Consider the following 52,049-nt stretch of genomic DNA (forward strand, 5'->3'; position numbering starts at 1 on the left):
CGAGCAGTGCCGCTACTTCGACATCTGCCTGGTCGGATGGGCGCCGGACAACCAGACGGCGCGAATGACAGCCGAGGCGGTCGTGTTCGGATCGGGTCGACCGACCCTGCTGCTTCCTGACGCCACGGATGTCGGCGCCCTTGACCATGTCGTCATCGCTTGGGATGGCAGTCGCGTGGCTGCGCGGGCCGTTGCCGATGCACGGCCGTTTCTGGAGCTTGCCACGATGATCACGGTTGTGACCGTGACGGACGAAAAGCCGCTGCCGGGACAAGACATCGGTGAACGCCTTGCGCAAGGCCTGAGGACGCGCGGTCTGGCGGCCGAAGCCGCATCAAATTAGGCGGGGGCGCGCTCGATCGCCACCGCTATCCAGGAGCATGCCCTCGAAATCGGCGGCAAACTATTGGTTATGGGTGGATACGGTCATTCGCGCGTCAGGGACTTCGTGCTCGGTGGGGCGACCGAAGGCATTCTCTCGGATTTGCGCCTGCCCGTTCTCCTGTCGCACTAGGGCATGATTCCCATGAACGCCAGTCGAGGCACGGATCCTGTTTTGCGCTTCCACGGCGCAGCCCACGGTGTTACCGGCTCTTGCTACGAGATCGAAACACCACGCGCGAGGATCCTCGTCGATTGCGGCCTCTTCCAGGGATCGAAGTCGGAGCGGGCCTTGAACTACGGCGCGTTCCCGTTCCCGCCGGAAGCGATCGACGCCGTCGTCCTGACGCATGCTCATATCGATCACAGCGGCCTTCTGCCAAAGCTGGTCACGCAGGGCTTTGCCGGGCCAATCTACACGACCCGAGCTACAATCGATCTTTGTTCGGTCATGTTGCCGGATGCGGCGCATATCCAGGAGATGGAGGTGGAACAGCTTAACCGCCGCAATGCGCAGCGCGGGCGGCCGCCGGTCGAGCCGATCTACAGGCAGCAGGATGCAGCAGCGTGCATGACCCTTTTTCGGGCCTTGGAATACGCCGCATGGACCACCGTAGCCCAAGGCGTTCGGGCTCGCTTTTGGAACGCCGGCCATCTGCTCGGCTCCGCATCGGTTGAGCTAGAGATCGACGTGGAACGTCAGAACATGCCGATGCGCATACTGTTTTCAGGCGATATCGGACCCGGTCACAAGCCGCTGCATACCGATCCGGAGGGCCCGGCCGGTGTCGACTATCTCATCTGCGAATCGACCTATGGCGACCGCGACCGCCCGGACGTTGCGCCTGAACAGCGGCGATCCATGCTCGGCGACGTGGTGCGCAGCGCTGCCGAGGCGAGCGGCCCCCTTATCGTTCCTTCCTTCGCCGTCGAGCGGACACAGGAACTGCTGGTAGACCTCCACCTGCTCATGAAAGCGGGAGAGGTGCCGACTGCTCCGATCTTCGTCGACTCGCCGCTGGCGACACGTGCCAGCACGATCTTCGAAAGACATGCCGACGACATCGAACAAGTCGACGGTCTGCGTCAGGCTCTCAGTTCACCCCAACTGCGCTTCACGGAAACCATCGAGCAAAGCAAGGCGATCAACCGCCTGAGAGGCTTTTTCGTCGTGATCGCCGCCAGCGGCATGTGCGGGCGTATCCGCCATCATCTCAAGGCCAACCTCTGGCGGCGGAACGCGACCGTGATGATGGCGGGGTACCAGGCTCAAGGGTCACTCGGAAGGATACTGCTCGACGGCGCGCGGCGTGTGCGCATCCAGGGCGAAGAGGTAGAGGTCAAGGCCCGGATCAGCCTGTTCGATCTCTACTCTGGCCATGCCGACGCAAGCGAACTCGTCGCCTGGGCCTTGGCTCGAACTCCGGTCAAGCACACGGTGTTCCTGACGCATGGTGAAGAAGCAGGCTTGGTCGGCCTCAGCGGCCGGCTGGCTGGACCGATTCCTTCGGACAGGATCATCATGCCGGAGCTGGATAGCGCTTTCCAATTGACGTCCCAAGGCTGTTTGCCGGTCGACGCCAACGAGCCGCGCCGCCTGAAGCCGGAAAAGGTTGCCCGGCTGGATTGGCACAACGATCTTTCAAAGCTTCTCCTCGACGTCACGGAGGCCGTCAACACCGCGGCCGACGAACGGGGTCGCGCCGCAATCATCAGACGGATGCGCCGAGCGCTGGACGCGCCGGCGCTCGGCGCCTTCGCAAATGACGAAAGCTGATCGCGCATCTTTGAATTCAATTTTCGTCACACGGGAAAATGCAAGACGGCACGCTGGGACTCGAACAAGGCCAAATGTCTCGATCCGCTTCATCCACCATTGCAATGCCCGGCCTCAGCGAGGCCGAAGCACAGGCAAGGCTTGCCACCGAAGGCTTCAACGAAATGCCCAGGCCCAGTCGCCGCACGCCGTTGCGGATTGCCATCGAGGTCGTGCGCGAGCCAATGCTCGCCCTGCTGTTAGGTGGAGGTAGCGTCTATTTGCTTCTTGGCGATCTCCAGGAGGCGTTGATCCTGCTTGCATTTGCCACGTTGTCGGTTGGGATTACCATCGTCCAGGAGGCGCGGACGGAGCGTGTCCTCGAGGCGCTGCGCGACCTGACCAGTCCGCGCGCCCTGGTAATACGCGACGGCGAACGCAAGCGGATTGCGGGTCGCGAGGTGGTGCGCGGCGATACGGTCGTGCTGGGCGAGGGGGATCGCGTTCCGGCCGACATCGTGCTCATCCAGAGCCGGGATATCCAGACCGATGAGTCCTTGCTGACCGGCGAGTCTGTTCCGGTGCGCAAGATTGCTGCCAGGGATGCCGATCTGCCGGCGCAATGCAGGCCGGGGGGCGACGACCTGCCTTTCGCATTTTCCGGATCACTCATCGTTCGCGGTTCAGGCATTGGCGAAGTTCTGGCAACCGGGCCGCTCAGCCAAATCGGTGCGATCGGGCAATCGCTGAGCACCATGGAAACCGAGGCACCCCGCCTGCGGCGACAGACAAAACGCCTTGTCGGCATCTTCGCACTTGTCGGCGGCGCCGTCAGCGTTCTCGCGGTCGTGCTTTATGGCTTGTTGCGGGGCGGATGGCTTGATGCGGTGTTGGCGGGCATTGCGCTCGGCATGTCGATGCTGCCCGAGGAGTTTCCCATGGTGCTGACAATCTTCATGGCCATGGGTGCCTGGCGCATCTCGCAGGCGCGCGTGCTCACCCGTCGCGCAGCAGCGATCGAGACGCTTGGCTCGGCAACTGTCCTTTGCACCGACAAGACCGGAACGCTGACCGAAAATCGCATGACAATTGCAGAAATGAGAACGGCCGATGGAAAACTGCTTCGCCTGAACAGCTCAAGCAAGGAGATGCCAGCGGCCTTTGCAGAGTTGGTCGAGATCGGCGCGCTTGCCAGTGCCGAAATTCCCTTTGATCCGATGGAAAGGGCATTCCACAAGCTTGCCCAGGAGCGCCTGGCGAAGCGTGCTGAGGGTGCCGATTGGAAATTGGCCCGCGCCTACGGGTTGCGTCCTGAACTGCTGGCAATGTCGAACGCCTGGCGGCTATCGGCTGAGGGCAACGACTACCTGATTGCCGCCAAGGGTTCGCCGGAGGCCATCGCGGCACTCTGCCGTCTGCCTGCGGATCGTGTCGCTTCGCTCAAGGATGTTGTGGACGCCATGGCCACGGAAGGACTGCGCGTCTTGGGCGTCGCGCGTTCCAGCCATGCTGGCGATCAACTGCCGGACAAGCAGACTGAATTCGAATTTGAATTCTTGGGTCTCGTCGGGCTTGCCGATCCTCTGCGAGCGGAGGTTCCGGACGCGGTGAGCAATTGCCGCTCCGCCGGCATCAGAGTGATCATGATCACCGGGGACTATCCCGCGACAGCCAGAGCTATCGCCCGCGGGGCCGGGCTCGACTTCAACGATGTCGTCACCGGCGAAGAGCTCAAGGCGCAGGATGACGCAGCCCTGTCGGCGCGCGTGAAGACCGCAACGGTGTTCGCGCGGATCATGCCCGAGCAGAAACTGGCAATCGTCAGAGCATTGAAGGCCAATGGCGAGATCGTTGCCATGACCGGAGACGGCGTCAACGACGCGCCTTCGCTGAAAGCAGCCGACATTGGCATTGCCATGGGAGGGCGCGGCACGGACGTCGCGCGGGAGGCGTCTTCCATCGTCCTTCTCGATGATGACTTCGGGTCGATCGTCAAAGCCATCCGGCTGGGCCGCCGCATCTACGACAATTTGCGCAAGGCAATGGGCTTCATTCTTGCCGTGCACGTACCGATTGCGGGTCTGGCCCTCCTTCCATTGCTGTTTGGGCTGCCTATCCTGTTCGGACCTATTCACATTGCCTTTCTGGAGATGGTGATCGATCCGGTCTGCTCCCTGGTCTTTGAAGCGGAGACCGAGGAGGACGACACGATGAGGCGTGCGCCGCGACATCCGGAAGCTGCGCTCTTCTCGCGCTCGTTGATCGCGTGGAGCGTTGTGCAGGGCCTGCTGGCATTCGCGCTTGTTGCTGGCATCTTCCTCGTCGCCTTGCGCTGGGGAATGCCGGAGAATGAGATTCGCGCCCTGACATTCTTCTCGCTGGTGCTGACGATCGTTGGGCTGATTTTCGTCAACCGTACGTTCAGCGAGTCGCTGCTTGTTGCGTTGATCCGGCCAAACCGATCGCTTGCTTTCGTCGTCGTGGTGGTTGCCGCGGCGCTGGGCGGGACACTTGCATGGCCACTCGCAAGTGGCCTCTTCCAGTTCGGACCGCTGCACCTGGACGACCTCGCCGTGACGTTGGCGGCCGGGTTGGCAGTGCTGGTCTGCCTTGAGGTCCTGAAACACTTCTGGCGAGATGGGCTCAAAGCCTGATTGTTGGTGGCAGTATGACCGCGGTTCCAACCAGCGCGACGCCCAGCTTGCACAATGCTAGCGATGCAGCGAGCGGCCGCGCCGATCAGGTGATGAACTGAAAGTCGCGCGATGCGTTGGTGGCCCATGGCCAACGCGGAATCCCCGGGCTTTCGCAAAATGAGACAACGGAGCCAAGTAAGATGACCGGACAATCGGCAAAAACAGTCAACAGCAACAAACGGATGTCGGACCAGGAGTTGCACGACGTTGACGCCTATTGGCGCGCCGCCAACTATCTTACGATCGGGCAAATCTACCTGCTCGACAATCCGCTGCTTCGGGAGCCCTTGAAGCTGGAACATGTCAAGCCGCGGCTGCTAGGGCACTGGGGGACTTCGCCCGGCCTGAGCTTCATCTACGCCCATCTCAACCGCGCGATCCGGCTCAGGGATGCAAACATGGTCTACGTCTGCGGCCCAGGCCATGGCGGTCCGGCCATGGTCGCCAACACCTATCTCGAGGGCATCTACAGCGAGCTCAATCCCGACGTATCTCTGGACGAAGAAGGCATGCGCAAGCTGTTTCGGCAGTTCTCTTTTCCGGGCGGGATTCCGAGCCATGCTGCACCGGATGTCCCGGGCTCGATCCATGAGGGTGGCGAATTGGGCTACGCGCTTTCGCATGCTTTTGGCGCAGCCTTCGACAATCCGGATCTCATCGTCGCCTGCGTGGTCGGCGACGGCGAGGCGGAAACCGGGCCACTTGCCACCGCCTGGCATTCCAACAAGTTCCTCAACCCGGCGCGCGACGGCGCGGTGCTGCCGATCCTGCATCTCAACGGCTACAAGATTGCCAACCCGACCATCCTTGCCCGCATCCCGGAAGACGAATTGCGCGCCTTGTTCGTCGGCTACGGTTACGAGCCGCTGTTCGTCGAAGGCCATGAACCGGGGGCAATGCATGAGAGGATGGCGGTTGTGATCGATGATGCGCTCGACCGCATCGGGGCAATCCAGGGCGAGGCTCGCGGCGGTGGCGAAATTGCAAAACGCCGGCCGAAGTGGCCAGTGATCGTGCTGCGAAGCCCCAAAGGCTGGACCGGCCCGAAGGAAGTCGACGGGCTGAAAACCGAAGGCTTCTGGCGCGCCCATCAGGTTCCCTTGTCCGGCCTTGCGGAAAACCCCGAGCATTTGAAGATGCTCGAAGAGTGGATGAGGAGCTATCGGCCTGAAGAACTGTTCGATGCGATGGGTGCGCCTGTGGCCACGATACGTGCCACTGCTCCGCAAGGTACGAGGCGAATGGGCGCCAACCCGCATGCCAATGGCGGCTTGCTGCGCCGGTCCCTTGAACTGCCCAGACTGCGCGACCATGGCATTTCCGTTGAACGGCCCGGCGCGGTGAAGGCCGAGTCAACGCGAGTGATGGGCAAATTCCTGCGCGCCGTGATGGAACTGAACGATGGCGCGAAGAACTTCCGCATCGTCGGCCCGGACGAGACGGCTTCGAACCGGCTGCAAGACGTGTTCGAGGTTACCGAGCGCGCCTGGATGGAAACGATCCTGCCCGAGGATGTTCATCTCGGGCGCGACGGAAGGGTTCTGGAGATTCTCTCGGAACACACCTGCCAGGGCTGGCTTGAAGGCTACCTGCTGACCGGTCGGCACGGCTTCTTCTCCTGCTACGAGGCGTTCATCCACATCGTCGATTCGATGTTCAACCAGCATGCGAAATGGCTGGATGCATGTCGTGAAATTCCCTGGCGACGGTCGGTGGCGTCGCTAAACTACCTGTTGTCGAGTCATGTCTGGCACCAGGAACACAATGGCTTCAGCCATCAGGATCCCGGCTTCATTGATGTCGCCCTCAACAAGAAGGCCGATATCGTGCGCGTCTACCTGCCGCCGGACGCCAACAGTCTGCTCTGCGTGACCGAGCATGTGCTGCAGACATGGGACCGCATCAACGTCATCGTGGCCGGCAAGCCGCCGTCATGGCAGTGGCTTTCGATGGACAAGGCGATCGTTCACTGCAAAGCGGGCATCGGCATTTGGGATTGGGCTTCAACTGACGGCGGAGCAGAGCCGGACGTGGTCTTGGCCTGCGCCGGCGACGTTCCGACCCTGGAGACGCTGGCGGCCGTCCAGATACTCAGGCACCATGTTCCGCAGCTTCGGATCAGGGTGGTCAACGTGGTCGACCTGATGACGCTGCACCCCAGGGAGCATCACCCGCACGGGCTGTCGGATCGCGACTTCGACGCGTTGTTCACCAAAGAAAAACCGGTCATCTTTGCCTACCATGGCTACCCCTGGACGATCCATCGGCTGACCTATCGGCGCACCAACCACGACAATATCCACGTGCGCGGCTACAACGAGGAAGGCACGACGACGACGCCTTTCGACATGACGGTTCTGAACGGCCTGGACAGATATCATCTGGTGCTGAGTGTCCTTGACCGTATCCCTGAGCCGACCGGAGTCGGACTGAAACAGATCATGGAAGGCAAGCTGATCGAGCACCAAGCTTATATCCGCGCCCATGGGCAGGATATGCCGGAGATCCTCGGCTGGAAGTGGGAGTAGTAGCCGGTGGAAATCAGTGCGGCGAACGGATCGGCAGTCGGGGTCCGTTGGCGGGCGCGGCGGACAGATCATGAATGACGCGATTCTTGTCCTTAACGGTGGCTCGTCGAGTCTGAAATTCGCGGTGTTTCAGCAGCGTGACGACCTTCACCTGCTGGTGCGCGGCAGCATATCGTCAATCCGGCAACGTCCACGGCTTCACGTCGCTCCAACGGCGCTGTCGTCCGGGATCGATCGGAGCTTGGGCGCAGGGTCGATCGATATCGCCAGCGCATTCGAAGTCGTGGGCTCCTTGCTTGCGGACCGCGGACTCCTGCGCCAGATCGGCAAGGTCGGTCACAGGATCGTTCATGGCGGACAGAGTTTTTCCAAAGCAGCCATCCTTGATGAAGAGACGACGAAGGCCTTGCATCTGCTGGAGCCGCTCGCCCCGATCCACCAGGCCATCAATCTCGAAATCGTCAGCTTGGCAGCTCGGCTATTGCCTGACGCCCTCCAGGTCGGATGCTTCGATACGGCCTTCCACGCGCGGCGGCCGGAACTTGCCAAGCTCTATGGCTTGCCGCGCGAGTTCTCGGAACAAGGCGTGATTGCCTACGGCTTTCACGGACTTTCCTACAGCCACGTCGCAACGAAACTTCGCAGCCGCTACGGCGCAAGCGCCGGCGGCCGGGTGATCGTTGCCCACCTGGGCAGCGGAGCAAGCCTATGTGCGATGAAGACGGGGGCAAGCGTCGCCACCACTATGGGGTTCTCAACGCTTGATGGCCTCATCATGAGCACACGTTGCGGCACGGTCGACCCTGGCGTGATCCTGTACCTGTTGCAGGACCAAAAGCTGTCATTGGGTGAGCTGTCCAACCTTCTCTACGAGGAATCCGGTCTGCTGGGTGTCTCCGGCATCTCGGGCGATATGCAGACATTGCTGGGCTCGAGCGACCCTGCAGCCGCGCGAGCCGTCGATCTCTTCATCTATCGTGTCGGGCGCGAGATCGGGTCACTTGCCGCGGCCCTTGGAGGTCTCGATACCCTCGTCTTCACCGCCGGCATTGGCGAGCACGCACCTGTGATCCGGCAAAAGATCTGCGAAGCCGCCGAATGGCTTGGCGTTGCGGTCGACAATGATTTGAACCAGAACGACGAAGGATTGGTCAGCAGCCCGCAGTCCCGGGTCGACGTCCTTGTCATTCCCGCAGACGAGGAAGCCGCCGTCGCCAGGGAAATCCTCGACGTCTGAACAAGAGCTTCGCTGCCGGCCCGCATCTGCGCGAGACCGGTCGTTACCGGGGCAGGGGGGTGCCGAGCTTTCGCCGAACCAGGAGAAGTGTCGGGTCGTCGGGGTCTGTGGTGACAGTGAATCCCATGTCGCGCTCAAGCTCGATTGCAGCGCGATTCTCACGGCTTTCGATCGACTCGATTGTCTCGAGGCCGATCCCGTCGGCCCACCTTGCGATATAGGCAAGCAGTTCCCAGCCGACGCCGAGATTCTTGCGGTCCTGGCGAATGCAGATAGCGACTTCGCCGCGCCGGTCGGCAGCGTCGCTGGCGAGTGTCGCCACTGCGATCAACGCTCCGTCAGTCGAGAACGCGAGAAAGTTATTGATATGCGGATCGTCGGAGCGAGTCATCGCTACCAGCCGTTCATGCGAGACCTCTTTCACTCCACCGAGAAAGCGGAAGCGCAGATCTTGCGGCGTCACATGGGTGAAGAACTCCGCCAGGGCGGGCTCATCTTCGGGGCGTGCGCGGCGTACATCGAAGCGAAACCCGGTATGCGTGGAAAGCGTGCTAACCATCGTTATATATGGTCTCCGATCCGAGGTGCGGCGCCGTTGTCCTGTCTCTCCAAGGCGCGCGACCTCACTCGCTCATGTATTGAAGCGCGTCCTGCTTGACGATTTCTATGCTGCGCAGGTTCAGCAGGCGGATGACGCCCTTGTCCTTCAGCCGGGTGAAGACTCGCGACACGGTCTCGATCGTGAGTCCGAGATAGTCGCCGATATCCGCGCGAGACATCGGCAGATCGACCTGCCGCAATCCGCCTTGCCGCTCTGCCATGTCGACCAGGAACGCGGCCACCCGTTCGATGGCATTCTGGCGACCGAGGACCAGGAGGTGTTCCTGCGCCCTGGTCAAACCTTTGAGGGCCAGGGGCAGCAACTGGCGCGAGACATCCGCCCCGGCAGCGAACCGATAGACCCGGATGCCGGTCGCGTTGATTGCTTCGGCGAAGAAATGATGTGTCGCGTCGGCTTCGAAACCGAATGTCTCGCCAGCCAAATGGAAGGCACTTATCTGCCGGCGGCCGTCGGCAAGGAGGCGATAGATGCGGACGGCGCCGAACTCGACCTGGTAGAGAGCTCCGGCCTTTTCCCCCTGCGCATAGATTTCCGACCCGGCCGGGTAGAAGTTGATGGGCTGCAACGGCACGCTGTCCAGAACTGCCGGGAGGCTCGACTGTGGCACGTGTGGCGGCAGTGAAATTGTGGAGGTCGTGTGAGCGTACATGGCTGCTTCTCCGTGATCCGTGGCATCAGCAATCGCGCGAATCGGAGGAAAGCGAAATTCGGTTAAGTCCCTACGGGAAACTACTTAGTGGGGGGACCCAGACGACATTGCATCCGCCGAGGATGGCATGGGCGCCACTGTTTGCCTTAACGCCAAAAAGACGGACTTTGCGATGTTGGCATGAGGAGAGCTGGCTGCATCGCAATTGCATCATCAAGGTGGTCGGCGCAGGCCGCGGGGGCAGCATTGTTGGGTGTGCTCGAAGCCCGCACCGACCGAGGCGGCAGGGGCCGCCTTGGTTGCGCTACAACATGTGAGAAAACCAGGAACCTGCCCGAACGCCGAACTTGGCCTTATGCACATACTTAGGTTCTGCGCGCCTGAATGGATTGGAAATATCCACGGTAAGATTTGATTCAACTCAAAGCGCGGGTGCCCCCGGAGGTTGTTGAAAGCCCTGTCGCTAAATGATCGGGGCAGGCCGCCATGTATTTTCCGCAATTTCTGGTGGGCATGCTCGTGACGTCGTTTGTCGTGGCGATCTGGATCGGTGTGGAAACAGGTTCGGGTTGGGTCGCACTCGGTGGGGCTTTGCTCACATTGGTCGTCCTGCAAGTTGGATATGTCCTCCTGATCATTCGCTTGGTCCTCAACCAGATACCGAAAACGGGAGCGGCGGCCTCGGCTTCGGTGAACCCGGCGCCACCGCTCCGCGGAGACGGGGTCTCGCTTTAGGCGAGCGAAGCACGAGGGTTGTTGGACCGCATGCGGTCCCATTGACTTTGTTAGCGCCGTTGTTTGACTGGTAGGGCGAGCTTGCAAGGTCCAGATGGAAACGAATGCGCATCGCGATCCTGTCTGACATCCATTCCAACCGCGAGGCGCTCGATGCGGTTCTCGAGGTGGTTGGCGAGCGCGGATGGGACGAGTTGGTATTGCTTGGCGATCTGGTTGGCTACGGGCCCGACCCAGTCTATGCGCTCGAGACGGCTGCGGACCTGGTCGATCGAGGCGCGCTCTGCGTCATGGGAAACCATGACGAAGCGATAGCCTTCAACAGGGGCGGCATGACGGAGAATGCTCGGACAGCGGCCAGTTGGACGCGTGAGCGTTTGACCTCGGCGCATGTCGATTTCCTGTCCCGTTTGCCGGTGTCGTTGACGTCGGAAGACCGGCAATATGTTCACGCCAGCGCCGAACGGCCGGGAAAATGGCTATACATCCGCGACGTGGATTCAGCAGAGCGCTGCCTGTCTTCAAGCGTGGCCCGTTTCGTCTTCTGCGGCCACACCCATATTCCGGCCATCTACTACGCGCTGCCAGGTCGCCGGCCGATCTGTTTTCAACCGCTGGCCAATGTGGCTGCGCCGTTGTCCGCGGTCGGACGGCTCGTCGTGAACGTCGGAGCGGTCGGCCAGCCTCGCGACGGCAATCCGGCGGCCTGCTTCGCCCTCGTCGATACGCAGCGGCACGAGGTCTCCATGATCCGTGTGCCTTACGACTACGAAGAGACCGCCCGAAAGATTGCTGACTCTGGGTTGCCGGCATGGCTGGGCATGCGATTGAAGATCGGACGATAGGGTTGTTGGAGACGATCGGGTGCAGCGGTTTGAATCAGGGGCAATCATTGATGGTTTCGAACTGGTCGAACGACTGCCGTCCGGCGGCATGGCCTCGCTCTGGCGCGCAAACAGCCCGCAGTTCGATTTCCCGCTGGTGTTGAAAGTCCCTTTCCTGGATCCGGGAGGCGATGTCTCCGTCATACTGGGCTTCGAGGCGGAAGAGTTGATCCTCAGGCGCTTGTCAGGTCCGCATGTACCCCGCTTCGTGGCCTCAGGAAACCTTTCAGAAATTCCTTTCATAGCCATGGAGTTCGTGGCCGGCACAAGTCTCGCCCAGCTGATCAGCAATGCGCCACTGCCAGCTGACGAGGTCGCGAGGGTCGGCTCCGAAATTGCCAAGGCGCTCGCCGCCCTGCATCGCCAAAAAGTGGTGCATCTCGATCTCAAGCCCGAAAATGTCATTCTTGCCGAGCGCGGCGCGGTGCTTCTCGATTTCGGGCTCGCGCGGCATGCAGAGCTTCCCGATCTTCTCGGCGCGGAAAGCTCCGTGCCGATGGGCTCCGCCGCCTACATGGCACCCGAACAAGTGCTTGCCGAAAGAGGCGACCCTGCAAGCGATCTTTTTGCGCTTGGCTGCATTCTTTACCAGCTGGCAACTGGCGAAGAACCGTTCGGGCGACCGGCGACTTTCGCCGGAATGAAGCGACGGCTCTACCACGCCCCCAGGCCACCGCGGGACCTGAACGGAGCCATCCCGCGGTGGTTGGAGGCAATCACGCTTCGGTGCATGGAGGTGGACAGGTCCAAGCGATATGTCGATGCCGCTCACGTGCTGTCCGATCTAAGGAACCCCGATCAGGTGGTGGTGACGCGGCACCTGCCTCGGAGCAAGGGAATTTGGGCCACGATCCTCGGTCTGCTTCGCAAGACTGACGACAAGTTGCTTGTCGGGATGCCGGCAGATCCCAGGCTTCTGGCCGGACCATCCATTGTTTTGGTCGCCGTCGATCTGGCCAACGGAAACGATCCGCTGGCCAGGGAGGTTCTGAGCGAGACCGCGCGCGTCCTTGGCTCGCGAGAAGACTCGTGGTTGGCCTGTGTGACAGTCCTGAAGACCGAGATTATCGGCGACACGCCCACGGTGGACGAGTCGGGCCGTTCGGAATATTTGAAGCGGCTGGTTGCCCTGAAGGATTGGTCCCGCCCGCTACATCTGCCGGAGGATCGCATCAGCTATCATGTTCTGGAGGCGGTCAGCCCCGCCGATGTGATCCTCAACTACGCTGAGCACAACGACGTCGGGCATATCGTTGTCGGGGCACGGGCGTCTTCCGCCATTCGCCGGCACCTCGGCAGTGTTTCTACCAAGGTGGTAGCACAGGCGCTTTGCTCGGTTTCAGTCGTGCGGTTGAAGGCGGTCGAAGAACAAGGGCGTCGGTGAGCCGCTGCGCGCAAGGACCCGCCGGGACGCCGCCTCAGTTTGATAGCAGTCGATTGATTGCCCCCTGTTTCAGCAGGGAGCGTGTCATGCCGCCGAAGGCCCATTCCCGGATCCGGCTGTGACCATAGCCGCCCGCGACCACAAGTCCTGCATCCATCGCACGGGCGAGTTCGGCAACGGCTTCGCAGGGATCTGCATTGCCGACGCCTATAACTTCGGATCTTGCCTTAACGCCATGCCTCGCCAGGAACCGGACAACGTCCTCGGCACTTTCGCGTGCGTTTCTCTGGCCCTGTTCCTCGATTGTCGCCACGAGCACATGTTGTGCGCCTGTCAAGAAGGGCATTGCATCGCTGACTGCGCGCCTTGCCTCGCGCGTGTTCTTCCAGGCGACAAGAACATTCTTTGGGTTGAGCGGAGCCAGGTTATCGACCGCAATCAGCACCGGCCGGCCCGCGGACAGCACCAGACTACCGGCATCTACGACACGGTGGCGATCGCTGGCGACGCCCTTTGCCGGCGCTCCCGTGACAATAAGGTCGGCGGCGCGGGCATGCATCGCGAGCAGACCTGTCGGATCTCCGATCTCCTCGCGCCAGAAAGCTCTGTCCCCGCCAATGCGGAGGAATTCCTCCTGCATCACCTTCAGGCGATCTTCGATTTCCGCCCTGCGTTGGCGCATTATCTCCGCAGCTGCAGCGGCGCCATTGTCTCCCGACACAAAGACATAGGCATCCGCCGCGGCGAAACCGATCAGTGTGGCATCGAACCGTTGCGCCAATTCCTGGGCATAACGCGCGCGGGGGGACGCCGGAGAATCGATGTCCAGTTGTACAATAATGGTGTTGAAGATCATTTTGTGTCTCCACAGCATGCTTGTCGCACGGTCGTTTGAGGTTCGGTCACGACACTTGTGATCACCAGCCGCGCTGCCTGCCGCGGCGGCGCATCGTCATCGCCTTTTCGACCTATGGAGGGTGCCCGGCGCACGACCTACATCGTCATTTCCGGTTCGAGAGCACGCTCCTTGGCCGGTTCGGGGATTTCCGTCATGGTCGCTTCGGTCAAGAGCAGAACACTGGCGACCGAGACGGCGTTTTCAAGTGCGATGCGCACCACCTTGGTTGGATCGATGATGCCGGCTTCGACGAGGTCAACATACTCTTTGCGTCCGGCATCGAAGCCAAAGTTTCCCGACCCCTCGATCATCTTGGCGATAACCACGCCACCGTCGACAGCCGAATTCTCGGCAATCTGCCGGACAGGCGTTTCGAGAGCGCGCCGGAGTATCTGCACGCCGGTCCTCTCGTCGCCCTCGGACAGTTTTTCTTCATCAGCTACCGTGGCGATGCAGCGCAGCAGCGCAAGCCCGCCGCCAGGCACCACGCCCTCGGCAACCGCAGCCTTGGTGGCGCTGATAGCGTCGTCTAGTGCCTCCTTCTTCGACTTCATTTCGGCCTCGGTTGGAGCCCCGACTTTTATGACGGCAACACCGCCGGCAAGCTTAGCCAGCCGCTCTTGCAGCTTTTCGCGATCGTAGTCGCTGGTCGTGCTCTCGATCTCGCGCCGGATCTGCTCTACGCGACCCTTGATTGCCTTGGCGTCTCCGCCACCGCCGATGATCGTCGTGTTGTCCTTATCGACGACCACGCGTTTGGCACGCCCCAACTGCGCCATCGTGACATTTTCGAGCTTGAGGCCAATATCCTCGGAGATGACCTGAGCGTCTGTCAGCACAGCTATGTCCTGCAGCATAGCCTTGCGCCGATCGCCGAAACCGGGCGCCTTGACTGCACAGTTCTTGAAGGTGCCCCGGATTTGATTGACGATGAGCGTGGCAAGCGCCTCGCCTTCGACTTCTTCGGCGACAACCAGCAGAGGCGAGCCCGACTTGGCCACGGCTTCCAGCAACTTGATGAGATCGTTCAGCGAAGCGATTTTCTTCTCCACGATCAGCACCAGCGCGTCTTCCAGGACCGCTTCCATCTTCTCGGGATCGGTCACGAAATACGGTGAAAGGAACCCGCGATCGAACTGCATGCCTTCGACGACGTCCAGAACGGTTTCAGTGGTCTTCGACTCTTCGACCGTAATGACTCCTTCACCGCCGACCTTTTCAATCGCCTCGCCAACCAACTGGCCGATGAGCGGGTCGTTGTGCGCCGAGATCGTGGCCACCTGTTCCTTTTCGCGCCGGGTCGAGACCGGTCGAGATATTTGCTTGAGTGTCTCGATCGCGCGCTTGGTGGCGCGATCGAGGCCGCGCTTGATGTCGATCGCGCTGGCGCCGGCGACGACATTGCGAACGCCATCGGCAAACATCGCGTGAGCGAGGATGGTCGATGTGCTGGTGCCGTCGCCAACCATATCGCCGGTCTTCTCGGCTGCTTGTCTCAGCATCCTGGCGCCGAGATTTTCTTCCGGGTCCTTCAGGTCGAATTCCTTGGCGATCGTCACCCCGTCGTTGCAAACGATCGGGGCACCCCATCTTTTTTCGATCAGTACAGATTTCGAGCGCGGCCCGAGCGTCACGCGCACGGCATCGGCGAGCTGTGTCGCGCCGCGAAGGATCTTTTCGCGTGCGGCTGAGCGGAACAGTACTTGTTTATGGGCCATGACCGTCTCCGAAATCTGTTGGCCAGTCTGAGCTAACAGGCATCCCGTCGGTCGGCCTTGATACGTATCAATCGCGATCAAGGGCCATGTTGACGAAGATCAATGACGACGGGACGCGTTACCTGCGTGATGGGATCGATCCAATCTGGAGGAGGACCATGCGGACGAATGAAACGCCCCGATACGACGACAGCGTGAATACCACGGGTTGCTGCCCCAGGTTCAATCGCGAGGGCTGGGACGGTAGCACCTGCACTTCAAGGGCAAGCGGTTTGTGAAAGCGAAAACCCACAGTGTCATGCACATCCCGATGAACATGGGCGGCGTGTTCGCGCGCGTTAGGACGAACCCGGAGGTGAGACGATGCCAGCAATGTCCCGCTCCAACGAGACTATCGTCGGAATAGAATGCGCGGCTGAGACCGTGTTTGCCTATCTTGATGACCACAGGCATCTGGGTGCTCATATGAGCACCTCGTCATGGATGATGCTCGGTTCGAAAATGCACTACGAATTCGATGCAGGCGAAGCCCGCTTGATCGGCTCCAAGTTCGGATTCCATGGAAAAATACTTGGAATTGCGCTGTCCGCCGAACAGGTGGTTACAATCCGGACGCCGCCCAAACTGAAGGTCTGGGAGACCATCGGAGCGCCAAGTCTATGGGTGATCGGCCGCTATCGGATGGGTTTCGAAATAGTGCCCGAGGCGAGAGGGTCCCGGCTTCGAGTCTTCATCGAATACGACCTGCCGGAGGCGGAACCGTCCCGTTGGCTTGGCCTGATCTTTGCGAATGCATACGCGCGCTGGTGTACTGGCCGGATGGCGAAAGACGCAGCCCGTTATTTCGCGACGACGGGGGCTCGGGCAGTCCCTTTGAAAGGCTGAGCGGGACGAGCGGCGGCTTCGAACCGTGTGCCGCGCTCTCCTCTGACGATTTCGCTGGCATCATCGAGCTTGCCGATCGCTGCAGGTTTGCCCGTTGCATCAGCGAACTCGATTGCGGAGCTGACCTTCGGCCCCATGGAGCCGGCCGCAAAATCCCGCCCCGATATCTCGGTCGTTGCAACCCGACGGAGCGCGCGGGCGGTGGCGGTGCCGTGGCCACTATAGACCGCATCGACATCGGTCAGCATCAGCAGCATGTCGGCCTTCAGCTGGCGCGCGAGAAGTGAACTCGCCAGATCCTTGTCGATAACGGCTTCTACGCCGCACAGGCTGCCGTCGTCCCGCGCTATCACCGGGACTCCGCCGCCGCCCGTGCAAATGACGATGACGCCGCGTTCGACGAGAAACGAAATCACGGAGCCTTCAAGAATCTCCAGCGGCCTGGGCGAGGGCACGACCCGGCGCCACTTATCGCCATCGGGCGCGATCTGCCAGCTGCGTTCGTGGGCAAGCCTATGTGCTGTGTCCTCGTCATAGACCGGGCCGATCGGCTTCGTCGGGTGAGCGAAAGCCGGATCGTACGGGTCGACTTTCACCTGCGTCAGCAGCGTCGCGAACAGCCTTTCCTTTAAGAGGTTGCCGAGCTCCTGCTCAATCACATAGCCGATCATGCCAGCGCTTTCAGCGCCAAGGACGTCGAGTGGGAATGCGCCGCCATCCGGAGCGGCCGCCGCCTGGAGGGCCAGAAGCCCCACCTGCGGGCCGTTGCCATGCGTGACTACAATCGAGTGCCCTTCGCCGACGAGTGCCCCGAGTACGGATGCGGCGCGCTTGATGTTGGCACGCTGGTTTTCGGCGGTCATCGGTTCGCCGCGGCGCAGCAGCGCGTTACCTCCGAGTGCAACGACGATCAGCATCTCAGTTGCCGATCGTGGCGACGAGCAGGGCCTTGATCGTATGCATGCGGTTTTCGGCCTGGTCGAAGACGATCGATGCGCCCGATTCAAACACCTCGTCAGTGACCTCCATGCAGTCGATGCCATACTCCTTCGCGATGAACGCGCCTATCTCGGTGTCGGTGTCGTGGAATGCCGGCAGGCAATGCATGAACTTGACATGAGGGTTGCCCGCGGCAGCCATCACTTCGCTCGTGACCCGATAGGGCGTCAAAAGGCGGATACGCTCGGCCCAGCCCGATTTGTCCTCACCCATCGACATCCACACGTCGGTGTAGACAAAGTCGGCGCCCTGGACGCAGCCCATCACGTCTTCGTCCAGCCTGAAGCGGCCGCTGCTTTGTGCTGCAAGGTCTCTGACATGGGCGCAGAATTCCTCGTCCGGCCAAAGTTCCCTTGGCGAGGCAATGCGCATGTCGATGCCGACCTTGGCTGCGCCCAGTGCCAGCGACAGCGCGACATTGTCACGTCCTTCGCCGACGAAGGTGACGTTCATGTCCGAAAGGTGCTTGTGCGTGAACTCGCGCATGGTCATGAAATCGGCGAGGATCTGTGTCGGATGCGCTTCGTCGGTAAGGCCGTTGTAGACGGGCACGCCCGCGTGCGCGGCAAGCAGTTCGGCCTGGTGCTGGCCAAAACCGCGATACTCGATCGCATCGTACATGCGGCCGAGCACGCGCGCTGTATCCTTCATGGATTCCTTGTGGCCGATATGGCTGCCGGTGGGGCCGAAATAGGTGACGTGGGCGCCCTGATCATAGGCCGCCACCTCGAATCCGGTTCTGGTGCGCGTCGAGTCCTTCTCGAAGATCAGCGCGATATTCTTCCTGATGAGACGCGGTATCTCGTGGCCCGCGAGCTTGGCCGCCTTGAGGTCGGCGGCCAGTTTCAGAAGAAAGCGGATCTCGTCGGCCGTGAGATCGTCGAGCGTGAGCACCGAGCGGCCGTGAAGGTTGATCGACATCGGGAATTTCCTTTCCGGTCAAATCGGATCGCGGGCAATCGGGCAGGTCATACAGTGGCCGCCGCCCCGACCACGGCTGAGTTCAGCGCCTTCAACGGTGATCACTTCAATCCCGGCGCGACGCAGCAGCGTGTTGGTATAGACATTGCGGTCGTAGCCGATGACGACGCCGGGTTCGACGGCAACGACGTTGTTGCCGTCGTCCCATTGCTCGCGCTCGGCCTCGTAACGGTCGCCACCGGTGGCGATGATGCGCAGCGAATTCAGTCCAAGCGCTTCTGCAACCACTGCCGTGAAAGGCTCCGTCTCATCCGTGACCTTGACGGCCGCCTCGCCATCGCCCGGTCGCAGAGAGAAGGTTCGCAGGCGGTCGACCACCGGCGGGTACATGGTCACCAGGTCGCGGTCGCAGAAGGTGAAGACGGTGTCGAGATGCATGAAACTGCGGTCCCGCGGCATCAGGGCTGCGATGACGCGTGTCGCTTCACCGGCCGCGAACAGGCTGCGTGCGAGGTCGCCCACGGCTTGCGGCGTGGTACGTTCTCCCATTCCGACAAGCACTGTTCCGCCGCCGATCGGCATCACGTCTCCACCTTCCAGACTGGTGCCTGTTCCCAAACCTGGCGATACGAAGGGGAGGCCGCTGTCGCGAAAACGGGGATGGAAGCGGTACACTGCTTCCACGTTGGCCGCCTCCGGGCGCCTCGCCGGCCAGTACATGGCGTTGACCGAAACTGATCCGTAGATCCAGCAGGAACTGTCGCGCGTGAAAAGCTGGTTCGGCAGCGGCGGAAGCACGAAGTCCTGGGGAGCAAGTGTCCTTCCGGTCAGTCCCTTCGGCTGGAAAGGAAGCTCGGCACGGGCAATGCCGCCGACTAGAAAGGACGCCAGCTGCTCCGGTGGCATGTCGTTTAGCCATCCACGCAACTCGTCGACCATATCCAGTCCGACGACACCGGGATGGACCCGGCGATCGAGAAGCCAGTCGCGCGCCTTGCTGATGGTCATGGCCTCCGCAAGGAGCTCTCCAAAGGAGTGCACCACCACGCCGCGTTCGCGCAACGCATCGACGAAGACGTCATGTTCCTGGCGTGCGCGCTTGACCCACAATACGTCGTCGAACAGCAGCGCCTTGCAGTTCTCGGGCGTGAGCCTGCGCAGGCTGAGGTCCGGTCGATGGACCATCACCTCGCGCAGGCGGCCGACTTCGGAATGGACTCCCAGGCCTGTCATCGTGCGTCCTTCAGAGCGGGCTGATAGCGCCGGTCCACATCTCGTAGACGGCCAGGATGGCGACAGCGACGAGGGCTGCAGCGACAGCAGCTTCCACAGGATGGAAGACACGCTGGTTGGTTTCGCGACGTGCCCAGACGTAGAGAATGATGCCGGGCGCATAAAGGATCGCGCACATGAACAGATATGCCGGTCCTGCCGCGTAGACGAGCCACAGGCCGTACACTGTCGCCAATATGCCAGCGAAAAGGGGGCCAGCGCGTTGCTCGCCATTCTCATAACTCTCTCCGGTCAATGCGAGCTTGGCCGCGTAGGCCCCGGAGAAGATGTAAGGTACGAGAATGGCTGCCGACGCGATATAGAACAGTGCCTGGTAGGTGCTCTGTGCGAACAGCGTGATAACCAGGAACGCCTGCACGAGCAGGTTGGTGATCAGGAGCGAGGTCGACGGCACGCCCCGCTCGCTCTCGTGGCCGAAGAACTTCGGCATCGTGCCGTCTTTGCCGGCAACGTGCGGAATTTCCGCGGCAAGCAGCGTCCAACTCAGGAACGCGCCGACCACGGACACAACAAGCGCGATGTTGATGAGGATGGCGCCCCACGGTCCGACAACCGCCTCCAGGACACCTGCCATGGAGGGGTTCTTCAACGCGGCGAGCTCAGTTTGGCTGAGGATGCCGAGCGACAGCAGCGAAACCAGCGCGTAGAGAGCGAGGCAGGTGAAGAATCCGAGAACAGTCGCCTTCGCGATGTCGCTGCGGCGTTCCGCACGGGCTGAAAATACGCTTGCTCCCTCGATGCCGATGAAGACCCACAGCGTCACCAGCATCGTGCTCTTCACCTGTGCGGCAATCGAGCCGAGACTGGCGTTGCCAAGCCCGCTGAAGTCGAGAGACCAGACCTGAAGCTTGAAAGCCACAGCGACGATCCCGACAAACAGCACCACAGGAGCAATCTTCGCCACCGTGACGACCAAGTTGACGACTGCTGCCTGACGGATGCCTGCCAGAACCAGGACGTGGATCAGCCACAACAGGACAGACGCGCCGAGCACCGCCTGCCAGGTATTGCCGTCGCCGAAAGCTGGAAAGAAGTAGGACAAAGCGCTGAACACGATCACCGCATAGGAGACATTGCCGACCCAGGCGCTGATCCAGTAACCCCAGGCGCTGTTGAAGCCGATGAAGGGACCGAAGCCGGCCTTGGCGTAGGCGTAGGGACCCGCGTCGAGTTCTGGTCGCCTTACCGCGAGCAACTGATAGACGAAAACAAGCGCCAGCATCCCAACCGCGGTGATCGCCCAGCCAATCAGGATCGCAAGAGGGCCGGCGCCGGTCGCCATGTTCTGCGGCAGGCTGAACACGCCGGAGCCCACCATCGAGCCGATTACCAATGCGGTCAGGGAACCCAGTCGAAGCTTGGCAGAAGTCGTCGACGTGACTTTTCGGATCGGGATATCGATTCCAGCCGTAGCCATGATGCTCTCCCCAATTTGAAACTTTGATGGGGGATATTGAACAGGAAACAGGTCGGGGGCCTTGACGTGGGTCAAGCGGCAAATGGTTGGCGCGCGGCCGTAAAGCCCAACCGGCGGGCATTACCTGACGATCCGTCACGGCACCGATCTACACCCTCAAACTGGCTGGCAGTTGCACCGGCGCCGCTAATGAGTCGCGCCGATCAGTTTGATTTGGCGCAAGGACGGCGCGGGACTCCGCGAACAGGATGACAATCAGGACGTAGAGCGCTTTCTGCCGCCGTCCTGAAGGAGGTTCGCCATGAAAACCATATTGAAGAGAATAGCGCTCGGGCTGGCTGCTGCAATGCTGATGGTCGGCGATCGCGGAGCCCAGGCTGCGACGCTTGTCCAGATTTCGCTGTGGGACAAGGGCGCGGACGTGCAGATGCCGACGGGGATCGCCTATGCAGCGCCAGGACTCGATCTCACCAAGGCGACCATGGGTATCAAGGCTTCGCCGGGTGCGGTGAAGGCCGGAGAGGTCACATTCAAGGTGACCAACGACTCCAAAGACACCGTTCACGAAATGATAGTGATGTACCTCGCCGATCCCGGCAAGCCGCTTCCTTACCTCGAGGCCGAGAACAGGGTCGATGAAGACAGGGCTGGTGACAAGGGCGAGGTTTCTGAGCTCGATCCCGGCAAATCAGGCACATTGACCGTCGAACTGAAGGCAGGAAAATACCTGCTTATCTGCAACGTGCCTGGTCACTATGGCGCCGGCATGTGGGCCGAATTCACCGTCGATCCATAGGCCCTGAAGAAACGGCCCCTGTGGGGGGCAGAAATGTCCCGGTTTGCGGATCGCCATGCTATAGCCCTCGCTCCCCTAGCTTGCGCATCTGCCCGATCCATCTTGCTCTGGTCCTGTCGCTGGCGCCCGCGACCATCCCGAACAGGGTCTCCCGCACCGGTCTGATGCCGACAAAATGCAAGATGCTTCGCCGCATGCCGGCGATGCCGTGGCTGAAGAACCAAAGCCGGTAGAGAGCGGATGGCATGCCCATCGTTGCCACCACGCGAGCGGAGCGACCACGAAGCAACGTCCTGGCAAAGCCGCCGCCCTTGTCCGGGTAAGCAAAGGCGGTCCCCGGCCGCATGACCTGTTCCAGAAATGCCTTGAGCAAAGCCGGCATGGTCCCGAGCCAGAGTGGGAAGACAAACACGATATGCTCCGCCCAGACAATCGCTTCAGCGGCATGCTGGAGGCTGTTGGGGACGGCGCCGTGTTCGAATTCCTGCATTGTCCGCAGCACTGGAAAATCAATTGCCGCGATATCGATCCGGCGGACGCTGTGCTGTGCCTGCTCCGCCCCCTCGGCGTAGGCCTGCGCAAGAGAGCGACAGAGCCGGTCGGGGGATGGGTCGGGATGACCGACCACAATGAGGATGCGACGCGACATGGTCTGCACCTGGGAAGCCTGGCGTGGCGGTGTTACGGGCGCTCGACCCTTGCCACCTTGTAGGTGTGCATGGCTCCGTTGCGTTCGATCGAAACATATTCGCCTGTCACGAAGCGTTCGTCGCCAAGATGAAAACCGGTCTCGTCATCGCGATCGCCTTCGGCATAGTCGAAATACCATTGCCCGCCCGGCTTGCGGCGGAGGCGGCCGATCAAGTCGTCCTCGCCAGTGCAAAAACGGCGCACGCGGCAGGCGGCCCGGTGCGATTTCCATTCTTCCGCGTCAATCCTGCCTTCGCTGGTTAAGGGAGCAAGTACATCATAGCCTTCCTCGCGATCCCCTTCCGGGTGACCCTTCTCGCGAGCAAGCAGCAACCGCACATGGCGGAATTTCGGGGTGAGGTCCTGCAAACTGGTCATCGCGAACTCCTTTGATGTGATCCATAGCGCGGCCACGGGTGCCAGCCTTGATCCGTGTCAAAGGAGAGTTCTCGTTAGGGCACAAGCATGGTGAAACAGCCTGCTGCCGCTGCGACCAGCGTGATGCCAGCCAGAGGCAGCCAGAACCTCACTGGACCAGCAAATGCCGCCAGCGACAGGCGGCCGATCGCGTTTGCAGTGAGTGCTGTCAGCACCGCCAGGCCGACGGCTTCAACGGAGACCGAATGCTTCACCAAACGCAATGCGCTCAGCACTGAAACGTCGACATCGAACATTCCCGCAAGCGCTGAGCTCGCCAGCAACCCGTGTCCGCCGAACTGAGCTGCCAACGCGGCGCTTGCGGTCGAAACGATCGCGAAAAGCATGGCAAACAGCAGCAGCGGGCCCAGCTCAAATGGATTGCGCGCCGGGGTGCCCTTTTCTGGATCCCGGCCATGGTTGGTCAGCAGGAAAATTCCGCATAGGGCGAATGCGACCGACGCGGCAAGGGCCGGCAAGCCGACCGTGGCCAATAGGCTTGGCTCGATGGCCAGAACTACAGTGCAAACGCGCAAAATCGAAACCATCGCGGCAAGCGAAGCCGCGCCCGCGAGCGGCAGAGGATTGGCGGCAGAAGCGGCACTGCGAGCAAGGGTCATGGTCACCGCGGTGGAGGAGACGACCGCACCGGCGAGCGAACTGACGAGCAGGCCGCGCGTACCACCGAGGACGCGGATGGCCACATAGCCGGCGAACGATATCGAGGCCATCAGCACTGTGAGGAACCAGACCTCCCAAGGGTTGAACCCACCCCATGGGTCCATCGTGCGATTTGGCAGCAACGGCAGAACGATCGCGGTCATCACCGCAAGCATCAAGGCCGAACGAAGTTCAATCCAGGTCAGACGCCGCAAGAGACCGTGCAGGATTTCGCGACTTGCAAGGACGGCCGCGAGAGCTGCCCCGCCAGCCGCCGCGGCCCGATAGTCACCGGCGACCGAAAGCGCACCAAGCGCGAAGACGCCTAGGCCGGCGATGACGCTCGTAACGCTGAAATCCTCGTCGTGGGCCGCCTCGCGTGCCTTGTACCAGGCGAAGATTGCCGCAAAGGCGATGAACCCGCCGACCAGAACGGATACAGCGCCAAGCGCGTTGGCCAGAGCTGTCACAATGCCGCCGAGTAGGCCTGATATGCCGAACGTCCGAATTCCGGCCGTCCGGCTGCGATCGGGTGCATCGCGCTCCCGCCAGCCGCGCTCCAATCCGACGAGTAGACCTATTGCCAAGGCGAGTCCGAGCCGGGCTATGAGCGTATCCATGAGGTTGCGGCTCTCAGGCTGTGGCCATCGGCAGGTGGTCGCGAACCCACCTGACGATTTGCCTAGCACTCATCGCGCCGGAGACGCGCGCAACCTCTTGCCCGCCGTGGAACAGGATCATGGTCGGGATGCCGCGGATACCAAGCCTGGCAGCGACGGCTTGTTCCCTGTCCGAATTCAGCTTGATCAGCCGGACATGCGGCTCCAGTTCCTGCGCTGCCGCTTCATAGGCCGGTGCCATCATCTTGCACGGGCCGCACCAGGGTGCCCAGATATCGACGACAACGGGCAGATTGCTTCGCGTGATCTGTCGATCAAAAACCTGGGCATCGACGTCCTCAGGATGACCAGAAAACAGCCTGTTCCCGCACTTTCCGCATTTCGCAGCCTTGGCATTGCGGATTGCCGGCAGGCGATTGACCCCGCCGCATTTGCTGCAAACCACCAAATCCTGCTGCGTCATGGTGCTATCCATCCATCCGCTTCGTATCATCGGTCATCGGCGTCCGAGATGTCCATTGCCCAGGGCGCGTAGCGCATTCAGGATAACCGCCACGTCGATCCCCTCTTGCAGCAGTGCTCCGGCAACCGGAGTGATCTGTCCCATGGCCGCCGCTGCCATTGCCATCCCCGAAAGCGCCAGCCCGACGATGATGCTTTGCAGGGCAATCGTCCGTGTTCGCCGGGCAATCTCGACAGCCTCGGCGACTGGCTGCAGCCTGTCGGTCAAAACGACAATGTCTGCGGCTGCGGAAGAGGCGGTAGCGCCGCGGGCGCCCAAGGCGATGCCGACCGTTGCGGCGGCGAGGGCAGGGGCATCGTTGACGCCGTCGCCCACCATCATTGTCGGTGCCAGGGCCTTCTCGGCTTCGACCGTCGCAACCTTTTTCGCCGGAGTTGCATCGGCGATGACGGCATCGAGGCCAAGCAATGCCGACACTCGCTCTGCCGCGGCGCCGTCATCGCCGGTGAGCATGACCATACGCTCGATGCCGGCGGAGCGGAGGGTGCCGAGCGCATCGCGAGCATCCGCACGCAGGGCATCTCCGAAGGTGAATACGCCGGCAAGGCGCCCGTCGAACGCCACGAAGACCCTGAGCACGGGCTCGTTCCGGTATTGCTCCTCACCGCATAGCGTCCAGCGGGGCAGCGGCCTGCCGGCGAGCACCAGCATTCGCGATCCTGCAAGGACCGATACATTGCCAACCTGCCCTTTCAACCCCGCTCCGCGATATTCATGGACGCCATGCGGATGTGAAAGCATCAGCTGTCTGCCGCGGGCCGCGCGGATAATCGAGTCGGCGAGCACATGGTGCGAGGCCTGCTCCAACGATGCCAACGACTGCAGCAACTGGTCAGCTTCGTCGCCAGGTGCAACGTCGATCTCGACGAGCTCGGCGCCACCGATGGTCAAGGTCCCGGTCTTGTCGAAAATCGCGGTGCGCGCCTGCGCGAGGGCTTCTAATGCCGCACTACCTTTCATCAAGATGCCGGCACGCGCGGCGCGCGAAACGCCGCCAATGAAGGCGACAGGGGCAGCAAGGATGAGCGGACAAGGCGTCGCGACAACGAGAACCGCAAGCGCCCTGATCGGATCGCCGGATGCATACCATGCGGTACCCGAGACCAGTAGGGTGGCTGGCAACAGGAACAGGGCAAAGCGGTCGGCCATGCGGATGAACGGCGCTTTCGCAGTCTGCGCCGCGGCGACCATGCGCACGATCGCCGCATAGGTACTCTGTTCAGCCAGAGCGGAAGCCCGCATGCTGAAGGGCTCGCCGGCATTGAGGGTGCCGCTGCGCAGCGCATCGCCGGCGCTTCGCCGTACCGGCAGCGGCTCTCCTGTTACCGCCGACTCGTCAACAGACGCCGAAGCATCGAGCAGGATCCCATCGACAGGCAACAATTCGCCGGTTCGCACCAGGAGTTCTTCGCCGACGGAAACCTGATCCACGGAGATCGTATCTGTACTTTGTGCCGACTTTCGATGTGCGACGCGCGGCGCCCGGTCGGTCAGCGCCTTAAGGTTCCGCTCGGCCCGACCGCGGGCAAAATCCTCGAGCACTGTGCCGCCAGCATACATTATCGCCACCACAACTGCGGCCAAGGGCTGGTCCAGGAGCAGTGCCGCGGACATTGAGACCAGCGCGATCGCATCGACACCGAAACGGCCGATCCAGAAGTCGCGCAAGATGGAAATGGCGAGAGCCACCACTACGGGCAAGGTCGCCACCGTCCAGACCGTGCCTGCCTCGATGGATCCAAAGCCGAATTGCCTGATCCATAACCCGATGGCCAGGCCCAGGATGGCGATGACCAGCAATGCGCGTCGCAGGGCGGACTCGTTCATGCGATGCTTTCCGATTTTATCTAAGGCACCGGAGGTCGCGAAGCCGGGTCTTCGTCTATCCGGTCTCGCTCGATCAACGGGGGAGCGCTGGCCACCAGGTTTCAGCGTGCCACCTCACGCGGATGCTGGCCCGCTCTGTCGCGATCATGTGGTGAAGCGCAGCCCTGTGCCGCCTCATGCAAACGATTAGCCGCCGTCGTTTAACGGAAAGAAATGGACCACCTTTAACGTGATCGGGACGTCGTAGCCCTCGATCAGGACCGTGGCCCACTGGTCACCTAGATCGTCCTGCCAGGTGTCGGTGACGCGGCACCTCACGGCCAGATCCATGCCGACCTCGATCTTGTCCGTTCTCTTCGCCATCACCTTATCCTTTCAGCGGTTCGTAGACGGCTTCCGCTGAACTCTATGCTTGCCGATCTTGTGGGCCTTGATTTTGGTCAACCGCCAGAGGTTTCGGTTTGCGCCGCGATCACCTTTCGCGCCCTGAGACGACCTGGTGCCAGTCGCATTGCGAGCAGTCGTCTGGGGCAACCGGCCGCGGCAGAACCCCCGCAGTTGAAAGCGACAACCGAAGGCGACTTTGATCCAACGCAATGAACGGGCAAGATCGACCGGCAACTATCGCCACGAACGGAGAAACAGGGGTGACGATCCGAAATCTCGAACATGCTTTCGCCCCGAAGTCGGTTGCCGTGTTCGGCGCATCGGTGCACGACGGCTCTGTCGGTCGTGTCGTCTTCGACAACATCGTCAACGGCGGCTTCGAGGGCGAGATCTGGCCGGTCAATCCGAAATATTCGCAAGTGGCTGGGCGACGCTGCTATGCGACAGCGGCCGAATTGCCGGGCGTTCCGGATCTGGGGGTAGTCGTCACGCCACCAGAGACGGTCCCCGGTATCGTGCGCGACCTCGGGGAGAAGGGGACACGAGCGGCAGTCGTCCTGACTGCGGGGCTTACGCGCGAAAACGGTTTGCGCCAGGCGATGCTTGATGCCGCCAGGCCCACACTCTTACGCATCATAGGGCCGAATACGGTTGGTCTGATGCTCCCGCCCAAAAAGCTCAACGCCGGTTTCGCGCATATGGCAGCCAGACCCGGCAACATAGCCCTGTTGTCGCAATCCGGCGCCATTGCCACTTCGCTGATCGACTGGGCGGCGGACAACAATATCGGCTTCTCGCAAATCGTCTCGCTGGGCGACATGGCGGATGTCGATGTTGGAGATTGCCTCGACATGCTGGCTGGCGACGCGCGCACGAGGGCCATCGTTATGTATCTCGAAACCGTACCCAATCCGCGCAAGTTCATGTCTGCGGCACGGGCGGCCGCACGCATCAAGCCGGTCATCGCGATAAAGCCGGGTCGGCATGAGTTGGCGGCAAAGGCCGCGGCGACGCACACCGGCGCACTTTCAGGAGCCGATCGGGTAGTGGAGGCAGCTCTCCGGCGGGCGGGCATCTTGCGCGTGAAAGGTCTCGCTGAATTGTTCGATGCCGCTGAAACGATCGCCCGCTTCTCGCCTCTGGAACGAGCCCGTGTCGGTATCGTCACCAACGGCGGTGGCGCAGGCGTGCTCGCCGTCGACCAACTCGTCGACGGCAATGGCGAGCTGGCCGAGCTTTCGCAGACAACGATCGAGCGATTGAACGACGTGTTGCCGCGCACATGGTCGCACGCCAATCCGGTGGACATCGTCGGCGATGCGGCGCCCGAGCGCTACAAGGCTGCGGTCGAAGCCGTCGCGGCAGACCCTGGAACTGACGTCGTCCTGGTGATGAACTGCCCGACGGGACTTGGCTCGCCGCTCGCGGCGGCAGGTGCGGTGGCCGAACTTGCCAAGGCAGGCAGGATCTGCGGAAAGCCGGTATTGGGCTGCTGGCTGGGAGAACGCACGGCGCGCGAGGGCCGGCGTGTCCTGCAGGGTGCCGGAGTGGCCAGCTTCGAGACGCCTGCAGACGCCGCAATCGCCGTTTCCTACCTCAGCGACTGGTCGCAAGCTCAGCGGGCGCTGCTGCGCACGCCATCGAGCCGCCGCGAGGATACAGTCGGCGGCCGCGACACCGTGCTTGCCATATTCAGACAAGTGGCGAGCGAGCGACGGCGCATGCTGACGGAGCCGGAGGCCAAGGCCGTTATTTCCGCCTATGGCATTGCCGTGCCCGAGACGATCGTCGCCAGATCTCCTGCCGAGGTAGAGGCGGCTGCCAGACACCTGCTCAAAACGTCCGAACTTGTCGTCGTCAAGCTGTGGTCGAAGGCAATTTCGCATAAGTCGGACATTGGCGGGGTAGTGCTCAATATTGCCGCCGCCTCTGTCGCTAGGGACGCCGCAACCGCGATCCGGGCCCGGTTGCGCAAGCAGGCTCCGACAGCCACTGTTGAAGGCTATGCCATCCAGCCCATGGTGGTGCGAAGATACGCCCAGGAACTCATCCTCGGCATGAGCCGGGATCCGATCTTCGGTCCGGTCATCCTGTTCGGCTCCGGCGGAGTGGCGGTCGAGGTGCTGGATGACACAGCGATCGCCTTGCCGCCACTCGACGATGTTCTCGCGGGCGACCTGATCGAACAGACGCGCATCAGCCGGCTGCTTGCCGGTTATCGCGGTCGCCAACCGGCCGATCGTGGGGCAATCATCGCCGCGCTCAACGGGCTGTCGCAAATGGTCGTCGATTTTCCATGTCTCGTCTCAATGGACATCAACCCGCTGCTGGCTGATGCCGACGGCGTGATCGCGCTCGATGCCCGCATCGAGATCGATCCAGAACGCGTGGAGCAGCCAGCGCCAAACCCGGCGCTCGCAATAAGGCCCTACCCATCAGGCTGGAGCAGGGATTTTTCCGCGGACGGCGCCCGCTATCATATCCGGCCGATAAAGCCGGCCGACATTGTGCTCTATCCCGAATTCCTGGCGAGGATTTCGCCGGACGATCTGCGCCTGCGGTTCCTATCCCCGCGCAGGAACTTCCCGGACCAGATGCTCAAGCGGTTGACCCAACTCGACTATGACCGTGATATCGCTTTCGTCGCGCTGGAGGCGGGCACCGGCGCGCTGGCCGGGGTCGGCCGGCTTTCCTGCGATCCTGACCATAGGGTCGGAGAATATGCGTTGTTGGTCCGTACGGACCTGCAGGGCCACGGCCTTGGCTGGGAACTGCTCAGGCAGATCATCGACTATGCCAGGGCAGACAAGATCAACCGAATCGAAGGTATAATGCTTAGCGAAAACAGCAAGATGTTGGCTATGTGTCGCGAATTCGGCTTCTCCATCGCGCACCACCCCGACCAGGCAGGCCTGTCGTTGGCAACCTTGGAGGTCGGCTGAACGCGATAGCTTCTTCTTACGATGCTTCCTTCAAAGAGACGCTCCGAGAAGAGGAAGAAGCAGATAGCAAGCAATCCAGCAATTCAGCGGTGATGTCGGTGAGCTTTCGATCGGCCTCGACCCTGCGCCAGGTGGTCTGAGCTTCGCGACGCTGCAATTGCCGGGAGAGTATGTCGACAGTGGCGTCGGAAGGGCCACCCTTGCGCTCACTCACGCGCTGCCAGAGAACGAGCGCGTCCGCCGCCAACCAAAATCCGGCAAACGCGATGCCCCGCTCACGGGCGACCTTCTCAATCCGGTCACGGTCTATCTCTCGGTCGAATACGGCATCAGTGACAACGCAACCGCCTTGGGAAAGGATCAATTCGCTGCGCCATACCATTTGGCGATAGACTCGTTCCGACACGCCCGGTCGATAGGCCCTGTCCGGCAACGTCGTTTCGGCGGGCACCCCATGCATGGCTTTACGGATGCGGTCGCTCTCGACAATGCGCGCGCCAGGCGGCGCGCCGACATAGGGGGCGAGCGCCTCGGCGACGGTCGTCTTGCCGGAGCCGCTCAGGCCGCCGATCGCGATCAGCCGCGGAGGCTCGCTTCTGAGCAGAGTTCGGGCGAGTTCGAAATACGACCTGGCCTCGGCAACCAGCCTCTCGGAGTCGGAGCTGCCTTCCTCTACCTGCGTTGCAGTGACATGCGCGCGCACCGCGGCTCGCACCGCCATGAAAAAAGGCAGCAGGATGAACCCGTCCTCGTCGTCGGCTTCGTCTAGGTAGCGGTTCATCACCAGATTGGCGAATTCCGGAAAGCCCCGGTGCCAGAGGTCCATCAACAGGAAGGCGAGGTCGTAGAGTACATCGATGCCGGCTATCTTGTCATTGAATTCGATGCAGTCGAAGAGCCGGGGCCCGCCGTCGAACAGGCAGATATTGCGCAGATGCAGATCGCCGTGGCAGCGGCGGATCTTGCCCGCGGCCTCTCGCCGGTCGAGGAGGGCGGAATGGCGGGCGAGGGCGATACGAAAGGCCTCGGTGAACTGCTCAATCTCGTCTGTTTGAAAGACATGGCTGGTAGCAAAGCCGGCCGCGTTGATGTCGATCACGTCAGCGAGGTTCGATGACCCGCTGCCTGTGTGGATCTCCGACGCGCCGCGATGGTATCGCGCAATCATGCCCGCGACCGTCGTCAGCAGCGCGGGCGTCAGTTGGCCTGCGACCGCCATTCGATCGAGAAGCTTCGACTGGTCGAAGCGCACCATTTCGATTGCGGCATCAACCAGCTCTCCGGCTCCGTCGAACGCGAGCCTGCCGTCGATCCCTCGCGTGATCCGTCGCACACCCGCATAAAGGCCCGGCGCGGTCTTCGAATTGAGCTCCACTTCCTTCTCGCAGGCGGTGAGGCGGAGGGCAGGCGTCGAGAAATCGACATAGGGCAGCTTGACCGCTCGCTTGAGCTTGAAGGCGTGTCGGCCGACCAGGAAGATGCGCGAGATATGGGTTTCAACCACTTCCACTGGTCCGGTCTCGCCATATGTGGCGGGATCGAGCAGCAGCGCGCCCGCGGCTTCCTGCCTTTCAACGATCATTGCATGGCTCCTCTGCGCGGTGCCCGCGAGAACGTTCCACCTGGCGTCTATCGCTGCAGTGTCTGGACGTAGCCTGCCAGGTTGTGGATCCGTTCCGTGGTGACGATTTCTCCGGCGCTTGGCCCGTATTTCCTGACGTCATCGGGCAGGAATTGGCGGCCCCAGACCGGCATATCGCGCTCGCCATGTTCGGGCACCATGGTGCGGCCGTCGATCATGGCAAAGACGCGCCAATACGGAAATTCGCCACCATTGTTTTTCGAGAGACGCGTCAGGTCGGCCGGGCGCTTCATCAGTTCGTCGCCCAAGGGGCCGTCGCCTTTGCCATCGAGACCATGGCAGACCGCGCAGGAGTTCAGGTATTCCGCCTGGCCGTAGCTCATTTCCTGCGCAGTTGACGCATTGAAGGCCAGGCTTGTGGAAACTGCAGCGATCAGGAGCTTCATCTTCGTGTCCACCGATTGATCGGTTGAAGCTTACGCCTTCGGCGCGCGTCGCAGTTGATCGGGATCAATTGAGGCGCCGCAGATGATCTTTGATTCAGCTCAATGAACGCCGCGACCCATCTCGTTACGGTTGCAGGTGCAATTGAAGCCAAACTCAGCGGTCAGGAGCAGCTGCGATGTCATTCAAAACGATACTCACAGTCACGGAGCCGGGCATGAGTGACGTCGATCTGGAACTCGCTGCCGGCCTGTGCGAGCAGGTCAGTGCGCACCTCGCTGTTCTCGTGGTGACGCTCGCCGCGCCGCCGCCGGTAGGAGAGTTCGCAGTGGTCGTCTCAGAAGACTGGCTGAAGGAGCGCCAGGCAGATGAGAAACTCCTGAAGAAGAGAACAGCGGTCGTGGCGGCCTTCCTTGCTGGCCGCGCGCTTTCCGCCGATACCGTCAGCGCATATCCGGAAGCCGGCTGGGCCGACGAGACCATCGGTCGTCGCGCCCGGTATGCCGATATCACCATTGTGGGACCGGAAGTGCTTGCCGGCGAGACGCTGAAAAGCAAAGTGGTCGAGGGCGCGCTATTTTCTTCCGGAAAGCCTTTGCTGCTCATCCCCAAGGGTTCTAGGCCGACGCTGAAGCCGAAATGCGTAATGGTTGCGTGGGATACCCGCCTGGAGTCATCGCGCGCCGTTCGCGAGTCGCTCGACATGCTGATCGGCGCCGACGAGGTGCATCTCGCCCTGGTCGATCCTGTCGAGGGCGAAACCCATCACGGGGCGGAACCTGGTGCCGATGCCGCAGCCTATCTTGCCCGGCACGGCGTCAAAGTCACGGTCGACCGTCTGCCGAGTGCGAACCACTCTGTCGCTGACGTTCTTCGCCAGCACGCAGTCGATTGTGGCGCCGAGCTGTTGGTGATGGGCGCATACGGTCATTCGCGGTTGCGTGAACGGATTTTCGGCGGCGTCACCAAATCGATGCTCGAAGGCCCGTCCCTGCCAACCCTTCTGGCGCGCTGATCAACGAAAACACTTGGACCGGCCCGTTTCTGCGGTCGGCCAGGGCTATTGACGCCTCTCCACCGGGCCACCATCGCCAAGGGTGTCGGACGGGTGGACGACAACGGCAGCGCCGGGCTTCAGACCCGTCAGCACCTCGGCGACATCGTCATTCATGTGCCCGACCTGCACTTCCACTTGCCTAGCGCGACCACCGTCAGCGACAAAGACGTTCCACCGGTCGCCGTTTCTGAACAGCGCGCCGATCGGCACCTGCAGGCATTGGGCGCACGCCCAGACTGTCATTTCGACAAAGACCCGATATCCGTGGCCGAGCCGGACGTCGGTGTCTTCCAGATCCAGAACGACCGTAACCCTCTGCTCCTCGATGCCAAGCGCGGAAACCTTGGTGAATGCCGCTGGATCGACGCGTCTCACCGTCGCACGCAACCCATGATCGCCGCCCCAATCGCTGATCTTAGCCCCTGTCCAAGGGGCAATGCGAACGGCATCACTTGAAAGGAGGTCGACAGCGATTTCCAGATCGTGGACGTTGCCGATCTCGGCGATCTTGGCGCCAGCCGCTACCGCTTGTTCGCTCCTTGCCATGACGGCAAGAACCGTTCCGTCGATGGGTGCGAGAAGGTTGACGCAGCAGCTGTCACCGGTCGGGTCCGACGGATCGGGCTGCAGCAGGCGAGCCTCTGCGTTGGCAAGTTCGGCGTTTCTGAGCCGAATGACTGCTTTCGCCGCATCCACCGCGGCTTTCCGCACGTCGACTTCGTTGGTGAGCTTCTGCAAAGCGCTCTCCGAGACAAAGCCGGATCCGAACAGTTTGAGCGCGCGGACCAATTCGTCCTCGGCAAGCTTCAAAGCCGATTGCGCGCGCTGCAATTCGACCTCTGCAACACCGACACCAGCGCGCGCTGCATCGCGGCTGGCGAGCAATTCGGCTTCCGCCCGCCGGTCGATCAGTGGTGGGTCGAGCGGATGGATGGCAGCGACAACAGTATTGTTCGCCTTCACCACATCACCCTCGTTGACCACCGTGCGCGTCAGATGGCCCGCAATCGGCGCCGATACTGTGTAGACGTTGCGCACCCGCGTCATTCCTTCCTCTCGGACCGTGACTCGCATCGGCGCTGCGGCAACTTCAGCCAAATCCACCAGCGTTGGCTGCTCGCGCAAAGCCCAGCCGAAACCTGCAATCAACACAAGCGCGACAAGCGCGAGTCCGAGGCGTTTCATCCAGATCGACTTCATCGGACTAATCCCTTGTCTTGAGGACACGCACGAGATCCAGTCGGTCGATGCGACGCCGCACAATCAGTGCCGACAGCGTGGCCACTGCGAGCACGACCAGGCTGGCAAGCGCGAAAGTCGAACGGTTGACCACGAACGGTATGCGGAAGAGATCGCTTTCGAAGCCCCTGACCACCGACCACGAGAAGAGATAGCCGAGCATCCAGCCAAGAGGCTGCGCCAGAGCCACGATGGCTGCCAGTTCTATGAGCAGGACGCTCGAAACCTCGCTTCTGGTGAAGCCGAGCACGCGCAAGCCGGCGAGTTCTCGGGCGCGCTCGGAAAGCTGAATGCGGGCCGAGTTGTAGACAACGCCGAAGGCAATGATGACGGCAAGCGCCGTGTAGACGGTGGTCATGATTGTGATGTTCTCTCCAATCGTCTCACGGAAGCGCTGACGCGATATGCCCTGCAGCGCGATCGAGGCGATAGCCGGCGTTTGTTTGACGGCGCTGTAGAGGTCGCCGAGGCGTGCCGGATCGATAGCTACCCTGACCCCGGAAATGCGTGGTCCGCCGCCAACCAGCCGGTCGAGTGCCTCGGTCCGCATGTAGACGGCGAGCCCGACATAGCTCTGGACAATGCTGGTCACGGGAACGCGGACCATTTGATGCGCCCGTTCGAGCAGTTCGACCTCCGCCAAATCTCCAATTCGCAGGTCGAGTAGCGATGCGACCCTTTCGGATAGCGTGAGGCCGGCCGGTGGCGGATCGATCGGAGCGAGATCGAGATCGAGAACCCTGGCGAGATCGGCCTTTGGCGGAACACTGGAGATCACCAGCCGGCGCTCGCGATGGCCGTGGCGCAGGATCACAGCCGTTGCCCGGAACGGTTCGGCGCGCAGCACGCCAGGCATGGCGGCGACCGACTGCAGGGCGCGTGTTGATTGCTCCACACCGAATGACAAGGTCGCGTCCTGCCGCTCGGCACGGAAGAAAACCGTGTCGACCATGAACGCTATGGAATCGAAAGAGAACAGCGCAGTGACCAGCAGAGCGACGGCGAGTGAGATCCCCAACGCCGTCAGCAAGGAGCGCAAAGGCCAGCGCAGCAGATGTCTGAACGCCATGATGGTCAATTGCGAAAACGCTGAAAGGAGACGGCCCTCGCCCGTGAGGAAGCTCTGGTATAGGGCCGGTGCAGGTGGTTGCATGGCGACCGCCGGCGGAAGCGTGATGACGCTCCAGATCGCCCGTGCCGCGCCTAACAGGGCCGCCAGTGCGCTTGTGGTGGCGGCGACGGCATAGAGGTCGAGACTCTGCTGGAAGATGAGGAAGGGAAAGGAGAAGAACCGCGCATAAAGCGTGGTGAGGCCGTGGCCTAGCCAATTGCCGGCACCCGCGCCAATAGCGATGCCGATCGATGCGATCACCAGCGTCAGCTTTCCATAGTGCCAGCCGATTGCCCCCGATCCGTATCCAACGGCCTTCATCAACCCGATCTGTTCGCGCTCGAGCACGATCAACCGTGACAGGATCATGTTGACCAGGAAGGCGGACACAAAGAGGAACACCGGGGGGATGACGGTGGCCATTGCACGGAGCTGGATCAGCTCATTGTCGAGAAATGCATGGGATATCTGGTCGGTGCGCCCATGCGTCCCGATTCCTCCATATGGCTTCAGGATACGATCGACTGCGTCCTCGACCGCCTGGATGCCGGCACTGCGCTGGGTGCGCACGGCGACATCGTTGAATGCGCCATCCATGTCAAAGATGCCGGCAAGTACGGTTCGGGGCATGAAGAAGACGCCGAAGCGCCGCGGGTCTGGCACCATGTCGCCAGGGCCGAGCGCGTAGATGTATTCGGGTGTAAGTACAATGCCCGTGACGGAAAGCGTCCGCTTGCGGCCGTTCAGGATGGCATCGAACGTGCTTCCGGGCGCCATGCGGCGCGCGGTCGCGAAACGCTCGGTCACCGCTACCTCGCCGGGCCGTCCGGATTCGGGCAGCCGGCCGTTGCGCAGGTAAAGTCTGTTGACAGCAGGCTCGCCGCGATCGGGGATGGAGACGGCAATGGCGGTTGCCGGCTCCGCCATGCCAGGCATGTCCAGCAAAACCGGCTTGACGATACGCAATTCGATGCCGCTTATCCCCGCGATCGATGCGATGCGCTCGCGAAGATGCAGCGGCGCGCGCGTCAGCCCGGAAAAGACGGTGGCAAACCTGTAGCGGTTGTAGAATGCGTTGCGGGTTTGCTCCAGCGAGCGATAGCCGCCGACGGCGATGACGATCGTCGCGACGCCGCATGCCATGACAAGCGCAATGGCGAGGACTTGCGCCCACATTCGCAGCAGATCGCGCAGAAGTTTGCGATCGAGAACCGACACGACGCTACCAACTCACGTCGGCGGGCCGTGCCCGCTGGTCGTTGATGGCGACATCGGCAATGCGACCGTCCCTGAAAGTGAAGACGCGATGCGCGATCTGCCGGATACCGGCATTGTGGGTGATGATGGCCATCGTCGTCTTCATCTCCTCGTTGATCCGCGACAGCGCCTCCAGGACCAGAACGCCCGTCTTCGAATCCAGGGCGCCGGTGGGCTCGTCGCACAGCATCACTTCCGGCCGCTTGGCGATTGCCCGGGCAATCGCCACCCTTTGCTGCTCGCCGCCGGAGAGCTGGGCGGGGAAATGCGTCAGGCGGTCCTTGAGCCCGACCATCTCCAGCGCCTCCTCGGGTTTCATCGGGTTGGACGAAATCTCTGTGACCAGCGCGACGTTTTCCCAAGCGGTCAGGCTCGGGATCAGATTGTAGAACTGGAACACGAAGCCGACGTGAGCGCGCCGGAAGCGGGTGAACTGCCTCTCTGAGAAGGTGGTCAGATCCTGGTCGCGAAAGTGCACCTCGCCTGCGGTCGCGCGATCAAGCCCGCCCATAATGTTGAGCAGAGTCGACTTTCCGCTGCCCGATGGCCCAAGCAGGACGGCGATCTCTCCCTCGTACAGATCCAGATCGACGCCACGCAGGGCGAACACCTCGATCTCGCCGGCGTGGTAAACCTTGGTCACCCCATGGGCAGAAAAAATCGGAGTTTGCATGCCTTGCGGTCCTGTGGAACGCATCGACTGTTGTGGCATTCGCGGCCGGGCACCTTGACGCTCATCAAACAGTGCCTTCTCGGGGCGGCTTACTCGCTCGCCGCCCGGCCTGACACCTGCTCGATGAGGATCCGGAAGAAAACGTGCGGCGCACTGTCGGAGGCGGGAGGAATGACCGGTTTGAGCGCACCCGGTTCCCACCAATCGGGGTGCTTGCTCAACACCGACCATGCATGATCGCGCGGGAGCTGATCACGTAGTTCTTCATAACGGCCGTCGACAATTACGCTTCTCCATCCTCGCCCTTGGCCGTGTTCGTCCACCTGGACCGACACAAGCGGGTTGGTTCGCATCCAGTCAATCTTCTTGCCGGGCATGGAAAATGCATAGAGATGATTGTCCGCATGGGCGTAGTAGAACGGTACGACGTAGGGCTGTCCGTCTTTTGCGCAAGCCAGATGGCCGACACGATTGGCCGTGAGCAATTTCGTGCATTCCAAGGTAGAGAGTGTGCGGACCAGCATGGACCGACCTCCTACTTTTCTGCGACTGTTTCGCGCCGCTGTTTCTTTGTCGCGATGATCTGTTTTTGCTTCCCGCGCTGCCTGGCACTTTGCGACCGGGCCGCTTTGTCCATCGCGGAGACGACGTCTCCGTCGGACAGCTGCCGGAAGCCGAGATAGTGTTGACTGAGAGCATGAAAATGCGCCGGTTGACTGAGGCAAACAATCCAATCCGCTTCGCAGGCAAGCTCAGCCAAGGTGTCCGGGGGCGCCACGGGAACGGCCACGACGACCTCTCGAGGCGAGCGTCTTTTGAGGGCACGGATCGCGACCTTCATCGTCGTGCCGGTCGCGACGCCGTCGTCGACGATGATTGCGGTCTTTCCAGCGATCGACAACGGCGGATGTTTTCCGCGATAGGCAAGCCGCCGGCGCTCCATCTCGGGCCGCTCTCTGGCGATCAAAGTGCGAAGTTGGTCATCGTCTAGCGAGTAGGCTTCGACGATGTCTCGATTGAGCACGACATCCGGAGGATTGCCATCGACGATCGCCGCAACAGCCAGTTCGGGGTTCCCCGGCGCTCCCACCTTGCGCACGATAATCAGGTCAAGTGGGGCCCTGAGGGCCTTGGCCACTTCTGCGGCGACAGGAACGCCGCCCCGCGGCAATGCCAGCACGACAGGCTGATGCAGCCGGAGCTTCTCCAGTTCGATGCCGAGCTTTTGTCCGGCTTCCTGACGGTCGCGAAACATCGGTCAACCTTCCGGCCACAGATGACGGAGCGACGTCTTCATCGAATTGCGAACCTGCACGATCTCGCCATGCGAAATGTGACGGTCGAGGAGCTTGAAGACCGCTTTGATCGCCGTATCGATATCGACGCCCGGTTCGTAGCCAAAGCTGTCCCTGACGCTGATGACGAAGTCGCGCTTCTTTCGTTCCGACACGGGTGCGTCCGACGGCTTCCAGCCTTCGAAATAGACACCCCTGATAAGCGTTGGCAGCTGAGCGGAAAGGTCGGCCATTTCCTCCGGCGACAGCCAGTTCCGCAACGTGTGAAGGACGGATTTCAGAAACCGGTATGCGTTCCGTTCATTCCAGCCCAAGTCCCGGGCGAGCTCGCTCACCCATTGCTGCGCCTGCTCGGCCGAGTGGGTAAGACTTGCAGTCGAAGTGTGGATCATCAGGGAACTCCTTCATCTCCATACGGGCATGTTAATGCATAAGAAGACTCTCGCATTGAGCCGCATCAAGTTGCCGGCGAAAAGCTGAGTATGTTCCCCTTTTATAATGGGATGATCTTCCTACTCTTGGTCTGCCGTCCTTCCTTGACGTTGGCGGGTGAAGGGTTGACCTGCCTGATCCGATGTCATGCTGACCCCGTTGCCACCTCCCTCCCGTTGCGCGCTCATCTTTGTCGATATCGATGATCGAACCTGCCGAGACTGCATCGCCAGGCCATCCATGCAGCGAATGAAGTTGTCCGCAATGGTCTCGGACGGAGCAGGCAGGATCTTGTAGGTCCTCATTTCGGCACCCGGTTCCGAGCGGGAGAAACTCAACTCATAGTTTCCGGCAAGCACGGCGTTGAGGAAGGGAGCGGCAAACTCGGCGTTCTGCGTCGTCGCCATTATCGTACCGTCATCATAGGTTTCGTAGTTCAACTGGCCCAGCGAACTGAAGGTCGCGGAATTGAAGTTCGCGTTCGCAATCTGCGCGAGGTCGGCTCGTTCGACTGCCACAATGTCGGCCACACCCATGAGAAAGCCGGCCAGCACCGCCCCGTCGGCCTTGGTGTATCCGCCAAGCGTTATGAACTTGACGAGTTCGCGCGATGGCGGGCTGCTGACATCGAGGATGATCTCGCAAACCCTGGCCTCTTCGGTCTCTTCGGTCCTGTTGCCGTAGACAACTTCCGTTGGAAAGATCGTCGAGCCAGATGCATGGGTCATGCCGGGCGCAGCCAGTGCCGCCAGAAAGCCCAGAAGTCGAAACACGACGAGGTTGCGCCAGATTCCTGCGCAGATTGCCCGCATCGGCGGCTCGCACGATGGATATCCCACTCCGCTCTCTATGGCCATGTCTCCTTCAGCGAATGGAGACTATCTGAACATCATTCCATGCCCGAAGCCGCCCGACAGCCCCATGCCCATCATCGGCAGGACGATCTCGTCGGCTGCCTTCTTCTGCTGGTCGCTCAGCGTCGCGTACAGTTTCTCAACCGCCGCCCTGATCGATTTCACCTGTTCGAGGCGTGCTTCGAGATGGGTTTGCTGGTAGGCGAGCCGCTCGGGCAACGGCTTCTTCAGGAAGTCACCGTCATGAAATTCCTGCATCATACCGCGCATCAACTCGTTGTGTGCCTCGGCCGTGCTACGGATGACGCCGGCAAGCTCATCCCAGGCCGGCGCCTGTTCGTCCGTGATTTTCAGTTCCGTCTTGAGGAAAGCAACTCGTCCGTCAATGCGATCGAGCATCTCGTCTGAGTCAAAGCCGCCCATCGGGCCGCCCATGCCCCATTGGCCCATCATCATTCGACTCATGCCCCAGCGGGGCCACCAGCCGGAATCATCGTCGGCACCGGCCATTGCAGGCGCCACTGAGGCGGCCAGCATGAGTCCCGCTGCCAGAATACTGGGCAAAGTGCGCATCAGAGCCTCCTTCAGGCGAGCTACTCCATTTGCCCACAAGCCATATGATTGGGGATGCCGGCATTGATCTCGGTCAAAAAGAGCTAGGCCCGGAGCGCTCTCGAGAGTAAAATATGCCAAGTTTCCATGCGTTGAGGCATGTCATGGACCGCTATATCGCGCGCGCCAATATTGCGCATTTCGCGGATCTTCTTCGATATGAGGTGGACGCCGAGCGACGCCGCGTGATCGAGGACTTGCTGGCGCAGGAGCGCCAGAAGTTGGAGATTGCTGAAGCAAAAGCGCGCAAGCAGACCCATGCCGCCAATCCGGCCGAAGGCAGTGAACTTCCGGTTCGAATGGACGAGCAGAGACGGCGACGCCCTGCTTGAGCGGCGCCGGTGTCGATTGCTATGCCCATCGCCTCAAACGCCGGCTGGGCGTTGAGCGGTGACCGAACTTCATATCAAGCGGCCTTGACTGTGATCTTCTTCTCGGCCTTCTGGGCTTCCGCGGTCTTGGGCAGCTTCACCGTCAGCACGCCCTTGGCGAAGGTCGCATCGATCTTGTCGGCGTCGACGCCTTCAGGCAGCTGGAACGACCGCTGGAAGGAACCATAGCGACGCTCGGAGAGATAGTAGTCGTTGTCCTTCTCTTCCTTTTCCTCCTTCTTCTCGCCTTTGAGCGTCAGTATGCGATTGGCGAGCTTGATCTCGACGTTCTTCTCGTCGATGCCGGGCAATTCGACTGTGATCTCATACTCCTTGTCCTTCTCGACGAGATCCATCGCCGGCGCGACCAGCCAGTCCGCATTGCGCAGCGCCGGCAGTTCGCGACCAAAGAGGGAGCGTGTCGAAGGCAGGCGAAAGTCGAACGGATGAAAATCGTCGAAGAGCCGGTCGATTTCACGCCGCAGGCTTTCGAACGGACCAGTCCAGTTGCCGGCTGGGGCCGGCGCAGTGCTCTTTTCTGTTTTGACAGGCAGTTTGGTGGCAGCTTCGGCCATGGGTCTTCTCCTTGCGAGCGAGTTGATCGGCAGGTACCGCCGCCTCGACCCGTCCACCCCTCCAGGGAAGGGGCGCCAGAGCCCGAGGTCGGCGGACCGCTCGCCAGGAACCCTTGCCGAGTTGGTTCATCGCTTCGCGAATCCGCGCTTTCGGCGCGATCCTCCGCGCCCGCTTCGCCAAAGCCGGTAAACCTGACGAGGGCTGCATCAAAGCACCTCGCTGACGGAGCCGTATTGATCTGGGTCAAGGGTTCCGCGCCTGGGTACTGCGGCAAGGTGATACATTGATCTCGATCAACGACGTTCCGTCGGCTCGGGTTAGCTTTCTTGAAATACCCATGACGAACGGAATGGACCCAATGACGATGACCAATGGCCAGAAGTTCCTCTTTGCCGCGGCCGACCTTCAGGCGACTGCTCTCAAGGCCGTCATAAGTTATCAGATCGAAACGCTTTCCTTCCTCAAACGCCGCTGCGAGCAAAACGTCAAACTGATCGATGATCTCTTCGCTGGTGGCGAGTTCGTGGACGTTTTCGATGTCACCAGCAATTTTCTGCAGAACGCGACCTCAGCTTATGCGACCGAGGCCGGCAACTTCGCCCGTGTTGGGTCGCGGCTCACCTCGGACATGGCCAGACGCGTGCGCAGGCAAGCCGAGAGCGCCATCGAAGACATCGCGGCGAGCACGGCAGCGTGATCGGCTATCGAGGAAGTACAGCTATGGACAAAACCACCGGATGGGTATTGCGATGAACCCGCCACGGCTGAGCCGGCTTTCAGCATCTGCTCTCCATGTGGTGACCCTTGCTGCGGCACTTGGCCCGTCCGGCGGTTGCGCAAGCGCCGACCCGGTATCGCACGGGAAGGCATTGGTCGAAGCCAATTGCGCGCGCTGCCACGCCATCGGAAGAACGGACAAAAGCAGCCACCCCGACGCGCCTGCATTTCGCGTCTTGTCGCAGCGCTATCCGATTGTCGATCTCGAGGAGGCGCTGGCCGAGGGCATTTCAACGGGCCATCCCGACATGCCAGAGTGGGTTGCCAGCCCCGATCAAATCGACGCCATCCTTGCTTACATCGAAAGCCTCCAACGGTAATGACCGCTGCGGCCATGACGATCTTGAGCCGATCTGCGGCTAGCCTCCTCCTAGGAGGACGCAACCGGTCGGCGGCGCGGCCAGGCGACGGGGTGTTGGGTCTGCAGTGGCTACGCTCTTGAGACTATGGTTGAGGGGCGCGCGCAATTGTCGGCGTGAGGCGTCGCCCGCCTCACGCAGATCGGGACTCCAGCGTTGCCAGGATCGAGCCGGGTTCGATGACGGCATTCGCCGCGGCGACAATCGTCGCGCGGCCGGCTGCAGGCGAGACAATCTCGTGCAGCGCATCCTCGACTCGAATTTCTGCTATCCGATCGCCAGCCCTTACCGCGTCACCGCTGGCAATGAACCAACGCTCCAAGATACCCTCGGGCAACATGCTGGATGCCCATAACGCCTCATCGGCTTTGATATATTCCATCGCAATTCTCCTTCGCGACTGCACGATATTCCCTTCACCAAGGTTGGCCTTGATCATGATCAAAGGACAGATCGAGCGCGAGTGATCGCGTCGGGTGGCCCACCTTGCAGAGGTTCTTGCCGTCGCCCGGGGGGTAATCGAAAGGCGTTGCGTTTTGACCCGCGTCAAGGCGACGGAGGCTGGCGGATGCACTTCATCGAACGTCGACATCTTCACCGAAGGGCGCCCCGCAATGTCTTACAAGTCGATCATCGTTAACCTCGCTGTGGATGCATCTCCTGCACCCATTGTGAAACTGGGCGTCGAACTGGCCGAGCGTTTTGGAGCGCACCTTATCGGCCTGGCGGCTGCAGATGTTCCGCCGCTCGTCGCCACCGGCAGCGGCATGGTCTACGAAGGCGAGATCTTGCAGGTCCAGCGAACCGAGATCGAGAAGCGGCTTGCGGAGCTGCGTGCCGAATTCGAGAAGCTGGTTCCGGCATCGGTGAGCAGCGAATGGGGGCAGGCAGTCAGCAGTCCAACCCGCTTCCTGAGCGTTTCCGCCCGAGCCGCCGACCTCATCGTTACCGGTGGTGGGGATGGAGAAGATGTCTTCCGTGCCGTGGATGTCGGGAGCCTTGCGCTGGGAACAGGCCGACCAGTCCTCGTCACCGCAAGCAATGTCGAACATGTCATGGCACAGACCGTGCTGGTCGCCTGGAAGGACACCAGGGAGGCGCGACGGGCGATAGCCGATGCATTGCCTTTCCTGGCCGTGGCCAACGAGGTCATTGTCGCCACCATCGATACAGACCGCAGCGAGAGCGCCCGATACAGCCTCGCCGATGTCGCGGCTTATCTCGAAAACCATGGCATCATGCCGCAAACCGAACTGCTGGCTGGCGAGGCGGAGGGCGACCGGCTGGTTGCGTTTGCGCGTTCAATCCATGCCGACCTGATCGTCTCCGGCGCCTACGGCCACAGCCGCCTGCGGGAATGGGCCTTTGGCGGTGTCACCCGCTCGCTGATCGAAGACAGCAGCATCAACCGCTTCATGTCATGCTGATGGTTTCTGGTATCGTGCCCGGCGAAGTCGGCCAACAACCCGTCCCCGCACCGACGGGAATTGTTGACGACGACGCCTTTTGGTCAATGGAGATCAATGATCTTCTGCGACGCCTCAAGACGTCGGTCTCTGGGCTTGGCACCTCCGAGGCCGTATCAAGGCTGTCGAAATTCGGCACAAACACACCAGCATCGCAGTCAGGCACCTCGATACTAACAGTGTTCGTCCGCCAGTTCCGTAGCCCGCTTGTCCTGATCCTCATTTTCGCGGCCGCCGTGTCGGCCTTCGTCGGTCAGAGCCAGGAGGCTGCGATTATCGGCGCGATTGTGCTGGCTAGCTGTGTCCTGAGTTTTACCCAGGAATACGGCGCGTCACGTGCGGCAGAGGCGCTCAAAGGGCGCATTTCGCGCAAGGTCGCAATCCTGCGTGACGGCGTCGAGCGCTCGATCGGAGCCGAAAAGGTTGTGCCCGGCGATGTGATCCGTCTCTCGGCGGGAAACCTTGTTCCCGCTGATGGCATCATTCTGGATGCGCGCGATTTCAATGTCAGCGAGGCAGTCCTGACCGGCGAGACGTTTCCAGTTGTAAAAGCGCCGGGCCGGTCGGCGCCGGGCGCTTCCGTCGCACAGCGCGCCAACGCCGTCTTCGCAGGGACGTCGGTCCGCAGTGGCACCGCGACTGTGCTTGCGGTGGCAACCGGCCAGCGCACCGAGTTCGCGTCAATCGCAGCGGCCCTCGAACGACGTGTCCCGGAGACGGACTTTGCCCGCGGGATCAGGCTTTTTGGCTATCTGATGACGGAGATCATGCTGGCGATTGTCATCCTGGTGTTCTTCGCCAATCTTCTTCTCCATCGGCCGCTGATAGAATCGCTGTTGTTTTCGCTGGCGCTGGCGGTCGGCCTTACGCCAGAACTCCTTCCGGCGATTATCAGCGTGACGCTGGCTCGGGGTGCTCACGCCATGGCGGCCAATGGCGTCATCGTTCGCCGTCTCGACGCCATCGAGAATTTGGGCAGCATGGACCTGCTCTGCACCGACAAGACCGGAACGCTGACGGAAGGGATCATTCAGCTCGATGGATGGCTCGATCCCGATGGCAACTCATCGGCGGATGTCCTGCTCTGGGCGCGTCTCAACGCGACCATGCAGACCGGTTTGAAGAACCCGCTTGACGAAGCGATAGCCGGCACGCAAGGCGGGGACGCAAGGTTGACCGCCTTTGCGAAGGTCGACGAGATTCCCTACGACTTCATCCGTAAGCGCCTTTCCGTTGTCGTGCGGACCAAGGACGCCGAAGACCTCCTGATCACAAAAGGCGCAGTGCAGAATGTCCTGAACGCCTGTGGGTTTGTTCGAACCGCAAAAGGGTCACAACCCTTGGACGACACGCTTCGCGCCGCAATCGACGAGAAGTTCCGACGATGGAGCGCGGACGGCTATCGTGTCCTGGGAGTGGCAATCCGCCACATCAAAAGCCAGGGCGCCGGATCTAGGAAGGAGGAGACCGATCTGACGTTCGCTGGCTTCCTGCTCTTCCTCGATCCGCCGAAGGACGGCGTCATGGAGACGCTGGCGGCACTCGCTCACCGCGGCATTACCGTGAAGGTCATTTCGGGTGACAACCGTTACGTCACCGCGCACCTTGCTGACGCACTCGGCCTGCGGGCTGACAGGATCATGACCGGTGAAGACCTGTCGAAACTGACAAAGAGCGGACTTTTCGCAGGCGTCCAGCAGACCGATCTCTTCGTGGAGATTGACCCTAACCAGAAAGAGCGCATCGTTCAGGCTTTGCGCAGCTGTGGCCATGTTGTCGGCTATCTAGGCGACGGCATCAACGATGCGCCCGCGCTGCACGAGGCGGACATCGGCATCTCCGTCGACAGGGCTGTTGATGTCGCCCGCGAGGCCGCCGACATCGTCCTCCTCAAACAGGATCTGGACGTGCTCGTGCGCGGGATTGACGACGGCCGCAAGACGTTCGCCAACACGATGAAGTACATCTCCATCACGACCAGTGCCAATTTCGGCAACATGATCAGCATGGCCGTCGCGTCGCTGTTCCTGCCTTTCCTGCCGCTCCTGGCGGCACAAATCCTGCTCAACAATTTCCTGTCCGACATTCCTTCGCTGGCCATCGCCACCGACAATGTCGACCGGGACCAGCTGCGCCGGCCGCGCCGTTGGGACATCAGCTTCGTCAGGCGATTCATGGTCGGCTTTGGCCTGGTCAGCTCGCTGTTCGACCTTGCAACCTTCGCTTTCCTGCTGCTTCTTGCGAATGCGACGGCGGCTACGTTCCAGACAGGATGGTTCGTCGAGTCGCTGCTGACAGAACTCGCCATCGTGCTCATCGTGCGCACGCACAAGGCGTTTTGGATGAGCCGCCCCAGCCCGCTGCTTGCCTGGCTTACGCTTGCTGTCGCGCTTGTCGCGATCGCGATGCCCTACGTTCCCGTCGCCGCAAACTTCGGCTTTGTGCCTCTACCTCTGCCTGTGCTTGTCGGGCTCATCGCCATCACCGGGGTCTATCTATTGGCCTCGGAGATGACGAAGCGCTGGTTCTTCGAACATGAAAACAGACACCAGCATCGATCAAGGGCGGGGCGCGCCTTCGGCGGGACCATACCCCATTCAACCAGCATCAAATCAGAGCCGCATGGCTGAGGTCGGGAGCATGGTGGGGAATGCAGGCACTTTGCCTATCGACAATTGTCGACAGGCTTGGAGACAGGCCTCAGCCGCCTGTGGCGGCTCTGGCCACATTCACACCCAGATCATAGACAAGCAGGCCGCCGTAGTAGGCGGTGACGGTTACAAGTGCCGCGCCTGCAACTTCGATTACAGGAACGGCGATCGCCAGGGATCCCAACTCGCGATTGCGGACCCACAATGCGAATCTGACGACCCCCCAGGTCAGAAGGGCAAATGCCGTGATTCCGCCAAGGCTTTCGTGCGTCTCCGCTATGGCGCTGCTGAAGCCGGCAGCTTCGGCATGGTCAAGCGCCAGTCCGCCGTAGAACCAGGTTCCTGTGGCGAAGACTCCTGCTGCGAGCGCAACGAAAGTGGAAATCGTGCCCACGCCCGAGCGTCTCGTCACGGCATTGCTGCTCGCAAGTGCCACGAGGTCGAGGACCACGAGCGTGTAGATGAGCACAATTGGAAAATGCACGAGGATGGGATGGATATGCTGGATTGCGATCATCAGAAAAAAACTCTCCGGAGACGGGCTTGGAAATTGGCGAAGCGAAGGGGACTCGGCGTTGGAGACGAGCTGCGGGGCCTGGCGTCAATGATGCCCAGGCAAGATTAGGTCGGTGATTTCAGTCGTCTTCTCCCAAGCCGTCGTCGTCATCGGGGCTGTTCAAAGCGGCCTTGTCCGAGGTGAGACCGTCGCCGCATTCGTCGTCATCGCCCACGCCCCTGATGGCCTTGGGGCCGGTAGCATCCTGCATGGGGATAGCGTCGAGATTAATCGGTCCGGGCTGCGCGGCGGAAGACGATGCGCTGCATGAGCCTTCGTCCGATCCAGCAGCCGCCGGCGCGGCAAAGATGGTCAGGGTCCCAAGTGCTAGGAGCAAAAACAAGGAATTGCGCATGGTTTCGACGTCCTTCTCGGCGCTGCCATGATTGGCGGCCATCATGCCTTGATAGAGAACTCTTGCTTGCAGGCAGCTGAGGATGGTTGACAGCGGATTGAAAGCTTCGACGTGCGACAAGCCGAGTTCATGATGGCCAGCTTGAAGCGCCTCGCTATCTTGGGCCTGACCGCGTTTGTCCTGGTCCAGCCGGTCGGCACGCACGCCGACGAGGACGACGATGGCGACCACGACCGGGCGCGCGACCTTTATGAGCAGGGCGAAATAAAGGGCCTTGCCGATATTCTCGACATCGTACGCACGCAGGCCCCGGGCGACGTCGTCGCGGTCAAGCTCGTGCGTAGAGCCAACAAATGGGTCTACCGGTTCCAGGTCGTCGGCGCCGATGGCCGGCGAACGATCGTCGATGTGGACGCCGGTGCCGGTGTCATCCTGCGCGACGGGGAGGGAGACAGATGAAGATCCTCCTGGCTGAGGACGAGGCCCGCATAGCTGCCGATGTCGCGACTGCTCTCAGGGCATCCGGAATGGCTGTCGATGTGGTGCACGACGGCGAAACTGCCTGGTTCGCTGGCGATGTGGAGAACTATGCGCTGCCGTTCTGGATATCGGTCTCCCCAAGCTCGATGGTCTTACTGTCCTGAAGCGCTGGCGGGCCAACGGGCGCCGGTTTCCGGTTCTCATTCTGACTGCAAGGGGGATGTGGACGGAGCGTGTCGAGGGCATTAATTCCGGCGCTGACGACTATCTTCCGAAGCCCTTTGAAATGGAAGAACTGCTTGCCCGGTTGCGGGCAATCCTGCGTCGCTCGGCTGGGCAGGCGGCACCCGTGTTGAAGTCCGGGCCGTTGCTTCTTGACACCCGCCAGATGCGCATCACTCTCCGTGGGATACCCGTTTCGCTTTCGCCGCTGGAATACCGGCTCCTGGCGTTTCTGATGCATCACGCCGGGAGGGTGGTGGCGCCGACCGAACTTGCCGAACATCTGTACGATTCAGGTAACGACCGCGATCCGAACACGATCGAGGTCATTGTAGCGCGGTTGCGACGGAAGCTCGGCAGCGATGTCATCGAAACACGACGCGGGTTCGGGTATCTGATGCCCGATGATCCCGCCTGATGGGCAACTCGATCCGCTTCCGGCTGTGGTTGGCGGCAACCATCTCGATTCTTGTCGCACTCGCGATCGCCGGCGCCGGCTTGCGCTATTTGTTCGAACTTCACGTCGAGCGGCGCGTGGTGGGCGAACTAACGGTCGACCTCAACGAACTCATCGGCGCAACAACTTTCGCCAGCGATGGTCGCCTTGTTGTGGCCCCGGTGCTGACCGACCCGCGGTTTGCCAATCCACTCTCCGGCTACTACTGGCAGGTGGAGGACATCGCCACCGGCAGCTTTGAGCGTTCGCGATCATTATGGGACGCCAAGCTGCTCCTCCCTGCCCGGAGCGCAAGTGGTGGGCTGCGAACCGTCGAGGAGTTCGCGGGCCCGGGCGGAGAACTCAGTATTGCGGTCGAGCGTACGATCATCGATGCTGGAGGCCACTCCTTTCGTGCAATCGTGGCGGAAGATCATCGAACCGTTGAGTTGTCTGTAGGCGAATATGTTCGCGATCTCGCTCCGGCTCTCTTGATGCTCGCTGCAGTCCTAATGGCCGCGTTTTTCATCCAGATCACCATCGGCCTTGCTCCGCTGGAGACATTGCGGGTCGCCGTCAGAAACGTGATCGCGCAGCGAATGGCACGGCTCGATGTGGTGGCACCAAGCGAGGTGCAGCCGCTCGCGGACGAAATCAATCGTCTTCTCGATGCCCAGGAAAAGGCGCTTTCGCGAGCGCGCTCGCGTGCCACGGATTTGGCGCACGGCCTCAAGACGCCACTGCAAGTCCTGTCGGCCGACATCCGAGCGTTGCGCAAGAAAGGCGAGACGGATCTGGCCGACGAGATCGAGAAGAGCGCAGGAGCGATCCGGCGCCATGTCGAGCGGGAGCTGGCGCGCGCGCGCCTCGCGCCCGGCGTCTCCGGCAAGGCATCCTGCCTTGTGTCTGACGTCGTGGCTGGCGTCGTTGCAGTCGTCAAACGGATACCAAGCGGCAAGCAGCTTTCATTCAAGATGGACGTTGCGGAAGATCTAACGGCGCCAATCGACGAAGGCGACCTGTCGGAAATCCTCGGCAATCTGGTCGAGAACGCGGCACGCTATGCAAAGTCCTCAGTCCGTGTCGATGCATCGGAGGCAGCTGGAGAGGTGATTGTCACCGTCGCGGATGATGGCCAGGGTATTGCGGATACCGATCGGGAGTCCGCCTTGTCGCGTGGCGTCCAGCTCGACAGCAGGGGCGGCAGCAACGGCCTTGGCTTGGCCATCGTTTCCGACATCGTCGAAGCCTACGGCGGACGCCTTGCCATGGCTAACGCCGATCCGGGTCTGGCTGTGACCATTTCCTTGCCGCGACACGGTTGAGCCTGCTTCAGGCAAAGCCCGGGAAATAGTCGACCTTTATCTTCGAGCGGCGAACGCCCATCGCCAGCAGTTTCTGACGCAGCGCCTTGACCATCGCTTGCGGGCCGGAAATGTAGAAAGTGCGCTCGAGGTAGTCGGGTATTGCCAGACGTATCAGGCGCTCGTCGATGTAGCCGGGATACTGCCCGCGCTCGCCACCGCGCGCCACAGCGTGGACCGTCATTATACCAAGTTCCTGCCTGGCCGCGCCAAGCACGTCGCGATATGCGATGTCCTGCTGTCCCTCGGTTCCGTAGAGCATGACGATCGGTCGCCGCTCCTTGCGGTCGAGGAGATATTGCAACATCGAGCGGAAAGGCGTGATGCCGATGCCCCCGGCCAGGAAAGCGATCTTGGTTTCACGTCGGGCGGGCAGCGTGAAGTTGCCGGCCAGTTGCGCGGCGTGGATCGTGCTGCCTGGCTTCATGGTCATCAGTCCGCGCTTGAAGGCGCTTGATTGCGGATAGAATTTTACGCCGAGCCGGACCGTTTCCTCCGTCGGCGCCGAGGCCACCGTGAAATAACGGCGGTTGCCGCGATTGTCGGCACGATCGAGGCCAAGCGTCCATTCAAGATATTGGCCAGCCTCAAAGGCGAGCTTGCGCGGCGACCGGAAGACGAAGTCAAAGCTATCGACGGCCGATATTGAGCCTTGCAGAGGCGACCCATCTGGTACGCTTCGGATGCAATATCCCACGACCAAGCTGACAACTGGCTGTCAGCCGAGGGCGGGCTGCGAGGCGCCGTGAAAGCTCAAGGGATACGCAGGCTGCGGCCGGGTACAGAGTCTCAGCGCCGCTGGTGAGCCGTTCAGGCGACTAGCGTCTTCCCGTAATATTTTCGAATGCTTCCCCATCCTATTCGCGATGCGTTCAGGGCTTCAGGCGAGTTGAGCGAGGATATTGTCGACGACGCTTGGAACCGTACCCGCCGTGTCGATATCGATGCCGACGAGAAGATATTCCCGGGTATGATGGTTGCGCAGTACCAGCCGCCGCTCGGCCGGATCGAAACCTGGCTCATTCGGTCGCCCATCTAATCGTCGGTTCAAAGTCTCAACGTCTACGTCGAGCACAAAGACCTTGTCGAATAAGTCCAGGAATTTATGGAAATTGCGCGATCCGCCGCAGAAGAAGGTGGCAGGATGGGTCGTGTCGGCAGCAATGGCCCGGACCTTGTCGACGGGCCAAATCCAGTGCGCATATGCCCAAACGATGCGATCCTCGCCTTCGGGTGGTCCTGGCAATGCCTTGCCTGTTTCAGGGTCGCCGACATAGGCCAGGACCCAGTCACCGTGGACGACATGATAACCCCGCCGCTCCAGTTCGGTAGCGACAGACGTTTTTCCAGTGCCGGAACCGCCTTCGATCAGATAATTCTTGAGTCCCATAGGCCCGCTTATCATGTCGTTCAATCCGGCGAGAAGAAGCTCTCGCTCAACCGACCGCTTCAGCTAATCAGGGCAGCAATCGGTCTGCGGATCAATGGCGAGTGTAACGTAGGAGCGGAACATCGGTTACGGTGGAAGTGAGGGCACTTCTGATCGTTAGCTCGCGCCCAGCGCCGCCCCCGATTGACGACCATTCAAAAACTAACTCGGTCGCAACGGCAGCTTTGCATCCATGAGCGGTCATTCGCCGCTTGTGCTAAGGCTGCTGGCTCAGGAAAGCTGCCGGCCTCAGAAACGGAAAGAAGTTACGATAGACCCGCACGCCGGGAGCCCTCTCTGATTGCGGCAATGGCCACTGGATTGGTGACCGGGTACGTGTTGATGAACAGTTCGGGAGTGAAGCTCGGGAACTCGTCCTTCAGTCGCGCAGCTATCTTGGTGGCCCGCAGGGTTTCACCAAGCATCGCATGAGCCATTGCAAAGAACAGAAGCGTGGCGGGCGAGTCGGACGGGGACCGACGCAGCCCAACCAACGATTCCCGGTACAGGCCAAGGACAAAGCAGCAGCGCCCCAACATTCCAAAGTACCACGGAACATTAGGATTTAGCCGGATCGCTCGCTTGG

General features: G+C 61.4%; 50 protein-coding genes and 2 pseudogenes (1 of these 52 cut by a window edge). 21 read left to right on the plus strand and 31 right to left on the minus strand.

Features of this window, described 5'->3' with window-relative positions:
• The 6 genes from EN786_RS27700 to EN786_RS27720 all read left to right on the plus strand — a co-directional run.
• Window positions 1-343, plus strand: the 3' portion of a protein-coding gene (locus EN786_RS27700; protein WP_246688763.1) for a universal stress protein. 326 nt of this gene lie to the left of the window's left edge; 343 of the gene's 669 nt are visible here — the last part of the coding sequence; the start codon falls outside the window, past its left edge; its stop codon occupies window positions 341-343.
• Window positions 344-412: 69 nt separating this feature from the next.
• Window positions 413-514, plus strand: coding sequence for a universal stress protein (locus EN786_RS38760; protein ID WP_246688764.1), 102 nt, complete (start codon window positions 413-415; stop codon window positions 512-514).
• 12 nt (window positions 515-526) lie between these two features.
• A complete protein-coding gene (locus EN786_RS27705; RefSeq protein WP_127309448.1) occupies window positions 527-2,158 on the plus strand; it encodes an MBL fold metallo-hydrolase in 1,632 nt (543 codons plus the stop codon).
• 74 nt (window positions 2,159-2,232) lie between these two features.
• Window positions 2,233-4,791, plus strand: a complete 2,559-nt coding sequence (locus tag EN786_RS27710) for a cation-translocating P-type ATPase (protein ID WP_127309462.1) — start codon at window positions 2,233-2,235, stop codon at window positions 4,789-4,791.
• A 182-nt stretch (window positions 4,792-4,973) separates the two neighbouring features.
• Window positions 4,974-7,361 carry a phosphoketolase family protein gene (locus EN786_RS27715; protein WP_127309449.1) on the plus strand — a complete coding sequence of 796 codons (2,388 nt, stop codon included), beginning with the start codon at window positions 4,974-4,976 and terminating at the stop codon, window positions 7,359-7,361.
• Window positions 7,362-7,431: 70 nt separating this feature from the next.
• Window positions 7,432-8,598 carry an acetate/propionate family kinase gene (locus tag EN786_RS27720; protein ID WP_127309450.1) on the plus strand — a complete coding sequence of 389 codons (1,167 nt, stop codon included), beginning with the start codon at window positions 7,432-7,434 and terminating at the stop codon, window positions 8,596-8,598.
• Window positions 8,599-8,641: 43 nt separating this feature from the next.
• On the opposite strand, the gene EN786_RS27725 is transcribed toward EN786_RS27720, so the two are convergent.
• Entirely contained in the window at window positions 8,642-9,157 is a 516-nt protein-coding gene (locus tag EN786_RS27725) for a GNAT family N-acetyltransferase (RefSeq protein WP_127309451.1), read from the minus strand.
• A 64-nt stretch (window positions 9,158-9,221) separates the two neighbouring features.
• Window positions 9,222-9,869: a helix-turn-helix domain-containing protein gene (locus EN786_RS27730; protein ID WP_127281999.1), complete on the minus strand. Its 648-nt coding sequence runs from the start codon at window positions 9,867-9,869 to the stop codon at window positions 9,222-9,224.
• Between the two features lie 486 nt (window positions 9,870-10,355).
• Between EN786_RS27730 and EN786_RS27735 the strand changes: the two genes are divergently transcribed.
• The 3 genes from EN786_RS27735 (at window position 10,356) to EN786_RS27745 (ending at window position 12,872) form a co-directional block, all read left to right on the plus strand.
• Window positions 10,356-10,604 (plus strand): hypothetical protein, encoded by a 249-nt coding sequence (locus EN786_RS27735; protein WP_127309452.1) that lies wholly within the window; start codon window positions 10,356-10,358, stop codon window positions 10,602-10,604.
• 104 nt (window positions 10,605-10,708) lie between these two features.
• Complete coding sequence (locus EN786_RS27740; protein WP_127309453.1) at window positions 10,709-11,449, plus strand: metallophosphoesterase family protein; 741 nt, start codon at window positions 10,709-10,711, stop codon at window positions 11,447-11,449.
• 19 nt (window positions 11,450-11,468) lie between these two features.
• Window positions 11,469-12,872, plus strand: a complete 1,404-nt coding sequence (locus EN786_RS27745; protein WP_127309454.1) for a bifunctional serine/threonine-protein kinase/universal stress protein — start codon at window positions 11,469-11,471, stop codon at window positions 12,870-12,872.
• Between the two features lie 34 nt (window positions 12,873-12,906).
• Here EN786_RS27745 and EN786_RS27750 read toward each other — a convergent pair whose 3' ends face one another.
• On the minus strand, window positions 12,907-13,728 hold the full coding sequence (locus EN786_RS27750; RefSeq protein ID WP_127309455.1) for a universal stress protein: 822 nt from the start codon (window positions 13,726-13,728) through the stop codon (window positions 12,907-12,909).
• 137 nt (window positions 13,729-13,865) lie between these two features.
• On the minus strand, window positions 13,866-15,488 hold the full coding sequence (groL, locus tag EN786_RS27755; protein WP_127309463.1) for a chaperonin GroEL: 1,623 nt from the start codon (window positions 15,486-15,488) through the stop codon (window positions 13,866-13,868).
• 372 nt (window positions 15,489-15,860) lie between these two features.
• Here groL and EN786_RS27765 point away from each other — a divergent pair, with 372 nt between their 5' ends.
• Window positions 15,861-16,373 carry an SRPBCC family protein gene (locus EN786_RS27765; RefSeq protein ID WP_127309456.1) on the plus strand — a complete coding sequence of 171 codons (513 nt, stop codon included), beginning with the start codon at window positions 15,861-15,863 and terminating at the stop codon, window positions 16,371-16,373.
• Here EN786_RS27765 and arcC read toward each other — a convergent pair.
• The 4 genes from arcC to arcD are packed head-to-tail and all read right to left on the minus strand — an operon-like array spanning window position 16,328 to window position 21,003.
• Window positions 16,328-17,290 (minus strand): carbamate kinase, encoded by a 963-nt coding sequence (gene arcC / locus EN786_RS27770; protein WP_127309457.1) that lies wholly within the window; start codon window positions 17,288-17,290, stop codon window positions 16,328-16,330. The two genes, EN786_RS27765 and arcC, sit on opposite strands and share 46 nt — an antisense overlap.
• Window position 17,291: 1 nt before the next feature.
• Entirely contained in the window at window positions 17,292-18,293 is a 1,002-nt protein-coding gene (gene argF / locus EN786_RS27775; RefSeq protein WP_127309458.1) for an ornithine carbamoyltransferase, read from the minus strand.
• A gap of 18 nt (window positions 18,294-18,311) precedes the next feature.
• Window positions 18,312-19,526, minus strand: coding sequence for an arginine deiminase (locus EN786_RS27780; protein WP_127309464.1), 1,215 nt, complete (start codon window positions 19,524-19,526; stop codon window positions 18,312-18,314).
• A gap of 10 nt (window positions 19,527-19,536) precedes the next feature.
• On the minus strand, window positions 19,537-21,003 hold the full coding sequence (arcD, locus tag EN786_RS27785; protein WP_127309459.1) for an arginine-ornithine antiporter: 1,467 nt from the start codon (window positions 21,001-21,003) through the stop codon (window positions 19,537-19,539).
• 346 nt (window positions 21,004-21,349) lie between these two features.
• On the opposite strand from arcD, the gene EN786_RS27790 reads away from it, so the two are divergent.
• Complete coding sequence (locus EN786_RS27790; RefSeq protein ID WP_245478175.1) at window positions 21,350-21,799, plus strand: sulfocyanin-like copper-binding protein; 450 nt, start codon at window positions 21,350-21,352, stop codon at window positions 21,797-21,799.
• Window positions 21,800-21,857: 58 nt separating this feature from the next.
• On the opposite strand, the gene EN786_RS27795 is transcribed toward EN786_RS27790, so the two are convergent.
• The 6 genes from EN786_RS27795 to EN786_RS37865 form a co-directional block, all read right to left on the minus strand.
• Window positions 21,858-22,448, minus strand: coding sequence for an NAD(P)H-dependent oxidoreductase (locus EN786_RS27795; RefSeq protein ID WP_127282009.1), 591 nt, complete (start codon window positions 22,446-22,448; stop codon window positions 21,858-21,860).
• A gap of 32 nt (window positions 22,449-22,480) precedes the next feature.
• On the minus strand, window positions 22,481-22,867 hold the full coding sequence (locus EN786_RS27800; RefSeq protein WP_127282046.1) for a hypothetical protein: 387 nt from the start codon (window positions 22,865-22,867) through the stop codon (window positions 22,481-22,483).
• 74 nt (window positions 22,868-22,941) lie between these two features.
• Complete coding sequence (locus EN786_RS27805) at window positions 22,942-24,186, minus strand: MgtC/SapB family protein (protein WP_135909075.1); 1,245 nt, start codon at window positions 24,184-24,186, stop codon at window positions 22,942-22,944.
• Window positions 24,187-24,199: 13 nt separating this feature from the next.
• Window positions 24,200-24,649 carry a thioredoxin TrxC gene (trxC, locus tag EN786_RS27810; RefSeq protein ID WP_127311862.1) on the minus strand — a complete coding sequence of 150 codons (450 nt, stop codon included), beginning with the start codon at window positions 24,647-24,649 and terminating at the stop codon, window positions 24,200-24,202.
• A gap of 33 nt (window positions 24,650-24,682) precedes the next feature.
• A complete protein-coding gene (locus EN786_RS27815; RefSeq protein ID WP_127311863.1) occupies window positions 24,683-26,536 on the minus strand; it encodes a heavy metal translocating P-type ATPase in 1,854 nt (617 codons plus the stop codon).
• Between the two features lie 186 nt (window positions 26,537-26,722).
• Complete coding sequence (locus tag EN786_RS37865; RefSeq protein ID WP_187331232.1) at window positions 26,723-26,899, minus strand: hypothetical protein; 177 nt, start codon at window positions 26,897-26,899, stop codon at window positions 26,723-26,725.
• Window positions 26,900-27,183: 284 nt separating this feature from the next.
• Here EN786_RS37865 and EN786_RS27820 point away from each other — a divergent pair, with 284 nt between their 5' ends.
• Window positions 27,184-29,865 (plus strand): bifunctional acetate--CoA ligase family protein/GNAT family N-acetyltransferase, encoded by a 2,682-nt coding sequence (locus tag EN786_RS27820; protein WP_128271877.1) that lies wholly within the window; start codon window positions 27,184-27,186, stop codon window positions 29,863-29,865.
• A gap of 16 nt (window positions 29,866-29,881) precedes the next feature.
• Here the strand turns inward: EN786_RS27820 and EN786_RS27825 are convergent, their stop codons facing one another.
• Complete coding sequence (locus EN786_RS27825) at window positions 29,882-31,447, minus strand: bifunctional aminoglycoside phosphotransferase/ATP-binding protein (protein WP_127282014.1); 1,566 nt, start codon at window positions 31,445-31,447, stop codon at window positions 29,882-29,884.
• 47 nt (window positions 31,448-31,494) lie between these two features.
• Window positions 31,495-31,893, minus strand: a complete 399-nt coding sequence (locus tag EN786_RS27830; RefSeq protein WP_127282015.1) for a cytochrome c — start codon at window positions 31,891-31,893, stop codon at window positions 31,495-31,497.
• A gap of 176 nt (window positions 31,894-32,069) precedes the next feature.
• Here EN786_RS27830 and EN786_RS27835 point away from each other — a divergent pair, with 176 nt between their 5' ends.
• Window positions 32,070-32,906, plus strand: a complete 837-nt coding sequence (locus EN786_RS27835; protein ID WP_127282016.1) for a universal stress protein — start codon at window positions 32,070-32,072, stop codon at window positions 32,904-32,906.
• Window positions 32,907-32,951: 45 nt separating this feature from the next.
• Here the strand turns inward: EN786_RS27835 and EN786_RS27840 are convergent, their stop codons facing one another.
• The 8 genes from EN786_RS27840 to EN786_RS27875 form a co-directional block, all read right to left on the minus strand.
• Window positions 32,952-34,148 (minus strand): HlyD family efflux transporter periplasmic adaptor subunit, encoded by a 1,197-nt coding sequence (locus EN786_RS27840; RefSeq protein ID WP_127282017.1) that lies wholly within the window; start codon window positions 34,146-34,148, stop codon window positions 32,952-32,954.
• A 4-nt stretch (window positions 34,149-34,152) separates the two neighbouring features.
• Window positions 34,153-36,516 (minus strand): FtsX-like permease family protein, encoded by a 2,364-nt coding sequence (locus EN786_RS27845; RefSeq protein WP_127309998.1) that lies wholly within the window; start codon window positions 36,514-36,516, stop codon window positions 34,153-34,155.
• Window positions 36,517-36,520: 4 nt separating this feature from the next.
• Window positions 36,521-37,228 carry an ABC transporter ATP-binding protein gene (locus EN786_RS27850; protein ID WP_187331231.1) on the minus strand — a complete coding sequence of 236 codons (708 nt, stop codon included), beginning with the start codon at window positions 37,226-37,228 and terminating at the stop codon, window positions 36,521-36,523.
• Window positions 37,229-37,317: 89 nt separating this feature from the next.
• Complete coding sequence (locus EN786_RS27855) at window positions 37,318-37,752, minus strand: pyridoxamine 5'-phosphate oxidase family protein (RefSeq protein WP_127282018.1); 435 nt, start codon at window positions 37,750-37,752, stop codon at window positions 37,318-37,320.
• Between the two features lie 11 nt (window positions 37,753-37,763).
• Window positions 37,764-38,483, minus strand: a complete 720-nt coding sequence (locus EN786_RS27860) for a phosphoribosyltransferase family protein (protein ID WP_127282019.1) — start codon at window positions 38,481-38,483, stop codon at window positions 37,764-37,766.
• A gap of 3 nt (window positions 38,484-38,486) precedes the next feature.
• Window positions 38,487-38,915: a DUF2267 domain-containing protein gene (locus EN786_RS27865; protein ID WP_127282020.1), complete on the minus strand. Its 429-nt coding sequence runs from the start codon at window positions 38,913-38,915 to the stop codon at window positions 38,487-38,489.
• A gap of 120 nt (window positions 38,916-39,035) precedes the next feature.
• On the minus strand, window positions 39,036-39,812 hold the full coding sequence (locus tag EN786_RS27870; protein WP_245478242.1) for a hypothetical protein: 777 nt from the start codon (window positions 39,810-39,812) through the stop codon (window positions 39,036-39,038).
• A 21-nt stretch (window positions 39,813-39,833) separates the two neighbouring features.
• Window positions 39,834-40,382, minus strand: coding sequence for a Spy/CpxP family protein refolding chaperone (locus tag EN786_RS27875; RefSeq protein ID WP_245478241.1), 549 nt, complete (start codon window positions 40,380-40,382; stop codon window positions 39,834-39,836).
• Between the two features lie 143 nt (window positions 40,383-40,525).
• Here EN786_RS27875 and EN786_RS27880 point away from each other — a divergent pair, with 143 nt between their 5' ends.
• On the plus strand, window positions 40,526-40,753 hold the full coding sequence (locus tag EN786_RS27880) for a hypothetical protein (RefSeq protein ID WP_127282021.1): 228 nt from the start codon (window positions 40,526-40,528) through the stop codon (window positions 40,751-40,753).
• 74 nt (window positions 40,754-40,827) lie between these two features.
• Here EN786_RS27880 and EN786_RS27885 read toward each other — a convergent pair whose 3' ends face one another.
• Complete coding sequence (locus EN786_RS27885) at window positions 40,828-41,367, minus strand: Hsp20/alpha crystallin family protein (RefSeq protein ID WP_127282022.1); 540 nt, start codon at window positions 41,365-41,367, stop codon at window positions 40,828-40,830.
• A 359-nt stretch (window positions 41,368-41,726) separates the two neighbouring features.
• Between EN786_RS27885 and EN786_RS27890 the strand changes: the two genes are divergently transcribed.
• Both EN786_RS27890 and EN786_RS27895 read left to right on the plus strand, forming a co-directional pair.
• Entirely contained in the window at window positions 41,727-42,065 is a 339-nt protein-coding gene (locus tag EN786_RS27890) for a phasin family protein (RefSeq protein ID WP_127282050.1), read from the plus strand.
• Between the two features lie 40 nt (window positions 42,066-42,105).
• Complete coding sequence (locus tag EN786_RS27895; RefSeq protein ID WP_127282023.1) at window positions 42,106-42,465, plus strand: cytochrome c; 360 nt, start codon at window positions 42,106-42,108, stop codon at window positions 42,463-42,465.
• 172 nt (window positions 42,466-42,637) lie between these two features.
• Here the strand turns inward: EN786_RS27895 and EN786_RS27900 are convergent, their stop codons facing one another.
• Window positions 42,638-42,943, minus strand: coding sequence for a lipoyl domain-containing protein (locus EN786_RS27900; RefSeq protein ID WP_245478243.1), 306 nt, complete (start codon window positions 42,941-42,943; stop codon window positions 42,638-42,640).
• Window positions 42,944-43,118: 175 nt separating this feature from the next.
• Here EN786_RS27900 and EN786_RS27905 point away from each other — a divergent pair, with 175 nt between their 5' ends.
• The gene (locus EN786_RS27905) at window positions 43,119-43,931 is read left to right on the plus strand and encodes a universal stress protein (protein ID WP_127310000.1); all 813 of its coding nucleotides are present in this window, start codon (window positions 43,119-43,121) and stop codon (window positions 43,929-43,931) included.
• Window positions 43,925-46,600, plus strand: a complete 2,676-nt coding sequence (gene mgtA / locus EN786_RS27910; protein ID WP_245493248.1) for a magnesium-translocating P-type ATPase — start codon at window positions 43,925-43,927, stop codon at window positions 46,598-46,600. The genes EN786_RS27905 and mgtA overlap by 7 nt, the downstream gene beginning before the upstream one ends.
• A 70-nt stretch (window positions 46,601-46,670) precedes the next feature.
• Here the strand turns inward: mgtA and EN786_RS27915 are convergent, their stop codons facing one another.
• Window positions 46,671-47,138 carry a DUF2231 domain-containing protein gene (locus EN786_RS27915; RefSeq protein WP_127282026.1) on the minus strand — a complete coding sequence of 156 codons (468 nt, stop codon included), beginning with the start codon at window positions 47,136-47,138 and terminating at the stop codon, window positions 46,671-46,673.
• 118 nt (window positions 47,139-47,256) lie between these two features.
• The gene (locus tag EN786_RS27920; RefSeq protein WP_127282027.1) at window positions 47,257-47,652 is read right to left on the minus strand and encodes a hypothetical protein; all 396 of its coding nucleotides are present in this window, start codon (window positions 47,650-47,652) and stop codon (window positions 47,257-47,259) included.
• Window positions 47,653-47,664: 12 nt separating this feature from the next.
• Between EN786_RS27920 and EN786_RS27925 the strand changes: the two genes are divergently transcribed.
• From EN786_RS27925 to EN786_RS27935, 3 genes and pseudogenes are all read left to right on the plus strand, one after another.
• A complete protein-coding gene (locus EN786_RS27925; RefSeq protein ID WP_245478069.1) occupies window positions 47,665-47,991 on the plus strand; it encodes a PepSY domain-containing protein in 327 nt (108 codons plus the stop codon).
• A pseudogene (locus tag EN786_RS27930) lies at window positions 47,988-48,652 on the plus strand (response regulator transcription factor). Before EN786_RS27925 ends, EN786_RS27930 begins: the two are co-directional and overlap by 4 nt.
• Window positions 48,652-49,995, plus strand: a complete 1,344-nt coding sequence (locus EN786_RS27935) for a HAMP domain-containing sensor histidine kinase (protein WP_127308696.1) — start codon at window positions 48,652-48,654, stop codon at window positions 49,993-49,995. The pseudogene EN786_RS27930 and the gene EN786_RS27935 overlap by 1 nt, the downstream one beginning before the upstream one ends.
• A 7-nt stretch (window positions 49,996-50,002) precedes the next feature.
• On the opposite strand, the gene EN786_RS27940 is transcribed toward EN786_RS27935, so the two are convergent.
• The 3 genes and pseudogenes from EN786_RS27940 to EN786_RS38300 form a co-directional block, all read right to left on the minus strand.
• Window positions 50,003-50,467, minus strand: coding sequence for a hypothetical protein (locus tag EN786_RS27940; protein ID WP_245478070.1), 465 nt, complete (start codon window positions 50,465-50,467; stop codon window positions 50,003-50,005).
• 447 nt (window positions 50,468-50,914) lie between these two features.
• A complete protein-coding gene (locus EN786_RS27945; protein ID WP_127308697.1) occupies window positions 50,915-51,424 on the minus strand; it encodes a nucleoside kinase in 510 nt (169 codons plus the stop codon).
• 305 nt (window positions 51,425-51,729) lie between these two features.
• Window positions 51,730-52,049: pseudogene (locus tag EN786_RS38300) on the minus strand (adenylate cyclase); the annotation flags it as partial.

The organism is Mesorhizobium sp. M4B.F.Ca.ET.143.01.1.1, from assembly GCF_004792275.1.
GTDB lineage: Bacteria > Pseudomonadota > Alphaproteobacteria > Rhizobiales > Rhizobiaceae > Mesorhizobium > Mesorhizobium abyssinicae.

What these genes read in the sequence shown, in the direction of transcription:
- mgtA (WP_245493248.1), top strand. Translation starts at nt 43,925, where the DNA reads ATGCTGATGGTTTCTGGTATCGTGCCCGGCGAAGTCGGCCAACAACCC.
- EN786_RS38760 (WP_246688764.1), top strand. Translation starts at nt 413, where the DNA reads ATGGGTGGATACGGTCATTCGCGCGTCAGGGACTTCGTGCTCGGTGGG.
- EN786_RS27765 (WP_127309456.1), top strand. Translation starts at nt 15,861, where the DNA reads ATGTCCCGCTCCAACGAGACTATCGTCGGAATAGAATGCGCGGCTGAG.
- EN786_RS27875 (WP_245478241.1), bottom strand. Translation starts at nt 40,382, where the DNA reads ATGCGCACTTTGCCCAGTATTCTGGCAGCGGGACTCATGCTGGCCGCC.
- EN786_RS27835 (WP_127282016.1), top strand. Translation starts at nt 32,070, where the DNA reads ATGTCATTCAAAACGATACTCACAGTCACGGAGCCGGGCATGAGTGAC.
- EN786_RS27885 (WP_127282022.1), bottom strand. Translation starts at nt 41,367, where the DNA reads ATGGCCGAAGCTGCCACCAAACTGCCTGTCAAAACAGAAAAGAGCACT.
- trxC (WP_127311862.1), bottom strand. Translation starts at nt 24,649, where the DNA reads ATGACGCAGCAGGATTTGGTGGTTTGCAGCAAATGCGGCGGGGTCAAT.
- EN786_RS27915 (WP_127282026.1), bottom strand. Translation starts at nt 47,138, where the DNA reads ATGATCGCAATCCAGCATATCCATCCCATCCTCGTGCATTTTCCAATT.
- EN786_RS37865 (WP_187331232.1), bottom strand. Translation starts at nt 26,899, where the DNA reads ATGGCGAAGAGAACGGACAAGATCGAGGTCGGCATGGATCTGGCCGTG.
- EN786_RS27895 (WP_127282023.1), top strand. Translation starts at nt 42,106, where the DNA reads ATGGGTATTGCGATGAACCCGCCACGGCTGAGCCGGCTTTCAGCATCT.
- EN786_RS27880 (WP_127282021.1), top strand. Translation starts at nt 40,526, where the DNA reads ATGGACCGCTATATCGCGCGCGCCAATATTGCGCATTTCGCGGATCTT.
- EN786_RS27725 (WP_127309451.1), bottom strand. Translation starts at nt 9,157, where the DNA reads ATGGTTAGCACGCTTTCCACGCATACCGGGTTTCGCTTCGATGTACGC.
- EN786_RS27710 (WP_127309462.1), top strand. Translation starts at nt 2,233, where the DNA reads ATGTCTCGATCCGCTTCATCCACCATTGCAATGCCCGGCCTCAGCGAG.
- EN786_RS27905 (WP_127310000.1), top strand. Translation starts at nt 43,119, where the DNA reads ATGTCTTACAAGTCGATCATCGTTAACCTCGCTGTGGATGCATCTCCT.
- argF (WP_127309458.1), bottom strand. Translation starts at nt 18,293, where the DNA reads ATGTCGATCAACCTTCACGGCCGCTCGGTGCTCACGCTCGACGATCTC.
- EN786_RS27850 (WP_187331231.1), bottom strand. Translation starts at nt 37,228, where the DNA reads ATGCAAACTCCGATTTTTTCTGCCCATGGGGTGACCAAGGTTTACCAC.
- EN786_RS27865 (WP_127282020.1), bottom strand. Translation starts at nt 38,915, where the DNA reads ATGATCCACACTTCGACTGCAAGTCTTACCCACTCGGCCGAGCAGGCG.
- EN786_RS27830 (WP_127282015.1), bottom strand. Translation starts at nt 31,893, where the DNA reads ATGAAGCTCCTGATCGCTGCAGTTTCCACAAGCCTGGCCTTCAATGCG.
- EN786_RS27940 (WP_245478070.1), bottom strand. Translation starts at nt 50,467, where the DNA reads ATGACCATGAAGCCAGGCAGCACGATCCACGCCGCGCAACTGGCCGGC.
- EN786_RS27855 (WP_127282018.1), bottom strand. Translation starts at nt 37,752, where the DNA reads ATGCTGGTCCGCACACTCTCTACCTTGGAATGCACGAAATTGCTCACG.
- EN786_RS27860 (WP_127282019.1), bottom strand. Translation starts at nt 38,483, where the DNA reads ATGTTTCGCGACCGTCAGGAAGCCGGACAAAAGCTCGGCATCGAACTG.
- EN786_RS27780 (WP_127309464.1), bottom strand. Translation starts at nt 19,526, where the DNA reads ATGACAGGCCTGGGAGTCCATTCCGAAGTCGGCCGCCTGCGCGAGGTG.
- EN786_RS27790 (WP_245478175.1), top strand. Translation starts at nt 21,350, where the DNA reads ATGCTGATGGTCGGCGATCGCGGAGCCCAGGCTGCGACGCTTGTCCAG.
- EN786_RS27735 (WP_127309452.1), top strand. Translation starts at nt 10,356, where the DNA reads ATGTATTTTCCGCAATTTCTGGTGGGCATGCTCGTGACGTCGTTTGTC.
- EN786_RS27730 (WP_127281999.1), bottom strand. Translation starts at nt 9,869, where the DNA reads ATGTACGCTCACACGACCTCCACAATTTCACTGCCGCCACACGTGCCA.
- EN786_RS27945 (WP_127308697.1), bottom strand. Translation starts at nt 51,424, where the DNA reads ATGGGACTCAAGAATTATCTGATCGAAGGCGGTTCCGGCACTGGAAAA.
- EN786_RS27870 (WP_245478242.1), bottom strand. Translation starts at nt 39,812, where the DNA reads ATGGCCATAGAGAGCGGAGTGGGATATCCATCGTGCGAGCCGCCGATG.
- EN786_RS27795 (WP_127282009.1), bottom strand. Translation starts at nt 22,448, where the DNA reads ATGTCGCGTCGCATCCTCATTGTGGTCGGTCATCCCGACCCATCCCCC.
- EN786_RS27740 (WP_127309453.1), top strand. Translation starts at nt 10,709, where the DNA reads ATGCGCATCGCGATCCTGTCTGACATCCATTCCAACCGCGAGGCGCTC.
- EN786_RS27800 (WP_127282046.1), bottom strand. Translation starts at nt 22,867, where the DNA reads ATGACCAGTTTGCAGGACCTCACCCCGAAATTCCGCCATGTGCGGTTG.
- EN786_RS27720 (WP_127309450.1), top strand. Translation starts at nt 7,432, where the DNA reads ATGAATGACGCGATTCTTGTCCTTAACGGTGGCTCGTCGAGTCTGAAA.
- EN786_RS27815 (WP_127311863.1), bottom strand. Translation starts at nt 26,536, where the DNA reads ATGAACGAGTCCGCCCTGCGACGCGCATTGCTGGTCATCGCCATCCTG.
- EN786_RS27705 (WP_127309448.1), top strand. Translation starts at nt 527, where the DNA reads ATGAACGCCAGTCGAGGCACGGATCCTGTTTTGCGCTTCCACGGCGCA.
- EN786_RS27925 (WP_245478069.1), top strand. Translation starts at nt 47,665, where the DNA reads ATGGCCAGCTTGAAGCGCCTCGCTATCTTGGGCCTGACCGCGTTTGTC.
- EN786_RS27805 (WP_135909075.1), bottom strand. Translation starts at nt 24,186, where the DNA reads ATGGATACGCTCATAGCCCGGCTCGGACTCGCCTTGGCAATAGGTCTA.
- EN786_RS27900 (WP_245478243.1), bottom strand. Translation starts at nt 42,943, where the DNA reads ATGATCAAGGCCAACCTTGGTGAAGGGAATATCGTGCAGTCGCGAAGG.
- EN786_RS27750 (WP_127309455.1), bottom strand. Translation starts at nt 13,728, where the DNA reads ATGATCTTCAACACCATTATTGTACAACTGGACATCGATTCTCCGGCG.
- EN786_RS27935 (WP_127308696.1), top strand. Translation starts at nt 48,652, where the DNA reads ATGGGCAACTCGATCCGCTTCCGGCTGTGGTTGGCGGCAACCATCTCG.
- EN786_RS27840 (WP_127282017.1), bottom strand. Translation starts at nt 34,148, where the DNA reads ATGAAGTCGATCTGGATGAAACGCCTCGGACTCGCGCTTGTCGCGCTT.
- EN786_RS27715 (WP_127309449.1), top strand. Translation starts at nt 4,974, where the DNA reads ATGACCGGACAATCGGCAAAAACAGTCAACAGCAACAAACGGATGTCG.
- EN786_RS27825 (WP_127282014.1), bottom strand. Translation starts at nt 31,447, where the DNA reads ATGATCGTTGAAAGGCAGGAAGCCGCGGGCGCGCTGCTGCTCGATCCC.
- EN786_RS27890 (WP_127282050.1), top strand. Translation starts at nt 41,727, where the DNA reads ATGACGATGACCAATGGCCAGAAGTTCCTCTTTGCCGCGGCCGACCTT.
- arcD (WP_127309459.1), bottom strand. Translation starts at nt 21,003, where the DNA reads ATGGCTACGGCTGGAATCGATATCCCGATCCGAAAAGTCACGTCGACG.
- groL (WP_127309463.1), bottom strand. Translation starts at nt 15,488, where the DNA reads ATGGCCCATAAACAAGTACTGTTCCGCTCAGCCGCACGCGAAAAGATC.
- arcC (WP_127309457.1), bottom strand. Translation starts at nt 17,290, where the DNA reads ATGCTGATCGTCGTTGCACTCGGAGGTAACGCGCTGCTGCGCCGCGGC.